The 54,800-nt window shown below is 63.7% G+C and carries 56 protein-coding genes and 1 tRNA gene (2 of these 57 only partly in view); 27 read left to right on the top strand and 30 right to left on the bottom strand.

Annotated elements, in window-relative coordinates:
• Positions 1-1,346, bottom strand: the 5' portion of a protein-coding gene (locus FAZ11_RS07105; RefSeq protein ID WP_058767271.1) for an N-acetylglutaminylglutamine amidotransferase. It extends 427 nt beyond the left edge of the window; 1,346 of the gene's 1,773 nt are visible here — the first part of the coding sequence; it begins with the start codon at positions 1,344-1,346; its stop codon lies off the left edge, out of view.
• Positions 1,347-1,746: 400 nt separating this feature from the next.
• Here FAZ11_RS07105 and FAZ11_RS07110 point away from each other — a divergent pair, with 400 nt between their 5' ends.
• Positions 1,747-2,007 carry a type B 50S ribosomal protein L31 gene (locus FAZ11_RS07110; RefSeq protein ID WP_058760987.1) on the top strand — a complete coding sequence of 87 codons (261 nt, stop codon included), beginning with the start codon at positions 1,747-1,749 and terminating at the stop codon, positions 2,005-2,007.
• Between the two features lie 24 nt (positions 2,008-2,031).
• Here the strand turns inward: FAZ11_RS07110 and metR are convergent, their stop codons facing one another.
• The 5 genes from metR to FAZ11_RS07135 form a co-directional block, all read right to left on the bottom strand.
• Entirely contained in the window at positions 2,032-2,949 is a 918-nt protein-coding gene (gene metR / locus FAZ11_RS07115) for a transcriptional regulator MetR (RefSeq protein ID WP_058773514.1), read from the bottom strand.
• A 168-nt stretch (positions 2,950-3,117) separates the two neighbouring features.
• Positions 3,118-4,644 (bottom strand): glycerol-3-phosphate dehydrogenase, encoded by a 1,527-nt coding sequence (glpD, locus tag FAZ11_RS07120; protein WP_137279500.1) that lies wholly within the window; start codon positions 4,642-4,644, stop codon positions 3,118-3,120.
• A gap of 154 nt (positions 4,645-4,798) precedes the next feature.
• On the bottom strand, positions 4,799-5,563 hold the full coding sequence (locus tag FAZ11_RS07125) for a DeoR/GlpR family DNA-binding transcription regulator (RefSeq protein ID WP_058773512.1): 765 nt from the start codon (positions 5,561-5,563) through the stop codon (positions 4,799-4,801).
• A 171-nt stretch (positions 5,564-5,734) separates the two neighbouring features.
• Positions 5,735-7,243 carry a glycerol kinase GlpK gene (gene glpK / locus FAZ11_RS07130; protein ID WP_058773511.1) on the bottom strand — a complete coding sequence of 503 codons (1,509 nt, stop codon included), beginning with the start codon at positions 7,241-7,243 and terminating at the stop codon, positions 5,735-5,737.
• Between the two features lie 30 nt (positions 7,244-7,273).
• Positions 7,274-8,146, bottom strand: a complete 873-nt coding sequence (locus tag FAZ11_RS07135) for an MIP/aquaporin family protein (protein WP_058773510.1) — start codon at positions 8,144-8,146, stop codon at positions 7,274-7,276.
• A gap of 268 nt (positions 8,147-8,414) precedes the next feature.
• On the opposite strand from FAZ11_RS07135, the gene FAZ11_RS07140 reads away from it, so the two are divergent.
• Positions 8,415-9,197, top strand: coding sequence for a PhzF family phenazine biosynthesis protein (locus tag FAZ11_RS07140; protein ID WP_058773509.1), 783 nt, complete (start codon positions 8,415-8,417; stop codon positions 9,195-9,197).
• Positions 9,198-9,239: 42 nt separating this feature from the next.
• On the opposite strand, the gene argF is transcribed toward FAZ11_RS07140, so the two are convergent.
• Both argF and FAZ11_RS07150 read right to left on the bottom strand, forming a co-directional pair.
• Positions 9,240-10,157, bottom strand: coding sequence for an ornithine carbamoyltransferase (gene argF / locus FAZ11_RS07145; protein ID WP_058773508.1), 918 nt, complete (start codon positions 10,155-10,157; stop codon positions 9,240-9,242).
• 213 nt (positions 10,158-10,370) lie between these two features.
• Positions 10,371-10,775 (bottom strand): DUF3597 domain-containing protein, encoded by a 405-nt coding sequence (locus tag FAZ11_RS07150; RefSeq protein WP_058760979.1) that lies wholly within the window; start codon positions 10,773-10,775, stop codon positions 10,371-10,373.
• Positions 10,776-11,012: 237 nt separating this feature from the next.
• On the opposite strand from FAZ11_RS07150, the gene grxD reads away from it, so the two are divergent.
• A complete protein-coding gene (grxD, locus tag FAZ11_RS07155; RefSeq protein WP_007162748.1) occupies positions 11,013-11,339 on the top strand; it encodes a Grx4 family monothiol glutaredoxin in 327 nt (108 codons plus the stop codon).
• A 57-nt stretch (positions 11,340-11,396) separates the two neighbouring features.
• Here the strand turns inward: grxD and bfr are convergent, their stop codons facing one another.
• The 4 genes from bfr to pyrC all read right to left on the bottom strand — a co-directional run bounded on the left by bfr (position 11,397) and on the right by pyrC (position 14,264).
• Positions 11,397-11,876, bottom strand: coding sequence for a bacterioferritin (gene bfr, locus FAZ11_RS07160; protein WP_058760978.1), 480 nt, complete (start codon positions 11,874-11,876; stop codon positions 11,397-11,399).
• A 191-nt stretch (positions 11,877-12,067) separates the two neighbouring features.
• Positions 12,068-12,283, bottom strand: coding sequence for a bacterioferritin-associated ferredoxin (locus FAZ11_RS07165; protein ID WP_058760977.1), 216 nt, complete (start codon positions 12,281-12,283; stop codon positions 12,068-12,070).
• 263 nt (positions 12,284-12,546) lie between these two features.
• Positions 12,547-13,218 (bottom strand): ribonuclease T, encoded by a 672-nt coding sequence (gene rnt, locus FAZ11_RS07170; RefSeq protein ID WP_193557172.1) that lies wholly within the window; start codon positions 13,216-13,218, stop codon positions 12,547-12,549.
• A 2-nt stretch (positions 13,219-13,220) separates the two neighbouring features.
• Positions 13,221-14,264, bottom strand: a complete 1,044-nt coding sequence (gene pyrC, locus FAZ11_RS07175) for a dihydroorotase (RefSeq protein WP_058760975.1) — start codon at positions 14,262-14,264, stop codon at positions 13,221-13,223.
• A 128-nt stretch (positions 14,265-14,392) separates the two neighbouring features.
• Between pyrC and FAZ11_RS07180 the strand changes: the two genes are divergently transcribed.
• On the top strand, positions 14,393-15,343 hold the full coding sequence (locus FAZ11_RS07180; protein WP_058773506.1) for a flagellar protein MotY: 951 nt from the start codon (positions 14,393-14,395) through the stop codon (positions 15,341-15,343).
• Between the two features lie 312 nt (positions 15,344-15,655).
• Positions 15,656-16,873 (top strand): argininosuccinate synthase, encoded by a 1,218-nt coding sequence (locus FAZ11_RS07185; protein ID WP_058773505.1) that lies wholly within the window; start codon positions 15,656-15,658, stop codon positions 16,871-16,873.
• A 50-nt stretch (positions 16,874-16,923) separates the two neighbouring features.
• Here FAZ11_RS07185 and FAZ11_RS07190 read toward each other — a convergent pair whose 3' ends face one another.
• From FAZ11_RS07190 to FAZ11_RS07210, 5 genes are all read right to left on the bottom strand, one after another.
• A complete protein-coding gene (locus FAZ11_RS07190) occupies positions 16,924-17,103 on the bottom strand; it encodes a PA3496 family putative envelope integrity protein (protein ID WP_058760972.1) in 180 nt (59 codons plus the stop codon).
• Between the two features lie 142 nt (positions 17,104-17,245).
• Positions 17,246-17,884, bottom strand: coding sequence for an endonuclease III (gene nth, locus FAZ11_RS07195; protein WP_058760971.1), 639 nt, complete (start codon positions 17,882-17,884; stop codon positions 17,246-17,248).
• A complete protein-coding gene (locus FAZ11_RS07200) occupies positions 17,881-18,846 on the bottom strand; it encodes an RnfABCDGE type electron transport complex subunit B (RefSeq protein WP_058773535.1) in 966 nt (321 codons plus the stop codon). Before FAZ11_RS07200 ends, nth begins: the two co-directional genes overlap by 4 nt.
• Positions 18,847-18,890: 44 nt before the next feature.
• A complete protein-coding gene (gene metG, locus FAZ11_RS07205) occupies positions 18,891-20,930 on the bottom strand; it encodes a methionine--tRNA ligase (protein ID WP_058773504.1) in 2,040 nt (679 codons plus the stop codon).
• A gap of 99 nt (positions 20,931-21,029) precedes the next feature.
• Complete coding sequence (locus tag FAZ11_RS07210; protein WP_058773503.1) at positions 21,030-22,181, bottom strand: M14 family metallopeptidase; 1,152 nt, start codon at positions 22,179-22,181, stop codon at positions 21,030-21,032.
• A 122-nt stretch (positions 22,182-22,303) separates the two neighbouring features.
• On the opposite strand from FAZ11_RS07210, the gene apbC reads away from it, so the two are divergent.
• From apbC to nadA, 6 genes are all read left to right on the top strand, one after another.
• Positions 22,304-23,398: an iron-sulfur cluster carrier protein ApbC gene (apbC, locus tag FAZ11_RS07215; RefSeq protein ID WP_137279499.1), complete on the top strand. Its 1,095-nt coding sequence runs from the start codon at positions 22,304-22,306 to the stop codon at positions 23,396-23,398.
• An 81-nt stretch (positions 23,399-23,479) separates the two neighbouring features.
• Positions 23,480-24,046 (top strand): dCTP deaminase, encoded by a 567-nt coding sequence (gene dcd / locus FAZ11_RS07220; RefSeq protein WP_007162761.1) that lies wholly within the window; start codon positions 23,480-23,482, stop codon positions 24,044-24,046.
• Between the two features lie 118 nt (positions 24,047-24,164).
• Positions 24,165-25,097: a chemotaxis protein CheV gene (locus FAZ11_RS07225; protein WP_058767283.1), complete on the top strand. Its 933-nt coding sequence runs from the start codon at positions 24,165-24,167 to the stop codon at positions 25,095-25,097.
• Positions 25,098-25,169: 72 nt separating this feature from the next.
• The gene (locus FAZ11_RS07230) at positions 25,170-25,973 is read left to right on the top strand and encodes an MOSC domain-containing protein (RefSeq protein ID WP_058773501.1); all 804 of its coding nucleotides are present in this window, start codon (positions 25,170-25,172) and stop codon (positions 25,971-25,973) included.
• A complete protein-coding gene (locus FAZ11_RS07235) occupies positions 25,970-26,860 on the top strand; it encodes a S66 peptidase family protein (RefSeq protein ID WP_058773500.1) in 891 nt (296 codons plus the stop codon). Before FAZ11_RS07230 ends, FAZ11_RS07235 begins: the two co-directional genes overlap by 4 nt.
• A 215-nt stretch (positions 26,861-27,075) precedes the next feature.
• Positions 27,076-28,134: a quinolinate synthase NadA gene (gene nadA / locus FAZ11_RS07240; RefSeq protein ID WP_058767313.1), complete on the top strand. Its 1,059-nt coding sequence runs from the start codon at positions 27,076-27,078 to the stop codon at positions 28,132-28,134.
• 16 nt (positions 28,135-28,150) lie between these two features.
• Here the strand turns inward: nadA and FAZ11_RS07245 are convergent, their stop codons facing one another.
• Positions 28,151-29,590, bottom strand: a complete 1,440-nt coding sequence (locus FAZ11_RS07245; protein ID WP_058773499.1) for a M48 family metalloprotease — start codon at positions 29,588-29,590, stop codon at positions 28,151-28,153.
• 96 nt (positions 29,591-29,686) lie between these two features.
• On the opposite strand from FAZ11_RS07245, the gene FAZ11_RS07250 reads away from it, so the two are divergent.
• Complete coding sequence (locus FAZ11_RS07250; protein WP_058760962.1) at positions 29,687-29,941, top strand: sulfurtransferase TusA family protein; 255 nt, start codon at positions 29,687-29,689, stop codon at positions 29,939-29,941.
• Here the strand turns inward: FAZ11_RS07250 and FAZ11_RS07255 are convergent, their stop codons facing one another.
• Positions 29,942-30,415 carry a peroxiredoxin gene (locus FAZ11_RS07255; RefSeq protein ID WP_058773498.1) on the bottom strand — a complete coding sequence of 158 codons (474 nt, stop codon included), beginning with the start codon at positions 30,413-30,415 and terminating at the stop codon, positions 29,942-29,944.
• Positions 30,416-30,441: 26 nt separating this feature from the next.
• Positions 30,442-31,002 carry a glycine cleavage system transcriptional repressor gene (locus FAZ11_RS07260; RefSeq protein ID WP_058760960.1) on the bottom strand — a complete coding sequence of 187 codons (561 nt, stop codon included), beginning with the start codon at positions 31,000-31,002 and terminating at the stop codon, positions 30,442-30,444.
• A gap of 150 nt (positions 31,003-31,152) precedes the next feature.
• On the opposite strand from FAZ11_RS07260, the gene dapA reads away from it, so the two are divergent.
• The 5 genes from dapA to FAZ11_RS07285 all read left to right on the top strand — a co-directional run bounded on the left by dapA (position 31,153) and on the right by FAZ11_RS07285 (position 34,966).
• Positions 31,153-32,031 (top strand): 4-hydroxy-tetrahydrodipicolinate synthase, encoded by an 879-nt coding sequence (dapA, locus tag FAZ11_RS07265; protein ID WP_058760959.1) that lies wholly within the window; start codon positions 31,153-31,155, stop codon positions 32,029-32,031.
• 14 nt (positions 32,032-32,045) lie between these two features.
• The gene (gene bamC, locus FAZ11_RS07270; RefSeq protein ID WP_058760958.1) at positions 32,046-33,230 is read left to right on the top strand and encodes an outer membrane protein assembly factor BamC; all 1,185 of its coding nucleotides are present in this window, start codon (positions 32,046-32,048) and stop codon (positions 33,228-33,230) included.
• Positions 33,169-33,927: an MBL fold metallo-hydrolase gene (locus FAZ11_RS07275; RefSeq protein ID WP_058773497.1), complete on the top strand. Its 759-nt coding sequence runs from the start codon at positions 33,169-33,171 to the stop codon at positions 33,925-33,927. The genes bamC and FAZ11_RS07275 overlap by 62 nt, the downstream gene beginning before the upstream one ends.
• A gap of 158 nt (positions 33,928-34,085) precedes the next feature.
• The gene (gene purC / locus FAZ11_RS07280) at positions 34,086-34,796 is read left to right on the top strand and encodes a phosphoribosylaminoimidazolesuccinocarboxamide synthase (RefSeq protein WP_058760956.1); all 711 of its coding nucleotides are present in this window, start codon (positions 34,086-34,088) and stop codon (positions 34,794-34,796) included.
• A gap of 80 nt (positions 34,797-34,876) precedes the next feature.
• Positions 34,877-34,966 (top strand) — tRNA-Ser (locus FAZ11_RS07285).
• Between the two features lie 194 nt (positions 34,967-35,160).
• Here the strand turns inward: FAZ11_RS07285 and FAZ11_RS07290 are convergent.
• Entirely contained in the window at positions 35,161-35,421 is a 261-nt protein-coding gene (locus FAZ11_RS07290) for a hypothetical protein (protein WP_137279498.1), read from the bottom strand.
• Between the two features lie 628 nt (positions 35,422-36,049).
• Between FAZ11_RS07290 and FAZ11_RS07295 the strand changes: the two genes are divergently transcribed.
• Positions 36,050-36,511 (top strand): hypothetical protein, encoded by a 462-nt coding sequence (locus tag FAZ11_RS07295; RefSeq protein ID WP_137279497.1) that lies wholly within the window; start codon positions 36,050-36,052, stop codon positions 36,509-36,511.
• A 23-nt stretch (positions 36,512-36,534) separates the two neighbouring features.
• Here FAZ11_RS07295 and FAZ11_RS07300 read toward each other — a convergent pair whose 3' ends face one another.
• A complete protein-coding gene (locus FAZ11_RS07300; protein ID WP_074529892.1) occupies positions 36,535-36,741 on the bottom strand; it encodes a carbon storage regulator in 207 nt (68 codons plus the stop codon).
• Between the two features lie 80 nt (positions 36,742-36,821).
• Entirely contained in the window at positions 36,822-37,094 is a 273-nt protein-coding gene (locus FAZ11_RS07305) for a hypothetical protein (RefSeq protein WP_058783027.1), read from the bottom strand.
• 260 nt (positions 37,095-37,354) lie between these two features.
• On the opposite strand from FAZ11_RS07305, the gene FAZ11_RS07310 reads away from it, so the two are divergent.
• Positions 37,355-38,950, top strand: a complete 1,596-nt coding sequence (locus FAZ11_RS07310) for a catalase (RefSeq protein WP_058767314.1) — start codon at positions 37,355-37,357, stop codon at positions 38,948-38,950.
• 45 nt (positions 38,951-38,995) lie between these two features.
• Here FAZ11_RS07310 and rfbD read toward each other — a convergent pair whose 3' ends face one another.
• A complete protein-coding gene (gene rfbD / locus FAZ11_RS07315) occupies positions 38,996-39,880 on the bottom strand; it encodes a dTDP-4-dehydrorhamnose reductase (protein ID WP_058778374.1) in 885 nt (294 codons plus the stop codon).
• 249 nt (positions 39,881-40,129) lie between these two features.
• Positions 40,130-40,987, bottom strand: coding sequence for a sigma-54-dependent transcriptional regulator (locus tag FAZ11_RS07320; RefSeq protein ID WP_240043625.1), 858 nt, complete (start codon positions 40,985-40,987; stop codon positions 40,130-40,132).
• A gap of 300 nt (positions 40,988-41,287) precedes the next feature.
• Between FAZ11_RS07320 and FAZ11_RS07325 the strand changes: the two genes are divergently transcribed.
• Positions 41,288-41,680 (top strand): hypothetical protein, encoded by a 393-nt coding sequence (locus FAZ11_RS07325; protein ID WP_058767294.1) that lies wholly within the window; start codon positions 41,288-41,290, stop codon positions 41,678-41,680.
• Between the two features lie 7 nt (positions 41,681-41,687).
• Here the strand turns inward: FAZ11_RS07325 and xth are convergent, their stop codons facing one another.
• On the bottom strand, positions 41,688-42,476 hold the full coding sequence (xth, locus tag FAZ11_RS07330) for an exodeoxyribonuclease III (protein WP_137279496.1): 789 nt from the start codon (positions 42,474-42,476) through the stop codon (positions 41,688-41,690).
• Positions 42,477-42,926: 450 nt separating this feature from the next.
• Between xth and FAZ11_RS07335 the strand changes: the two genes are divergently transcribed.
• On the top strand, positions 42,927-45,611 hold the full coding sequence (locus tag FAZ11_RS07335) for a glycoside hydrolase family 5 protein (RefSeq protein ID WP_137279495.1): 2,685 nt from the start codon (positions 42,927-42,929) through the stop codon (positions 45,609-45,611).
• 224 nt (positions 45,612-45,835) lie between these two features.
• Positions 45,836-46,021, top strand: a complete 186-nt coding sequence (locus FAZ11_RS07340) for a hypothetical protein (protein WP_058760946.1) — start codon at positions 45,836-45,838, stop codon at positions 46,019-46,021.
• Between the two features lie 19 nt (positions 46,022-46,040).
• Here FAZ11_RS07340 and FAZ11_RS07345 read toward each other — a convergent pair whose 3' ends face one another.
• Both FAZ11_RS07345 and FAZ11_RS07350 read right to left on the bottom strand, forming a co-directional pair.
• Entirely contained in the window at positions 46,041-46,382 is a 342-nt protein-coding gene (locus FAZ11_RS07345; protein WP_058767297.1) for an FKBP-type peptidyl-prolyl cis-trans isomerase, read from the bottom strand.
• Between the two features lie 68 nt (positions 46,383-46,450).
• The gene (locus FAZ11_RS07350; RefSeq protein WP_058778378.1) at positions 46,451-47,509 is read right to left on the bottom strand and encodes a LacI family DNA-binding transcriptional regulator; all 1,059 of its coding nucleotides are present in this window, start codon (positions 47,507-47,509) and stop codon (positions 46,451-46,453) included.
• 304 nt (positions 47,510-47,813) lie between these two features.
• Between FAZ11_RS07350 and FAZ11_RS07355 the strand changes: the two genes are divergently transcribed.
• The 5 genes from FAZ11_RS07355 to FAZ11_RS07375 all read left to right on the top strand — a co-directional run bounded on the left by FAZ11_RS07355 (position 47,814) and on the right by FAZ11_RS07375 (position 53,484).
• A complete protein-coding gene (locus tag FAZ11_RS07355; RefSeq protein ID WP_058773489.1) occupies positions 47,814-48,905 on the top strand; it encodes an ABC transporter substrate-binding protein in 1,092 nt (363 codons plus the stop codon).
• A gap of 120 nt (positions 48,906-49,025) precedes the next feature.
• Complete coding sequence (locus FAZ11_RS07360; RefSeq protein WP_058760942.1) at positions 49,026-49,847, top strand: ATP-binding cassette domain-containing protein; 822 nt, start codon at positions 49,026-49,028, stop codon at positions 49,845-49,847.
• On the top strand, positions 49,844-51,091 hold the full coding sequence (locus tag FAZ11_RS07365; protein ID WP_058767300.1) for a sugar ABC transporter permease: 1,248 nt from the start codon (positions 49,844-49,846) through the stop codon (positions 51,089-51,091). Before FAZ11_RS07360 ends, FAZ11_RS07365 begins: the two co-directional genes overlap by 4 nt.
• Before the next feature lie 37 nt (positions 51,092-51,128).
• Positions 51,129-51,857, top strand: a complete 729-nt coding sequence (locus tag FAZ11_RS07370) for an SDR family oxidoreductase (RefSeq protein WP_137279494.1) — start codon at positions 51,129-51,131, stop codon at positions 51,855-51,857.
• Positions 51,858-51,861: 4 nt separating this feature from the next.
• Complete coding sequence (locus tag FAZ11_RS07375) at positions 51,862-53,484, top strand: FGGY-family carbohydrate kinase (RefSeq protein WP_058767302.1); 1,623 nt, start codon at positions 51,862-51,864, stop codon at positions 53,482-53,484.
• A gap of 59 nt (positions 53,485-53,543) precedes the next feature.
• Here the strand turns inward: FAZ11_RS07375 and FAZ11_RS07380 are convergent, their stop codons facing one another.
• Both FAZ11_RS07380 and FAZ11_RS07385 read right to left on the bottom strand, forming a co-directional pair.
• Positions 53,544-54,404, bottom strand: a complete 861-nt coding sequence (locus FAZ11_RS07380) for a pirin family protein (RefSeq protein WP_137279493.1) — start codon at positions 54,402-54,404, stop codon at positions 53,544-53,546.
• Between the two features lie 67 nt (positions 54,405-54,471).
• Positions 54,472-54,800: the final stretch of a sigma-54 interaction domain-containing protein gene (locus FAZ11_RS07385; protein WP_137279492.1), read on the bottom strand. It continues 757 nt past the right edge of the window; 329 of the gene's 1,086 nt are visible here — the last part of the coding sequence; the start codon falls outside the window, past its right edge; its stop codon occupies positions 54,472-54,474.

Here is a 54,800-nt window from a genome sequence, read left to right on the forward strand (position 1 = left end):
GTGCTATCCAGGCGCAGGGCCTTGTCGACCCCGGCGCTGGCACCCGGTTGGGCGAAGTGCTGGCGGACGAAGGCCTCGGCAGCATCTTCCTCCAGGCGCACGCCGGCCTGCACGGTGGCGGCATACTGGGCGTAATCCCGGTCGAAAAAGGCGGCGCGGTAGGCCGCGAAGGGATCGGCCGCGCCATGCACCTGGGGATACCAGTGGTAGCCGGCGAACAGCTCGTCGGCACCCTGGCCGCTCTGCACCACCTTGCAGTGCTGGGAGACCTCGCGCGACAGCAAATAGAAGGCGATGCAGTCATGGCTCACCATGGGCTCGCTCATGGCGGAAAAGGCCCGCGGCAACTGCTGGATGATCTCGTCTTCGGCGATGCGCAACTGCTGGTGGCGGGTGCCGTAGTGGTTGGCGATCAGGTCGGAATACTGGAATTCGTCGCCGCGCTCGCCGCCGGCATCCTCGAAGCCGATGGAGAAGGTCAGCAGGTCCTTGACCCCCGAGTCGTGCAGCAGCCCGACCAGCAGGCTGGAATCCACGCCGCCCGACAGCAGCACGCCCACCTCACGCGCGGCGCGCTGGCGGATCGCCACTGCATCTTTCAGGCCGTGCAGGACGCGCTCAGCCCAGTCGTCCAGGGTGAAGCGGCGTTCGTCTTCGTGGGGGCCATAGTCCAGGGTCCACCAGGTCTCCTGGTGCTGCTTGCCGGAGGCGTCCACGCTCATCCAGGTCGCTGGGGGCAGTTTCTGTACGCCCTGCAGGATGGTCCGGGGCGCCGGGACCACGGCGTGGAAGTTCAGGTAATGGTTGAGGGCGACTGGGTCGATGCGGGTATCGATGTCCCCGGCTTCCAGCAGGGCGGGCAGGCTGGAGGCGAATCTCAGGCGCTTGTCGGTGAAGGACAAGTAGAGCGGCTTGATGCCCAGGCGATCGCGGGCGATGAACAGGCGGCCGCTGTCACGCTCCCAGATGGCGAAGGCGAACATGCCATTGAGCTTGGGCAGCATGTCCTTGCCCCAGGCATGGTAGGCCTTGAGCAGGATCTCGGTGTCGCCGCCCGAATGGAAGCGGTAGCCCTTGGCCTCCAGCTCGGTGCGCAGTTCCGGATAGTTGTAGATGGCGCCGTTGAACACCATGGAGAGACCCAGCTCCGGCTCGATCATGGGTTGGCCCGAAGCCTCCGCCAGATCCATGATCTTCAGCCGCCGATGGCCCAGGGCGACCGGCCCCTGGCTGTGGAAGCCCCAGGCATCGGGGCCACGCTGTTCCAGGCGGTGGGTGATGCGCTCCACCGCACTAATGGATGCGGGTTGTCTATCGAAACGAAGCTCGCCGGCGATGCCGCACATGGTTGGGTGCCTCTTGAATCCTTGGGATGCGGCGCGGGGAGTTCAGTCCTGAACCCGGCGTGCGCATCCAATGCGTGTGGACTTCCCGGAGTCCTTGAGAAGCCAATGCAGGGCGCTTTGCGTACGGGTAGGGCGCGGAGGAGGGCAGCTCGTCTGCCGGAGCTCATCGGCCTGGCCGCACGCATCGATCGGCTACGGGTCTCATGAAACATGGAGATGCCGCCAATCAGGGCCTCAGGTTACGAGCCCCAAGCGCGGCGGATGGTTCCATGGCGAGGCCCAGAGCTGTCGCTGACGTCACAGCCAGGGCTGCAAGAGCCTTGCTTATATGTTATAATGTATCTTTATCGAGCGCGCCGATGGACATTTCGTCATAGGTGCCCAGAGCAGGAGACGCAACATGAAACCCGGTATCCACCCGAACTACCGACCGGTGCTGTTCCATGACACCACCTCGGACACCTACTTTCTGATCCGCTCCACTGCCGAGAGCGACCGTACCCAGGAATACGAAGGGCAGGTTTACCCCTACATCAGCCTCGACGTGTCCAGCGCCTCGCACCCCATCTACACCGGCGAGCAGCGCCAAATGAAGGTGGAAGGTCGCGTGTCAAGCTTCAACAAGAAGTTCGCCGGCTTCCCGGGCGGCAACAGCAAGTAAGCCCCCCGAGAGCAGCGCGCCGGCTCAGCGCGCGCTGCTGACCCCTTCGAGGGTGGCGAACGAGGTGTCCTTGGCGGTCAGCAGGAAGTCCTGCATGAAGGGCGCCTCGAGCATGTCTTCGCGGATGGCCGCATAAAGCGTGGCATAGAGCCCTTTTTCACCCAGCCTGCGCGCGGTGACATAGCCGCGCGAGCTGTATTCGTGGATCGCCCAGTTGGGCAGGCAACAAACGCCGCGGCCCGACGCCACCAGCTGCAGCATCATCACCGTCATCTCCGCCGTGCGTATCGACAGTGGCTCGACATCGGCCGGGTCGAGGAAGCGGGTGAAGATATCCAGGCGATCACGCTCCACCGGATAGGTGATCTGGGTTTCCGCGGCCAGGTCCTGGGGCACGATGAAAGGACGTTGTGCCAACGGATGCTGGTTGGCCACGGCCAACAGGGCTTCATAGGTGAACAAAGGCACATAGGTGACCCCCGAGAGCTCCACCGGATCGGCCGTCACCACCAGGTCCAGATCACCACGGGCCAGCGCCGGCAGCGGCGCGAAGGAGAAGCCGGACGCCAGGTCCAACTCCACCTCCGGCCAGGAATCGCGAAATTGATCGATGGTGGGCATCAGCCACTGGAAACAGCTGTGGCATTCGATGGCCATGTGCAGCCGGCCGGCTGTTCCGCCCACCAGCCGCGCCAGATCCCGCTCGGCACTGCGCAGATGCGGCAGCACCGCATCCGCGGTTTGCAACAGGCGCAGGCCGGCGCTGGTGAAGCGAATGGGTTTGGTCTTGCGGATGAACAGCGGAGTACCCAGGCGTTCTTCCAGCTCCTTGAACTGATGGGAGAGGGCGGACTGGGTCAGATGCAGGCGTTCCGCGGCTTCCACCAAGCTGGAGGATTCGCGGAGGGCATGCAGGGTCTTGAGATGGCGGAGTTCGAACATGGAGCGGACACTGGCAAGAAAAGTCCATCATGAACGTATTTCATAGAGCTGCCTACGCCCAGGCCTATCTGAAGGGGCTGGCTACGGTAAACCCCAACCACACGTCGAGCGCCTTTCTCTAGCAAGAAGGTAGCCCTGGGCACGTTAGGTACCCAGGGCTTGGTAGGCTCAGGCTGCGTTGCTGCCTTTCGCAGCCTGGGTTTCGGCTTGGGCCAGAACGTTTTCCAGGGCGATCCGCTCGGCCTCGCTGAACACCAGGCCCAGCTTGGTCCGCCGCCAGATAATGTCATCGACGCTGGTCGCCCATTCCTGGCGCTGCAGATAGTCCACTTCACGCTCATGCAGGTCCGCACCTATCAGCGCTCCCAGCTCTTCTACGGAGCGGGCTTCGCCCAGCAGCTTCCACACGCGGCTGCCATAGGTGGTGGCCCAGCGCTGGGCCAAAGCCGGGGTCAGGCCGCTGACCTTCTCCAGCAGTTCCCGGGTCAGCGCCTGTGGGGTACTCATGTCTTCGCCGCCGGGTAGCGGTGCGGCAGCGGTCCAGCTACCCCCGAGTGTGGGGAAGTAGGGCTGCAGCTGCGCCATCGCCGACTCGGCCAGCTTGCGATAGGTGGTCAGCTTGCCGCCGAACACCGACAGCAGCGGCGCTCCCTGTTCCTCGGCCAGCGACAGGGTGTAGTCGCGAGTGATGGCCGAAGGATTGTCCGATTCGTCGTCGCACAGCGGACGCACACCGGAAAAACTGTGCAGCACATCGTCTCGGCTGAGCTGCTTGCGGAAATGGACGTTGGCCACGCCAAGGACGTAGTCCATTTCCTGCTCGGTGATGCTCACCTTGGCCGGATCGCCCTGATATTCGCGATCCGTGGTGCCAATAATGGTGTAGCGCCCCAGATAGGGGATGGCGAAGACGATGCGGCGGTCTTCGTTCTGCATGATGTAGGCCTGCTCGCCTTCGTACAGCTTGGGCACGATGACATGGCTGCCCTGGATCAGGCGAATGCCATAGGGCGATTTCTGCTGCAGATCCTGGCGGATGAAGCTGGCCACCCAGGGGCCGGCGGCATTGACCAGCGCCTTGGCGCGAATCTGCCGACGACCCTGCGGGCCTTCGAGTTCGACTTCCCACTGACCTTCTACCCGGCGGGCGCTCAGGCAGCGGGTACGGGTGACGATCTCGGCACCTTTTTCCCGGGCCTGCATGGCATTGAGTACCACCAGGCGGGCATCGTCCACCCAGCAATCCGAATACTCGAACCCTTTCTTGATCTCGGCCTTCAGCGGGCCATGGGCATCGAACTTCAGGCTGCGCGAGCCCGGCAGCTTTTCACGCTTGCCCAGGTGGTCATAAAGGAAGAGACCGGCACGGATCATCCAGGCAGGACGCAGATGCGGACGGTGCGGCAGCACGAAACGCATCGGCTTGACGATATGAGGTGCCTTGGCCAGGAGCACTTCGCGCTCGGCGAGGGCTTCGCGCACCAGGCGAAACTCATGATGCTCCAGATAGCGCAGGCCACCGTGGATCAGCTTGCTGCTGGCGGACGAGGTATGGCTGGCCAGATCGTCGCGTTCGCAAAGGAACACCGACAGCCCCCGGCCCGCGGCGTCGGCTGCGATGCCTACGCCGTTGATGCCACCGCCGATGACGGCGAGATCGTAGGTAAAAGAGGTTGCGGTAGGTGCCTGGGCCATGGTGCCTCCTTTGAAACGAACATAATTATTCGGTTTCGAACATGATAGCCCAGTAAAAATCCAGCTTCCAGCAGGGCTCCCCTTTTGAGACCGCCAAAACGAACAAAAACGAATATTTACGAAGGTTGCCCGACGAGTGGTCGGTACCCAGGAGTCAGCGTGGCCGGGCAATCTCCACCTTGACCTGCCATTCCTTGAGGCAGCGGGCAAAGGCGGGCGAGGGGTCGCGCTCGGTGAACAGCTGATCGATCTGTTCGAGGCTGCCCAGGCGAATCATGGCGTTGCGACCGAACTTGCTCGAATCGGCGGCGAGGAACACCTGGCGGGCGTTATGGATGATGGCCTGGGAGACGCAGACTTCCTGATAGTCGAAGTCCAGCAGGGTGCCGTCCTCGTCGATGCCGCTGATGCCGACCAGGGCATAGTCGACCTTGAACTGCTTGATGAAGTCAGCGGTGGCCTGGCCAACCACGCCGCCGTCGCTGCGCACCTTGCCGCTGGCGATCAGGACATCGAAATCGTCCTTGGCACTGAGGATGTTCGCCACGTGCAGGTTGTTGGTGATCACCTTGAGACTGCGGTGCCCGAGCAGTGCATGGGCGATGGCCTCGGTGGTGGTGCCTATGTTGATGAACAAGGAGGCGTGATCCGGTACCGCGGCGGCGACGGCTTCGGCGATCAGGCGCTTTTCCTCGCGCATCTGGCCGGCTCTCATGCTGTATTCGGTGTTCTCCACGCTGGAGTCGTGGGCGGCACCGCCATGGTAGCGGCGCAGCAGTCCGGCTTCGGCGAGCTGATTGATGTCGCGGCGGATCGTCTGGGGGGTAACGGAGAAGTGTTGGGCCAGTTCTTCGATACTGACGTAGCCACGCTCACGGACCAATTCGAGAATCTGCTGTTGGCGAGGCGCCAGGCTCATTGCGGCTTCCTTGGATGTTCGACTAAACCCGCAGAGGATGCCGTAGGTGATCGAGACTGAAAAGCGCTTGTCGCGCAAAGCAAGACCGGCGTCGGGGAGACGCCGGTCTTGGCTAGGGCTTGGCTGAGCAACCACCCAGCCAGAGCGGGGGCGTTTCAGGCCGGGCCTGGGTCAATCGAGCGCCCAGCCGCGGGTCCGCTCCACTGCCTTCTTCCAACCTTTGTACAGCGCATCACGCTTGGCGTTGTCGCAAGCCGGTTCGAAGACGCGCTCGATGGTGCTCTTGCTGCGCAACTCGTCCAGGCTGCTCCAGAAGCCGGTGGCGAGGCCTGCCAGGTAGGCCGCACCCAGGGCGGTGGTCTCCTTCATTTCCGGCCGCTCGACGCGGGTGCCGAGCACGTCCGACTGGAATTGCATGAGGAAGTTGTTGGCGGTGGCGCCGCCGTCCACGCGCAGGGACTTCAAGGCTTCGCCGGCGTCCTGCTGCATGGCTTCCAGCACATCGCGGGTCTGGAAGGCGATGGATTCCAGGGTGGCGCGGATGATGTGGTCGACCTTGACGCCACGGGTCAGCCCGAACAGGGCGCCACGGGCATAGGGGTCCCAGTAGGGCGCGCCCAGGCCGGTGAAGGCCGGCACCAGGTAGACGCCATTGCTGTCGGCAACCTTGGTGGCGAAATACTCGGAGTCCAGGGAGTCATTGATCACCTTGAGCTCGTCGCGCAGCCACTGCACGGTGGAGCCGCCATTGAAGATGGCGCCTTCCAGGGCGTAGTTGACCTCGCCGCGAGGACCGCAGGCGATGGTGGTCAGCAGACCATGCTGCGATTGCACGGCCTTCTCGCCGGTATTCATCAACAGGAAGCAGCCGGTGCCGTAGGTGTTCTTGGCCAGGCCCGGTTCCACGCACATCTGGCCGAACAGCGCCGCCTGCTGGTCGCCGGCGATACCGGCGATGGGGATGCCGGTGGTCTGGCCGCTGCCCAGGTGCGCCTGGCCATAGACCTCGGAAGAAGACTTCACTTCCGGCAGCATCTCGCGGGGAATGTCCAGTACCTCGAGCAGGGTGGCATCCCACTCGCGCTTGTGGATATCGAACAGCAGGGTGCGCGAGGCGTTGGTGTAGTCGGTCACATGGGCCTGGCCCTGGGTCATCTTCCAGATCAGCCAGGTGTCCACGGTGCCGAACAGCAACTCACCGCGACGGGCACGTTCCCGGCTGCCTTCGACGTGGTCGAGAATCCACTTGATCTTGGTGCCCGAGAAGTAGGGATCGATCACCAGGCCGGTGGTCTTGCGGATGTGGTCTTCCATGCCGTCGCGCTTGAGCTGGTCGCAGATCGCGGTGCTCTGGCGGCTTTGCCAGACGATGGCGTTGTAGATCGGGCGGCCGGTGGTCTTGTCCCAGACGATGGCGGTTTCCCGCTGGTTGGTGATGCCGATGGCGGCCACCTGTTCGTTGGTGATGCTGGCCTGGGCCAGCGCCTCGACGAAAACGGCGCTCTGGGTGGCCCAGATTTCCATCGGATCATGTTCCACCCAGCCCGCTTGGGGGTAGATCTGCGCGAATTCACGCTGGGCGATGGTCACCACGTTGGCATTGCGGTCGAGCACGATGGCGCGGGAACTGGTGGTGCCCTGGTCGAGTGCGACGATGTACTGCTTGTTCTGGTCGGTCATGGTCGTATTCCTTATTGTGATTCGCGGCGATCAGGACGCTTTGGAAACGGGAGTCACTTCGCTACGGGCGCTTTCCTCGGTTTTGGCCGGCACGTCGCAGGCCCCCGAACCCAGGCCGGGCAGGTGGCGGCAGATCAATGCTTTATAACCGGCGGCGCCCAGGCAGGCCCCGACGATGGGTGCGAAGATCGGTACCAGGAAGTAGGGGATCTCCCGACCGCCGGTGAAGGCGATCTGGCCCCAGCCGGCGAAGAAGGTCATCAGCTTTGGCCCGAAATCCCGGGCAGGGTTCATGGCGAAGCCGGTCAGCGGGCCCATGGAGCCGCCGATCACGGCGATCAGCAGGCCGATCAGCAGGGGAGCCAAGGGGCCACGGGGCAGGCCGTTGCCGTCGTCGGTGAGCGCCATGATCATGGCTAGCAGGATGGCGGTGATGACGGCTTCGACCAGGAAGGCCTGACCGATGGACAGTGCGGGATTGGCGTAGGTGGAGAAGACGCCGGCCAGCTCCAGGCTCGCCTGACTGCCGCGGACGATATGGTGAGTCTGTTCGTAATCGAAAAAGAGACTGCTGTAGAGGCCGTAGACCAGTGCTGCGCCGCAGAAGGCGCCAGCCACCTGGGCCAGGATGTAGGCGGGTACCTTGCGTCTTTCGAAGCCGCCGAACAGCCAGAGGGCGATGGTAACGGCCGGGCTCAGATGGGCGCCCGAGACCCCGGCCGACAGGTACACGGCCATGCTCACACCGACGCCCCAGATGATGCTGATTTCCCACAAGCCAAGCGTGGCGCCGCCGACCTTCGCCGCCGCGACGCAACCGGTACCGAAGAAGATGAGCAGGGCGGTGCCGAGGAACTCGGCGATACATTGACCGCGTAACGTTGGAGCGAGAGGAGTACTCATGGGGAGCCTCGAGGTTGTTGTATTTATAGGTGGCCGTTGAGCCATTTGTTCGCAACCGAAAATCTAATTTCAAATATGAAAACTGTCAAAGGCTCTGAGCGCAAAAACAGTGATGACGTTCGACGATTCATTGCCAAGGCGACACTGCCTGCTACCTTGGTCAGGAAGATCCGCGAGACGATGCATACGTTGCCCGGTCTGATGTTGGACACGGCGTTGCCAAGGCGGTCGACGTTCGTTGGTTTCTCTCCCAGCTCAGGTAGCGCGCATGCCCTTTGAATTCCACCAGGTCGACTCCTTCACCGATCAACCTTTCCGCGGTAACCCAGCGGCTGTCTATTGCCTGGAAAGCTGGCCTGCCGACGAGCTGCTGCAGCGCATCGCCACCGAACACAATCTCTCGGAAACCGCCTTCGTGGTACGCGAGGCCGATACTTGGCGCATTCGCTGGTTCACACCTCGGGTGGAGGTCCCCCTCTGCGGTCATGCGACCCTGGCGGCGGCCCATGTGCTGTTCGAGATCCAAGGTGAACCCGGTGATCGCCTGGAATTCATCAGTCAGGCGGGCAGCTTGCGGGTGTTTCGCGAGCCGGAAGGGCTGCTGGCGCTGGATTTCCCGGCGCTGGTGCCGACGGAGCTGGGGGTGACGCCGGAACTGGAACGGGCGCTGCGGCTGTCGCCAGTGGACGCCCTGGCGGCGGACAAGCTGCTGGTGCTGCTGGAGTCGGAGCAGGCAGTGCGCGACTGCAAGCCGGACCTGGCCGCCATTGCGCGTTTGCCCTGGCAAGGCGTCATCGTGACCGCACGGGGCCGGGAGGTCGATTTCGTCTCACGCTTCTTCGCGCCCGGCGTAGGCATCGATGAAGACCCCGTCACTGGCTCGGCGCACTGCAGCCTGATTCCCTACTGGTCGCGCCGCCTGGCCAAGCGGATGCTCACCGCCCAGCAGCTGTCCGCCCGTGGTGGCCAGCTCTGGTGTCGTCTGGACGGGGATCGCGTGAGTATCGCGGGGAGGGCGGTGACGGTCTTCAGCGGACGTCTGCTGCTTTGACCGCTTGGCCGGGCGTCTTGAGCGCCCGGCCAGGGCCGCTCATCAGGCGTGTAGCGGTGGCTTGATGAGGAATTCGAGCAGTGCCTTCTGCGCGTGCAGCCGGTTCTCGGCTTCGTCCCAGACCACGGCGCGGGGATCGTCCAGCAGCGTGTGGCTGATCTCCTCGCCGCGATGGGCCGGCAGGCAGTGCATGAACAGGACGTCCGGAGCTGCGCCGTCGAGCAATTCGGCAGTGACCTGATAGGGCTTGAAGGCCGCCAGGCGCAGGCGGGTTTCCTCTTCCTGGCCCATGGAGGTCCAGACGTCGGTACTGACCAGGTGCGCCTGGGCCACCGCCTCGCGCGGATCCCTAACCAACTGAACGCGATCACCCGCCCGCTCCAGGAAGCGCTGATTGGGCTCGTAGCCTTCGGGGCAGGCGATGCGCAGGTTGAAGTCCAGCTGTTCGGCCGCTTCGATATAGCTGTTGCACATGTTGTTGCCATCGCCGATCCAGGCCACGGTCTTGCCCTGGATGTCGCCGCGATGCTCGAAGAAGGTCTGCATGTCAGCCAGCAGCTGGCAGGGATGCAGATCGTCGGACAACCCATTGATCACCGGCACCTTGGAGTTGGCGGCGAAGGTGGTGAGCATTTCGTGGGCGAAGGTGCGGATCATCACCCCGTCCAGCATGCTCGCCATGACCCGGGCGCTGTCCGGCACCGGCTCACCACGGCCCAACTGGGTATCGCGGGACGAGAGAAAGATGGCCTGGCCGCCGAGTTGGATCATGCCGGCCTCGAAAGAGAGGCGGGTGCGGGTGGAGGCTTTTTCGAAGATCATCCCCAGCACGCGATTGCGCAGGGGTTCGTGCAGCAGGCCCTGATTACGCAAGGCCTTGAGTTCGATGCCGCGTTTGATGAGTTGCCGAAGTTCCGCAGGGGAACAATCCATGAAAGAAAGAAAGTGCCGAGCCGTCATTTCGCTACCCTAGCGTCCCATCCCGGTAACGGCCGCCCATCAGGGGCGCGGCGAACCTGAGACCATGCCGTTTCGAACGGCGGAAAGACCAAAGGCGAAATGGTATAAGTTCATGTCGCATTTTACCACCATCGCAGGCGTGGCCTTTACCGCGAGGCCTCACCTGCGATGAGCGTACGGTGCTCTAGCACCCCAGCGGGCGCTAAATGGAGATCACAGCAGTTCGGCCGGTACATTGCCGCCATTGTCGGCAAGCTTTTGCAGGACGGCCTTGTGCAGCCACATGTTCATCTGGGCGGAGTCGTTCAGCTTGTCCTCGGGGCAGTGCAGCTCCTTGGCCAGTTCCTGGCGAGCGGCCAGGCTGCTGTCCAGGTCGAGCAACTTGAGCAAGTCGACGATGGAGGTCTTCCAATTGAGCTGTTCACCCTTCTGGGCGGCTAGGGCATCCAGTTTGGCGGTAACGTCCACTTGGCTAATGGGCGCCACGCCGGCGGCCGGAGCGCTACTGCCAGCCGGTGCGGTGTTATCGGTAGCGCTGGTGCTAGGCGCGGCGGCGGTATTGTCCGCCTGGGCCTCACCGATGCCGAGCTTGGATAGAATCTTGCTGAACAGGCTCATGGAGTTCTCCTGGGTCTGGGGAAAAGAGGCACCAAGCGGCGCCTGCCCTTAACCTGACCACAGGTATGACGCCAAAGTTTGCTGATCGATGATCACTCCCTTGCCGCGAACGGCCTGACGGGCGTGTGGTCGATTGGCAGACTCATGGCGCGTCGGCTCTGGCCCGCCAGCATGGAAATTCCGGCGTGTGACTGGCCTTTCCGTTACAATCGTCCCACCGTATTAGCGAGGTGCATCGTGGACATCATCGATACCATCAAAGACCAGATTGCCAACAATCCCGTGCTGCTCTACATGAAGGGCTCGCCGAACGCACCCCAGTGCGGTTTTTCGTCCCGTGCCGCTCAGGTGCTGATGGCCTGTGGCGAGAAATTCGCCTACGTCGATATCCTGCAGAATCCGGAAATCCGCGCCAATCTGCCCAAGTACGCCAACTGGCCGACCTTCCCCCAGCTGTGGGTCGGTGGCGAACTGGTTGGCGGCAGCGACATCCTGGCCGAGCTGTACGAGAAGGGCGAGCTGCAGACCCTGATCAAGCAAGCCGTGGAAACCAAGGACGCCTGAGTCCTTGGCCCATGAAAAAGCCCGCACTAGGCGGGCTTTTTCATGGGCGCGATTCGATCAATCGTCGTCGTCGTGCATCTGCGACTGAATGTAGTTCTCGATGCCGACGCTGGCGATCAGGGTCAGCTGAGTTTCCAGCCAGTCGATGTGCTCTTCTTCGGACTCGAGAATGTCCTTGAGCATATCGCGGCTGACGTAGTCGCGGACCGTCTCGCAGTAGGTGATGGCTTCGCGCAGGTCGGCCACGGCGCTGATCTCCAGGCGCAGGTCGCACTGGATCATTTCCTGGGTGTTCTCACCAATCATCAGCTTGCCCAGATCCTGCAGGTTGGGCAGACCTTCCAGGAACAGGATGCGCTCGATCAGGCGATCGGCGTGCTTCATCTCGTCGATGGATTCCTTGTACTCGTGGTGGCCCAGCTTGCGGATGCCCCAGTCGTTGTACATGCGCGAGTGCAGGAAGTACTGGTTGATGGCCACCAGTTCGTTGCCGAGGATCTTGTTCAAATGCTGGATGACGGTGATATCGCCTTTCATGGCCTGACCTGCGAATGGGGTGGGATTGCCGGCAGTCTGAGCGCCGAAAAGCCCTTTGTCAAAAGCTTAAGTCGTTGAAAAATCGACGAAAATCGAACGGTAATCGAAAGCTTTTCCATCCTTCGCGTAAGCTTTTGATTAGCCAATAAAAAAGCCGGACCCAGGGTCCGGCTCTTCGAAAAAGATTTTGCTTAGACGCGCGGTACGTCCAGGGCATAGGCGAGTTGCTGGGCACCGTGCAATTCACCAAGCGTCTCCTTGACCACCTGCTTGGCGAGGCAGGCACACTTGCCGCACTGGGTGGCGCAACCGGTGCTTTCCCGAACTTCCCGATAACTGCAGCAGCCGTCATAGATTGCTTCGCGGATCTGCTTGTCGGTCACGCCACGGCAAAGACACACGTACATGGATCGCCTGCTGTATGAGTGGAGGTGCCGCCAAAGCTAATGACAATGAGAATGATTGTCAAAGTTGTAGGCGGCAAAATCTCATTAAAGGTGACCTGGGCGACGAACGGTCGATCAGCTGGAGCGGCTAACAACGGGTAGCGAGAGGCGCCAGGTGACTCACTCACCACGCTGGAAGCGAGCCAGGCGCATGCGGGCATAGGAAGCGTCCGAGCACTGCACGTCCTCACCTGGTGGACGCGCAGCGGTCTTGTCGATCACTCTCAGTCGAGATCGACCCAGCCACCCATTTCCCGCCAGCGATTGACGATGCCGCAGAACAGCTCGGCGGTCTTCTCGGTGTCGTAGCGGGCCGAGTGGGCTTCACGATTGTCGAACTCGATCCCGGCGGCCTGACAGGCCTTGGCCAGTACCGTCTGGCCATAGGCCAGGCCGGCGAGGGTGGCGGTATCGAAGCTGGAGAAGGGGTGGAAGGGATTGCGCTTCAGGCCACAGCGCAGCACCGCGGCATTGAGGAAGCCCAGGTCGAAGCTGCTGTTATGGCCGACCAGGATGGCTCTCTTGCAGCCGCTGGATTTGAGCGACTTGCGCACGCCCTTGAAGATCTCGCTGAGGGCGTGTTCTTCGCTGACCGCCATGCGCAACGGATGGTCGAGCTTGATGCCGGTGAATTCCAGGGCCGCCGGCTCGATGTTGGCTCCGGCAAAGGGCTCGACGCGGAAGAAGTAGGTGTGATCCGGGTAGAGCACCCCTTCATCGTCCATGGCCACGGTGGTGGCGGCGATTTCCAGCAGGGCGTCGGTGGCGGCGTTGAAGCCACCGGTCTCCACGTCCACCACCACCGGTAGGTAGCCACGAAAACGTCGCGCCATGGGGATGCGCGAGTCGGACATCGGCTGGCTGGCGTCCAGCTCGTCGCTGAAGGTCTCGTCCATGCTCATGCGCCTACCTCCAGGCGCCAGCGCAGGGTTTCGCCAGCGCGCAGCGGCACTACGTCATGGTCGCCGAAGGGCAGGGAGGCAGGCGCCTGCCAGTCTTCGCGTACCAGGGTGACGGTCTCGGTGTTGCGCGGTAGGCCGTAGAAATCCGGACCGAAGTGGCTGGCGAAGCCTTCCAGGCGATCCAGGGCGTTGCGGCTCTCGAAGGCCTCGGCGTAGAGCTCCAGCGCGCCGTAGGCGGTGTAGCAGCCGGCGCAGCCGCAGGCCGCTTCCTTGGCGTGGCGGGCGTGGGGCGCCGAGTCGGTACCGAGGAAGAACTTGGGATTGCCACTGGTGGCGGCGTCCAGCAGAGCGCTCTGGTGGGTGTTGCGCTTGAGGATCGGCAGGCAATAGAAGTGCGGCCGGATACCGCCCACCAGCATGTGGTTGCGGTTGTAGAGCAGGTGATGGGCGGTGATGGTGGCGCCGACATTGGCCGGGGCTTCGCGGACGAATGCAGCGGCGTCACCGGTGGTGATGTGTTCGAACACCACCTTCAGCGTCGGGAAGCGCTGGACGATACGCACCAGGTGCTCGTCGATGAATTTCTTCTCGCGGTCGAAGACGTCCACCTCGGCATGGGTGACCTCGCCGTGCACCAGAAGCGGCAGGCCGACCTCGGCCATGGCTTCGAGGGTGGGGAAGAGGTTGTCCAGCGAGGTGACGCCGGAGTCGGAGTTGGTGGTGGCGCCGGCCGGATAGAGCTTGGCGGCATGCACGAAGCCGCTGGCCTTGGCGGTGCGAACATCTTCCGGGCTGGTACGGTCGGTGAGGTAGAGCACCATCAGGGGTTCGAAGTGGCTGCCGGCTGGACGGGCGGCAAGGATGCGCTCGCGATAGGCGGCGGCCTGCTCGGCGTTGCGCACCGGCGGCACCAGGTTGGGCATGACGATGGCGCGACCGAATTCGCGGGCGGCGTCGGCGACGGTCTGTTGCAGGGCGGCGCCGTCGCGCAGGTGAATGTGCCAGTCATCGGGACGGGCAAGGGTGATCCGGTCGGTCATACAGGATTCCAGGCAGCGGGAAAGTGCGGAAATGCTACCGGAAAAGCCTGGTCACCGGCACCCGCGCTCAAGTTTTCCGCCCGGTTGACCGATAGCTCTGGAGTCAGTCATATCCCTTGGAGCCCACCGTGCGCCCGCGTCACCTGCTGCTTTCCGTTCTGCTGCTCAATGCGCCGGTTTGGGGGATGACCTTCCAGGACCGGCTTGAGAGTGCCGAATGGAAAGTGGAGGGCGACATCTTCGCCTGTCGCCTGCTGCAGCCGGTCCCGCGTTTCGGCAGCGGTGGCTTCCTCAAGCGTGCCGGCGAGGCGACGGTCTTCGAGCTGCGCACCACCGGTCCCTGGCTGGCCATCGGCAGCGCCAGCCTGCAAGCGGCGGCGGCGCCCTGGCGCCCTGGTCTGGGCGACGTCAACCTCGGCACGGTGCAATTGGTCGCGGGTGACCAGCCGCTGTCCTCTTCGGCACAACAGGCCGTGCGCCTGCTCACCGGCCTGCGGGAAGGGCGGACGCCGTTGGTGACCGGGCGCGACGGTCTGGCCCAACGGGTCGAGGTGCGGCTATTACCGATGCGCTTCGACAAGGCCTACCAGGACTTCGAGGCCTGTACCCGCAAGCTGCTGGCAGTTAACTTCGACCAGATCCGCCACTCGCAGATCAACTTCCCGGATGGCGGCGATGCCCTGGATGACGTGGCCAAGGCCAAGCTCGACCTCATCGACGATTACCTCAAGGCTGATCCGCGCGTGAATCACGTGGTGGTCTCCGGCTATAGCGACAATCACGGCACCCGGCTGGACAATCGCCAGGAGTCGCGGCTGCGCGCCCTGGCGGTCATGGAATACCTCAAGGCCAAGGGCTTTCCGGCCGAGCAGATCGAGCTGCGCTTCTTCGGCGAGCAGTATCCGCTGGTTCCCAACACCAGCAAGGCCAACCGTGCGCGCAATCGTCGGGTGACCCTGGTGTTCTCCCAGGGACCGGCCACGCCGCCCCAGCCCACCACCGCGCCGACCGCCACCGCGGCCAATCCTGCCGAACCGCCCGCACCCACCCCGGCACCGCCGGCCAAGCCCAAGGGCTAGTGTGGTGCTTTGGAAGTTCGCACAAGAATTAGCGAGTGATTTTTGACGGTTCGGCGCTCCGACGGTTCGGCGCCCCGAATGGGCTAGGCGCCGGGACGAGTCATAGCAGGGCTATGGCGAGGAGTGGCAACACTGCCCAGGCGGTCCGCCGATGCGGACAAAAAGCGCCGCCAAAATTGTGCAGTCAACTTATTAAGCGCCACACTAGGTGTCGCCTCGACATCCGGCTGCGTCGCGCCTCTATAAAACCCCCGCCGTGATCGGTAGAATCGGCGCCTTTCCGATTCAACGCGACGCACGGGAGCAAATGGCATGGCGGATGTGAAGAAGGTAGTCCTGGCGTATTCCGGCGGCCTGGACACCTCGGTGATCCTCAAGTGGCTGCAGGACACCTATAACTGCGAAGTGGTGACCTTCACCGCTGACCTCGGCCAGGGCGAGGAAGTCGAGCCGGCGCGTGCCAAGGCCCAGGCCATGGGCGTCAAGGAAATCTACATCGACGACCTGCGCGAAGAGTTCGTTCGTGATTTCGTCTTCCCAATGTTCCGTGCCAACACCGTCTACGAAGGTGAGTACCTGCTGGGTACCTCCATCGCCCGTCCGCTGATCGCCAAGCGCCTGATCGAGATCGCCAACGAGACCGGCGCCGATGCCATCTCCCACGGCGCCACCGGCAAGGGCAACGATCAGGTGCGCTTCGAGCTGGGCGCCTATGCGCTCAAGCCGGGCGTCAAGGTGATCGCACCCTGGCGCGAGTGGGACCTGCTCTCCCGCGAGAAGCTGATGGATTATGCCGAGAAGCACCAGATCCCGATCGAGCGCCACGGCAAGAAGAAGTCGCCGTACTCCATGGACGCCAACCTGCTGCACATCTCCTACGAGGGCGGTGTGCTGGAAGACACCTGGACCGAGCACGAAGAAGACATGTGGCGTTGGACCAAGTCCCCGGAAGCCGCGCCGGATACCCCGACCTATCTCGAGCTGACCTACCGCGCCGGTGACATCGTCGCCATCGACGGCAAGGAGCTGAGCCCGGCCACCGTGCTGGCCGAACTGAACCGCATCGGCGGCGAGAACGGCATCGGTCGCCTGGACATCGTCGAGAACCGCTACGTGGGCATGAAGTCCCGTGGTTGCTACGAGACCCCCGGCGGCACCATCATGCTCAAGGCCCACCGCGCCATCGAGTCCATCACCCTCGACCGCGAAGTGGCACACCTCAAGGACGAGCTGATGCCCAAGTACGCCAGTCTGATCTACACCGGCTACTGGTGGAGCCCCGAGCGGCTGATGCTGCAGCAGATGATCGACGCCTCCCAGGCCAACGTGAATGGCATGGTGCGTCTGAAACTGTACAAGGGCAATGTCATCGTCGTTGGCCGCAAGTCCGACGAGTCGCTGTTCGATGCCAACATCGCCACCTTCGAGGAAGATGGCGGCGCCTACAACCAGGCGGATGCGGCTGGCTTCATCAAGCTCAATGCGCTGCGCATGCGCATTGCCGCAGGCAAGGGTCGTACCCTGTTGTAAGGGTCACCTGGAAACGCAAAACCCCAGCCTCGGCTGGGGTTTTTTATGGGCTACAGATCGAAATCGTATTCGGAGATCTGCTTTTTCAGGCGGCGCTCTTCGAGCATGTTGTCGATCAGTCGCCGCTTGGTCAGGTTGGTCTTGCTGACGACGGGTTCGACGGTATCGGGCGCCTCACCCTCGGTCTCGAAATCTTCGTCTACATCGATATCGCTTTTGTCTTCGGCCATTGGTAACTCCTGCAAGGCTGAACAGGGTCACACGCCCGTCATCGACAGAACTGCGGGACCTTTTCGCGCACCTTATAACGACAAAGCAGGGGCCGGTAAAAAAGATTTTTTCAATCGCCAGAGGGCCTTCATCAGCCCTTTTTCAATCGTCGGAGGTTTTCGCCTTGTACTCACAAAGGTCTTCGATGCGACAGCTGCCGCAACGCGGCTTACGCGCTTGGCAGACGTAGCGGCCATGGAGGATGAGCCAGTGGTGGGCGTCCAGCAGATAATCCTTCGGCACCACCTTGAGCAGCTTCAGCTCCACTTCCACCACGTTCTTGCCAGGTGCCAGGTTGGTCCTGTTGCTGACCCGGAAGATGTGGGTATCCACGGCCATGGCGAGCTGCCGGAAGGCGGTGTTGAGAACCACGTTGGCGGTCTTGCGGCCGACGCCGGGTAGGGCCTCCAGTTCTTCGCGTGTCTGGGGTACCTCGCCGCCGTGGCGCTCCAGCAGCAGCCGGCAGGTCTCGATGACGTTCTTGGCCTTGCTGTTGTAGAGCCCTATGGTCTTGATGTACTCCGACAGCCCCTCCACACCCAGGTCGAAGATGGCCTGGGGCGTATTGGCCACCGGATAGAGGCGAGCGGTGGCCTTGTTGACGCTGACGTCGGTGGCCTGGGCGGAGAGGATCACGGCGATCAGCAATTCGAACGGCGAGGCGTAGGACAACTCCGTCTTGGGATCGGGGTTGTCCTCGTGCAGGCGACGGAAGATCTCCAGGCGTTTGGCGGCGTTCATGGCGTGGTCTGTTCTTCCAGAGCGGCAAGGTGTCGGGCGGCCTGCTGAGCAGCGCTGCGCAGGGCGTCCAGCTGCTGGGCCTGCTCTGGCGCGGGGGTGGCACCAAAGGCCCGTTCGGCCTTGGTCAGCTGGGCACGGGCCAGGGTGGCGGCGATGCGCGCCTGCTTGAGCGCGGCGGGATTCGGCGCCACGGTCGCGGCGGTCCCTTCTGCCTCTGGCTGCTGTGCAGCCTCCAAGGCTCGTTGGGCCTGCAAGGCGGCTTCGCGCAGCTGTCGTACCTGAGCCTCCAGAGCGGGCGTACCGTATTGAGCGAGTTGCCGCTCGGCCTTCTGCAGAGCGACCCGGGCCATGGCGGCGGCGATCTTCAGCGGCTTGAGCGCAGGCTCCGTCGTGGCAGAGGCCACTGGGGGCGCCACGGCTGCGGCGGGTGCCTGGCGACGTTGCCGCTCGGCCTCCAGCCGCTCGCGATCCCGCTGCAGGCGCGCCTGGCGGGCGTCGAAACGGCGACGATAGTAACGGGCACGCTGGCGCGCCGCTTCGCGGTCGACCGGTTCCGCCACGGCCACCAGATCGATGCAGTCCACCGGACAGGGCGCGAGGCAGAGTTCGCAGCCACTGCATTCGCTCTCGATGACCGTGTGCATCAGCTTGGCCGCGCCGAGGATGGCGTCGGTGGGGCAGACCTGGATGCACTTGGTGCAGCCGATGCACTCGGCCTCGCGGATCACCGCGCGTTGGCTGGGTGTCACCGGATAGGGCGAATCCAGCGGCAGCGCCGGGCGCTGGAGCAGAGCCGACAGCTCGAGAATAGTGGCCGTGCCGCCGGGCGGACACTTGTTGTGCGCTTCGCCCGCGGCGATGCCCGCCGCATAGGGCTGGCAACCGGGATGGCCGCACTTGCCGCATTGGGTCTGGGGCAGCAAGGCGTCGATGGCGGTGATGAGGTTGGCTTGGGCGTTCATGGTCATGACAGGGAGAAGAACGGCGCCCTGGGGCGCCGTAGCTATCACATCACCCGCTGGCCGGGCTTGGCGCCGCTGTCGGGGCTGAGCAGATAGATCTCGCTGCCGCCGGGGCCGGCAGCCAGCACCATGCCTTCGGAGATGCCGAACTTCATCTTGCGCGGCGCCAGGTTGGCGACGTAGAGGGTCAGGCGGCCTTCGAGCTGGCTCGGCTCGGGGTAGGCGCTCTTGATGCCGGAGAAGACGTTGCGCTTGGCATCGCCGATGTCCAGGGTCAGGCGCAGCAGCTTGTCGGCGCCCTCGACGAATTCGGCCTTCTCGATCAGGGCGATGCGCAGGTCGACCTTGGAAAAGGTATCGAAGTCGATGGTCTCGGCCAGCGGGGCCTTGGTCAGTTCGCCATTGCCGGCGGGTTGGGGCGCGGCCTGGGCGGCCAGGTCTTCCTTGGAAGCGTCGATCATGGTCTGCACCTTGGCGGGTTCGATGCGGGTGAGCAGGGGCTGGAAGGCGTTGAGCTGATGATTGGCCAGGCGGGTGTCGAGGTCGGCCCAGGTCAGGGGCGCGACATTGAGGAAGCTCTCGGCGGCGGCGACCAGGTTGGGTAGCACGGGCTTGAGCAGGATCGCCAGCTGGCGGAACAGCTCGACGCCCTGGGCGCAGATGGCCTGGACCTCGTCGGCCTTGCCGTCCTGCTTGGCCAGGCTCCAGGGCGCCTTGTCGGCGATCCAGGCGTTGGCGCGGTCGGCCAGCGCCATGGTCTCGCGCATGGCGCGGCCGAAGTCACGGGTCTCGTAGGCCTCGGCGATGCTCGGCGCGGCGGCACGGAAGGCGGCTTCCAGCTCGGGGGCGGCCTGGGCGTCCACCAGCAGGCCGGCATTGCCCTTGTGGATGAAGCCGGCGCAGCGACTGGCGATGTTGACCACCTTGCCCACCAGGTCGGAATTGACCTTCTGCACGAAGTCCTCGAGGTTCAGGTCGATGTCTTCGACATGGCGCGAGAGCTTGGCGGCGAAGTAATAGCGCAGGTACTCGGGATTCAGGTGATCCAGGTAGGTGCGCGCCTTGATGAAGGTGCCACGGGACTTGGACATCTTCTGGCCGTCGACGGTGAGGAAGCCGTGGACGTTGAGCGCGGTCGGCTTGCGGTAGCCGGCGCCTTCGAGCATGGCCGGCCAGAACAACGCGTGGAAATTGACGATGTCCTTGCCGATGAAGTGGTACAGCTCGGCGGTGCTGTCCTTGTTCCAGAAGGCGTCGAAGTCGAGGTCGTCGCGGCGGTCGCAGAGGTTCTTGAAGCTGGCCATGTAGCCGATGGGGGCGTCCAGCCAGACGTAGAAGTACTTGCCCGGGGCGTCGGGGATCTCGAAGCCGAAGTAGGGCGCATCGCGGGAGATGTCCCACTGCTGGAGACCGGCATCCAGCCATTCGGCGATCTTGTTGGCCACCGATTCCTGCAGGGCGCCGCTGCGGGTCCAGCCCTTGAGCATGTCGCTGAAGTCGGGAAGCTTGAAGAAGAAGTGCTCGGATTCGCGCAGCACCGGGGTCGCGCCGGAGATGGCCGACTTGGGGTCCTTCAACTCGGTGGGCGCATAGGTGGCGCCGCACTTCTCGCAGTTGTCGCCGTACTGGTCGGCAGCGCCACATTTAGGGCAGGTGCCCTTGATGAAGCGGTCGGCCAGGAACATCTGCTTGTCCGGGTCGAAGTACTGGGTGACCGGACGGGTGGCGATGTGGCCGTTCTCGCGCAGCTTCAGGTAGATGGCGCGCGACAGCTCACGATTCTCTTCCGCATGGGTGGAGTGGAAGTTGTCGAAGGCCACGCCGAAATCGGCGAAGTCGGCGCTGTGCTCGCGCTTGACGTTGTCGATCAGCTGTTCGGGCGTGATGCCCTCGCGCTCGGCGCGCAACATGATGGCCGAGCCATGGGCGTCGTCGGCGCAGACGTAGAGACATTGGTTGCCGCGCAGCCGCTGGAAGCGGGCCCAGATGTCGGTCTGGATGTACTCGACCATGTGGCCGAGGTGAATGGAGCCGTTGGCGTAGGGCAGGGCGCTGGTGACGAGAATCTTGCGGGGCTCGGTCATGGTCTTGGCTGGATCGCGACGCTGATAAGGTGACCGACCATCATAGCGAAATGGCCGGTCGGTTTCATCCGCGGGGGATGGGCAGGGGCAGGTCTGGACTCAGATATCCGCCAACTGCCAGTACAGGGCGCTGACCATGGCCGCACCCAGGGCGGCGCTGCGGGCACCGTTCCAACCGACGTCCGGACGCGGGTCGTTGGCGTTGTCCTTGAACGGCAATTCCAGGGTCAGGGCCAGGCAGCCGTAGGTGTGGCCGACGTACTTGGTGGCGAGCTTGAGCGTCTCGCTGCCGAAGTGACCACGCGGGTAGCCGTAGCGGGTCTGGAAGTCCGGGCTGGCGCGCAGGAAGCGTTGCAGGAAGGCCTGCTGCTCCGCCTCTTCGCGTTCACCGAAGTTGGGCAGGCCGTTGCAGCCATCGACGAAGACATAGGGCAGGGCTTCGTCGCCATGGATGTCGAGGAACAGATCGCAGCCGGTCGCGGCGATGGCGCGGCGGACCGCCAGGACTTCGGGACTGCGCTGCTCGTCCGGCTCCAGCCATTCGCGGTTGAGGTTGGCGCCGGCGGCGTTGGTTCTCAGGTTGCCCAGCGCCGAGCCGTCGGGATTCATGTTCGGCACCACGTGCAGCACCGCGTGCTCCAAGAGCTTGGCACCGACCGGATCGCCTAGGTGATCGCCCAGGCCGAGCAGGCGTCTCAGCAGGCCTTCGACGAACCACTCGGCCATGGGTTCGCCGGGATGCTGGCGGGCGATGATCCAGATATTTTTCTTCTCGGCGCCCGGCGTGCCGATGTGCAGCAGGTCCAGCGAGCGCCCCAGCAGCGAACGGCCGACGGTTTCCAGACGGACGGCGGGATGGCGCTGCGCTTCGCCCATAAAGGCCAGGTGACGGCTCTCCGGATAGGGCTCGAAATAGACGAAGAACAGACTGTCGTGGTCGGGGGTGACATCCCAGCTCAGGGTCTTGCCATCGTAGCGGGTGGGAATGCGAAACCAGTCCTGGCCGTCGTAGCTGGCTACCACCCCGTAGTCGCGCCAACCTTCGGGGTAGGCACAGTCACCGGCGTTCTCGAAGGTCAGCCGACAGGACAGGCCGCGGGCACCTTCCAGGCGGAAATGGAACCACTGGGTGAAGGGCGAGGCGCTGTCGGGGCGGATGCGCAAGCGGATGTCGGCGGGGTTGGCCAGGGACAGCACCTCCACGGCGCCGCTGTCGAAGGTGGAACTGATGTGCAGGGAAGGGGCGTTCACGCAAGGCTCCACGCAAGGGAAATAAGCCGGAAGTGTAGCGCCGCGCGGATAGGCTTTACCAAGGACAGTGGGTAGCATAGGCCGCAGCTCATTCTTCTCATCCGCCGTTTCCGGGAGTCTGCATGACCGCTCCGACCCGCGAGGCCATCGAGGCCGCGCTGCGCCAGTACCACGATCCCTATCTCGAACAAGACCTGCTCAGTGCCGGCGCCCTGCGCGACCTCGCGCTGGATGGTGGCCGTGTGCGGGCCCGCTTCGAGCTGGGCTATGCCGCCGGGCTGTTCAAGGGTGGTCTGGCCCAGGTGCTCAAGACCGCCCTGGAGAACGTACCCGGGGTCGAAACCGCCGAGATCCAGATCGACTGCCATATAGCGCCCCATGCGGTCCAGCCGCAGCTGGAGGCCATGGGCAACGTCAAGAACATCATCGCCGTGGCCTCGGGCAAGGGCGGGGTGGGCAAGTCCACCACCGCCGCCAACCTGGCCCTGGCACTGGCCCGCGAAGGCGCTCGGGTCGGGGTGCTGGACGCCGACATCTATGGCCCCAGCCAGGGCATCATGTTCGGTTTCGCCGAAGGCACTCGTCCCGAGGTGCGCGACGAGAAGTGGTTCATCCCGCTGCAGGCCCATGGCGTCGAGGTCATCTCCATGGCCTTCCTGACCAACGACAAGACCCCGGTGGCCTGGCGCGGGCCGATGGTCTCCGGTGCGCTGATCCAGCTGATCACGCAAACTGCCTGGAATGACCTCGACTACCTGGTGATCGACATGCCGCCCGGTACCGGCGATATCCAGCTGACCCTGGCGCAGAAGGTACCGGTGGCCGGCGCGGTGATCGTTACAACGCCCCAGGACCTTGCTCTGCTGGACGCCAGGAAGGGCGTGGAAATGTTCCAGAAGGTCAACATCCCGGTGCTCGGGGTGGTGGAGAACATGGCCGTGCACATCTGCTCCAATTGCGGCCATGCCGAGCACCTGTTCGGCGAGGGCGGTGGCAGCAAGCTGGCCGAGCAGTACGGCGTGGATCTGCTGGCCTCGCTACCGCTGGCCATGGCCATCCGTGAGCAGGCCGACGCCGGTCGCCCCACGGCCATCGCCGATCCCGACAGCCAGATCGCGCTGATCTACCAGGAACTGGCGCGCAAGGTCGGAGCACGCATCGCTCAGGGCGGCCAGGCCGGTGGCGGGATGCCCACCATTACCGTCAGCGACGACTGATTTCGTCCGTTCGCCTTTGAGACCGCGCGGCTATCCACTAGAATGCGCGGTCAATTTTTTCGCCCCGGAGCTAGACCTGCCATGAGCATCAAATCGGACAAGTGGATTCGCCGCATGGCCCAGGAGCACGGCATGATCGAGCCCTTCGTCGAGCGCCAGATGCGCGGCGCGGACGACAGTCGGGTGATCTCCTACGGGGTGTCCAGCTACGGCTACGACGTGCGCTGCGCCAACGAATTCAAGGTGTTCACCAACATCCATTCCGCGGTGGTGGACCCGAAGAACTTCGACGACAAAAGCTTCGTCGACGTGGTCAGCGACGTCTGCATCATTCCGCCGAACTCCTTCGCCCTGGCGCGCACCGTGGAATACTTCCGCATCCCGCGCGATGTGCTGACCATCTGCCTGGGCAAGAGCACCTATGCCCGCTGCGGCATCATCGTCAACGTCACCCCGCTGGAACCTGAGTGGGAAGGGCACGTGACCCTGGAGTTCTCCAACACCACCACCTTGCCGGCGAAGATCTACGCCAACGAGGGCGTGGCCCAGATGCTGTTCCTGCAATCCGACGAGGCTTGCGAAGTCTCCTACAAGGATCGTGGCGGCAAGTACCAAGGCCAGCGTGGCGTGACCCTGCCGCGCGCCTGATCCGCATGTGGGCCGACAAAGCCGCCTTATTGGGCGGCTTTGTCTTTTCCCGGCCCTCAAGACCTGGCGACTGCGGCCGATAGCCTTTCACCTGAACTATCTTTGGAGCGGATTTTCCATGGCCAGCATTCTCGATACCGTCGATCAACGTACCCAGTTGGTTGGCGAGAACCGCCTGGAAATTCTCATGTTCCAGCTGTCCAGCCGGCAGATGTTCGCCATCAACGTGTTCAAGGTGCAGGAGGTGCTCAAGCTGCCGCGCCTGACGCTGATGCCCAAGCGCCATCCGGTGGTCTGCGGGGTGGTTCACCTGCGCGGCCAGACCCTGCCGGTGATCGATCTGGCCGCCGCCATCGGCATGCGCGCCATCACTCCCGATGAGAACAGCACCATCATCGTCACCGAGTACAACCGCTCGGTGCAGGCCTTCCTGGTGGGCAGCGTCGACCGCATCATCAACCTGAACTGGGACAGCATCCAGCCGCCGCCTGGCGGCGCCGGGCGCCAGCACTACCTGACCGCCATCACCCGCATCGAAGACAAGCTGGTGGAGGTGATCGACGTGGAGAAGGTGCTGGCCGAGATCGCGCCCTACAACGTCAAGGTATCCCAGGAGCGCCTGGCCGATCCGCTGCTGGCCAAGGCCCGCGGTCGCGAGGTGCTGCTGGTGGACGACTCCAGTACCGCCATCGGCCAGCTGCGCGACACCCTGGTGCAGTTGGATCTGAAGTTCCATATCGCTACCGACGGCCTGCAGGCGTTGCGCAAGCTCAAGGCTTGGGCTGACGAGGGGCTGGTACTGACCGAAAAGTTGCTGATGGTGGTCACCGATGCCGAGATGCCGGAAATGGATGGCTACCGGCTGACCACCGAGATCCGCCAGGATCCGCGCCTCGCCGATCTCTATGTCGTGTTGCACACGTCCTTGTCCGGCAGCTTCAACGAAGCCATGGTGAAGAAGGTCGGCTGCAACGCTTTCCTGTCCAAATTCCAACCGGATCTATTGGTCGAGGAAGTGCGGCGGCGCCTGGCGCTGGCCGAAGAGAGCTGATTCCCGCGGTTTCGCCGGTCCGGCACCTCCCTTACACTGGCGGCCCTCGTCAGCTGCCAGGAAGCCGCGTTCATGCCGCACCTCAGTGCCCTCTACCGTTATCCCGTCAAATCGACGGCCGTGGAAACCCTGTCGCGCGCCGAGGTGGACGCCCTGGGCCTGGTCGGTGACCGGCGCTGGATGGTGGTGGACGCCGATACCGGTCGCTTCCTGACCCTGCGCCAACTGGCGCAGATGAATCGCCTCGAAGCGCGCTGGCTGGCCGCCGATCGCCTACGCCTGAGCGCGCCCGACCGCGAACCGCTCGAGGTCGCGGTACCCGATGCCCAGGCCGAGCGGCTGGGCGTCACCATCTGGCGCGATACCCTGCAGGCGCCGGTGGCCGCCGCGGCCGATGCCTGGCTGAGCGACTTCCTCGGCCGTCGCTGCCGTCTGGTGCACATCGCCGAAAGCCACGCTCGCCAGATCAACACCGACTTCGCCGAACCCGGCCAGAAGGTGCATTTCGCTGATGGCTTTCCGCTGCTGCTGACCAGCGAAGCCTCCTTGGCCGATCTGGTGGCTCGGGTAGGCAAGCCGTTGGAAATGCTGCGCTTTCGGCCCAATCTGGTGGTGGAGGGTACCTCCGCCTATGCCGAGGACGGCTGGAAGCGCCTGCGCATCGGCACCCTGGACTTCGCCGTGGCCTGCCCCTGTTCGCGCTGCATCGTCACCACCCAGGACCCGCTGACCGGCGAGAAGGACCCTGATCGGCAACCGCTCACCGCCCTGCGCGAATACCGCTTCGAGGACAATCGCATGCTGTTCGGCATGAATGTCATTCCCTTGGGTCAAGGTGTCATCGAGGTCGGCATGCCGGTGGAGTTGCTGGAATGAGCCCGTTGCGCCGAGTGGCGCTGGTCAGTCCGGCGGGTGCGGTCAAGGAAGAGTTGGTCATGGCGGCGATGGCGCAGCTACGGGCTGTTGGTATCGAACCGCTGCTCGGCGAGCAGGCGCTCAGCCGGCATCGCTATCTGGCCGGTACGGCGCAAGAGCGGGCGGCGGATCTGCACTGGGCTTTCAGTCAGGCTGACGTCGATGCGGTCTGGTGCTTGCGGGGCGGCTATGGGTCCGCCCAGTTGCTGCCCTGGCTGGACTGGTCGCGCCTCTCCAGCAGCAAGGGGCGGCCCTTGATCGGCTATTCCGACCTGACGGTGTTGCTGGAGGCCTTCCATCGCCGTGGGCTGACCGCCATCCATGGGCCCGGCGCCCTGGACTGGGGGCGTCGTGACGAAGATCCCGACGCTCAGGCGGCGCGGACTCGCTCGCTGGAATCGGCGCTTGAGCTGTGCGCCGGTGCACGACCGGCCTGGAGTCTGGAGCGGCTGGCCGGTCCTGCCCAGGTCCCGGCAGGTGAGTTGATTGGCGGCAACCTCACCACCTTGGCCAGCGTGGTCGGTACCTCTGCCGCCCTGCGGCCCCACGATGGCGCCATCCTCATGCTGGAAGACGTCGGCGAACCCTACTACCGGCTGGAGCGCAGCCTCTGCCAGTTGCTGGGGGGGCTTACCGAGCACCGCATCGGGGCGGTCTGCCTGGGCACCTTTACCGATTGTCCGCGGCGCAATGTCGAACAGTCGCTGGAAGAGATCTTCGCCGAGTGGCTGGAGCCGCGCGGCATCGCCCTCTATCGCGGTCTGCCCAGCGGCCATGGTCCGGCGAATCACGCCTGGCCCTATGGCGCTCGGGTGCGGTTGGAAGCAGGCCGCCTCCAGGTGCTCTAGCGAACTCGAACCTGCTCGCCCTCGAGCCTGGCATCGCCTGGGGCTTTGGGATCGCCGCCTCTTGGTAGCCGACGTTGCCGTCGTCGAGCCAGTTGGCTATGCGACCCGCAGGTCCGCGCCTGACCAGGGTTGGCTGACAGGGCGTGCGGATGTCTGGTCGCCAGGATGCTGCTATGATTCGCGACCTTGCCGACCCTCGTTTTCAGGTACCCGCCATGGCGCAGATTTCCGAACGTCTCCTGGTCCAGGCCCATCTGGCCGCCAAGCAGCCCAAGGCGCTCGGGCCGGACGAGATCGCGGCCTACAAGACCGCCATCGCCCGCGAGCTCAAGGCGCAGAATGCGGTGCTGCTGGCCCACTACTACACCGATCCGTTGATCCAGGCCCTGGCCGAGGAAACCGGCGGTTGCGTCGCTGATTCCCTGGAAATGGCTCGCTTCGGCAATCGCCACCCGGCCTCGACCGTAGTGGTCGCCGGGGTCAAGTTCATGGGCGAGACGGCCAAGATCCTCAACCCGGAAAAGCGGGTGCTGATGCCGACCCTGGAGGCTACCTGCTCGCTGGACCTGGGTTGCCCGGTGGATGAGTTCTCCGCCTTCTGCGACCAGCATCCCGAACGCACCGTGGTGGTCTATGCCAACACCTCCGCCGCCGTGAAGGCCCGGGCGGACTGGGTGGTCACTTCCGGTTGCGCCCTGGATATCGTCGAGCACCTGATGGACAACGACGAGACCATCCTCTGGGCGCCCGATCGGCACCTGGGTCGTTACATCCAGCGCGAGACCGGGGCGGACATGCTCCTGTGGGAAGGCTCCTGCATCGTCCACGAGGAATTCAAGGCCAGCCAGTTGGAAGACCTCAAGCGGCTCTACCCGGAGGCCGCCATCCTTGTCCATCCGGAGTCGCCCGAGGCGGTGATCGAGCTGGCCGACCATGTCGGCTCCACCAGCCAGATGATCAAGGCCGCCCAGACCCTGCCCAACCAGCAGTTCATCGTCGCCACCGACCGCGGCATCTTCTACAAGATGCAGCAGGCCTGCCCGGACAAGGTCTTCATCGAGGCACCCACCGCTGGCAACGGCGCCGCTTGCCGCAGTTGCGCCCACTGCCCCTGGATGGCGATGAATACCCTGGAGCGCACCCTCAACTGCCTGCTCGATGGCTCCGGCGAGGTGCTGGTCGATCCAGCGCTCATTCCCAGGGCGGTCAAACCACTCAAGCGGATGCTGGACTTCACCCAGGCGCTGCAGTTGCGGGTCAAAGGCAACGCCTAAGGGCGCTGCCTAGCGGTCAGCGCAGGATCTCTTCGCTCAGCTTGCGCTGGGCGATCATCTCTTGCTGACGGGCGTCTATTCGTGCGGCGAGCTGATAGTTGTTGGCTGCCCGCTGCTTGGCGAAGCCCAGTTGCTGGATGGCCTGGTTGTAGTCGCCGGTCAGGGCGAAGTACTCGGCGCGTGCCTGGTGCACGCCCACCAGATCACCCGCCTGGCCACGAATATCCGCTGCCAGGTTCCACAGATCCGGATCGATCGGCCGCTGCTTGAGCAGCTTGTCCAGTAGTTGGCTGGCCGCCTTGGCCTGTTTGGTCCTGTTGAGTAGATCTACTTGGGCCAGGGCGACGGCCAGGTCGTCCGGGTAGAGTTCCATCAGCCGCTGGGCGCGTTTCTGGGCGTCGGGCAGGCGATTGGCGGTGATGTCCAGGTCGACCTGGGCAAGGTTATAGCTGACGTCGTCCGGTGCCTTGCGCAGCAAGGGGGCCAGGATTTCGCGCGCCTCGTTGAGCTGGCCCTGGCGGGTCAGGCCCATGGCCAGGCCGTAGCGGACGGCGTCGTTGTCCGGATTTTCCTGCAACTGGGCTCGATAGCGCTTCACCAGCAGGCCGGCGGTTTCCTCGAAATACATCTGAGCCCGCACCTTCATCAGCTGGAAGCGCTTGCTGTCCTCGACGCCGCCCTTGGGAAAGCGCTCGGCGCGCGCCTGGGTATCGGCGATCCGGCTGTCGGTGACCGGGTGCGTCAGTAGGAATTCCGGCGGGGTACGGTCATAGCGATACTGGCGGGCGAGCCGACCGAACATCTCCGGCATGGCGCGTGGATCGTAGCCGGCGCGCTCCAGATTGACGATGCCGACGCGGTCGGCCTCCTGCTCGTTGAGCCGGGAAAAACGCAACTGGCTCTGGATCGCCGCCGCCTGGGTCGAGGCGATGGCGGCGATTCCCGCATCGCCACCGCCCGCCGCGGCTGCCACGATCCCGGCGAGCAAGGCCGCCATCAGCGGCAGCTGCATGCGCTGCTGGTTTTCCACCCCGCGGGCGAAGTGGCGCTGGATCAGGTGACCCAGCTCATGGGCCATGACCGCCGCGTACTCGGCTTCGGTCTCCGACTTGAGGAACAGTCCGCCATTCACCCCGATCACTCCACCGGGAGCGGCGAAGGCGTTGATCTCGGGGTCCTTGATCAGGATGAAGACCAGGCGGTGGTCCTGCAGGTCGCTGGTCTCAGCCAGCTTGTAGACGGTTTGCTCGACGAACTGCTTGAGCTGCGGATCGTTGATGGTCGGTACCTGGCCGCGCAGCATGCTCAGCCAGGCGCGGCCCATCTGAAACTCCTGCTCGGGCGAGACGATCGAAGAGCTGGCATCGCCCAGCGAAGGCAGATCGTTCGCACCATGCGCCAGAAGCGGCGCGGTGAACAGCGCCAGGGACAGCAGGGCGGGGCGCAGAGCTTTCATGGCATGACTCGTGAACGCAAAGTCGTTACTTTAGCGGCCCGTCGTCCGAGTGCCTAGCAAGCGCAGGCACTGTCGTATCCCGTACCGGAGAATCCCATGGCTGATATGAGCCAACCCTATACCGGCGCTGTGACCGCCCATCTCGACGCCAGCGGGCTAAGTTGCCCCATGCCGTTGCTCAAGGCCAAGCTCGAGCTCAACCGACTGGCCACGGGCGAGGTGCTTGCCGTGGTGGCTACCGACGCCGGCTCGCAGCGTGACTTCCGCACCTTCGCCAAGCTCTCGGGACACGCCCTGGTCGGCGAAGAGGTGGCGGGAGAAACCTTCCGCTACTGGCTGCGCAAGGCCTGATCAGGCCTCGTTGAGCGCCTGGGCGGCGGCGAGCACCTCGTCGACGTGCCCGGGCACCTTCACATTGCGCCAGATCTTGCGCACTACGCCGTCGCGATCGATGAGGAAGGTGCTGCGATCGACGCCGATGTACTCCTTGCCATAGAGCTTCTTCGGTTGCAGCACCTCGAACAGATGGCACAGGGTTTCATCCTTGTCGCTGATCAGCTCGAAGGGAAAGCCCTGCTTGGCGCGGAAGTTCTCGTGGGTGCGCAGGCTGTCGCGCGAGATGCCCAGGACCTGGGTGTTGGCGGCGACGAACTGCTCGTGCAGATCGCGGAAGCCCTGACCCTGGGTGGTACAGCCCGGAGTGTTGTCCTTGGGATAGAAGTACAGCACCGTCTGGCGACCGCGCAGGCTGTCGGGCGAGACCTCGAGGCCGCTGGTGGCCTGGGCCTGAAAGGCGGGAAGCGATTGGTCGAGGGTCACGCTCATGGACAGGTCCTCTGGCTGCTAGGCGATTAGTTGCTCTGCGGCCGCCAGGGCTCGATCAGGGCATCGAGATTCAAGGCATCGGCGAAATCCAGGAACTGATCGCGTAGCCAACTGATCTGGGTGCCGGCCGGCAGGGTGACGGTGATGGTGGCGTTGAGCATGGTACCGCCGGTCTGCGGCGCCTGGTAGGAATCGCACACCAGGTTTTCCACCTCGATCTTGTGGTCGGCGAAGAACTGGCAAAGCTCGTTGAGGATGTCGGGGCGATAGGCGGCACTGACATAAACGACGTACGGCAGGGCCTGGGGACGATTCTCCAGCGCGGCGCTACGGGTGACCCCCACGGTGAAACCATGGCGTTTGCCGAGGCCGGCGAGGCCGCCTTCGAGGCGCGCCAGGCCATCCCAGTTGCCGGAGACCTGCAGGATCAACGCGCTGTATTCTCCGTGCCGGCTCAGGCGGCTGCTGACCACGGCGCAGCGATTGTCCATGCAGCTGCGAAAGAGCACGTTGGTCAGCTCCATGGGATTGGGGCCCATGGCACTGATGACGAGAAATTGTTCGCGAATCGGGGGGGTAACGGACATTGGGGTTCCTGGCAGGGGAGATACGACTAGCAAAGGCGAAAGGGTAGCGAAAAGCGCTCGCGGGGGGAATGCCCGTCGGGGTCCGTTGCTTGTGCTGGCGCAGAGGCGTCAGTACCATTACCGCTCTCTTTTTCCGGCAGGAGCGGTTGCATGATTGCGGGGAGTATGGTGGCGCTGGTCACCCCCATGGACGCCCAGGGGCGTATCGACTGGGATAGCCTGACCAAGCTGGTGGACTTCCATCTCGCCGAAGGCACCGACGCCATCGTCGCGGTGGGCACCTCGGGTGAATCCGCCACGGTCGATGTGGACGAGCACGTCGCCGTGATCCGTCATGTGGTCGAGCAGGTCAAGGGCCGCATTCCGGTCATCGCCGGCACGGGTGGCAATTCCACTCGCGAAGCGATCGATCTGACCCGCGCGGCCAAGGACGCCGGGGCCGATGCCTGCCTGTTGGTCGTGCCTTATTACAACAAGCCGACCCAGGAAGGGCTGTATCAGCACTTCCGCATGATCGCCGAAACCGTCGCCATTCCGCAGATCCTCTACAACGTGCCAGGCCGTACCGCTTGCGACATGCTGGCCGAGACCGTCGAGCGCCTGGCCAACGTACCGAACATCATCGGCATCAAGGAAGCGACCGGTGATCTGGCTCGGGCAAGAGACATCCTCTCCCGGGTCAGCAAGGATTTCCTGGTCTATTCCGGTGACGACGCCACCGCGGCCGAGCTCATGCTGCTGGGCGGCAAGGGCAACATCTCGGTGACCGCCAACGTCGCCCCCAAGGCGATGAGCGAGCTGTGCGCCGCCGCCATGCGTGGCGATGCCGATACGGCACGCGCGCTGAACGAAAAGCTGATGCCGCTGCACAAGAATCTGTTCATCGAATCGAACCCGATCCCGGTGAAGTGGGCCCTGCACGAAATGGGCATGATTGACGCCGGTATCCGCCTGCCTCTGACCTGGCTCAGCTCACGCTGCCATGAAGTGGTACGTCAGGCCCTGCGTCAGGCAGGAGTGCTGGCGTGATTAGGAAGCAGGCGATGAAACGTATCCTGGGTATGACGACGCTGGGCCTGGCCGTGGCGACTGCGAGTGGTTGCAGTTGGCTGTGGGGTGAGCACGGTTACTTCCGCGATCGCAGCAACGACTACCTCGAAGCCCGCGAGACGCCTCCCATGCAGATCCCGCCGGATCTGCACACCAAGCCGCTCGATCCGCTGCTGCCGATCCCGAACAATGTGCCGGACACCCAGAACCGCGCCTATGGCTACCAGGTGCCGCCCCCTCCGGCGCTGAGCGTCCAGGGCAGTGGCAACGAGCAGTACAGCGTGCAGCGCAGTGGCAATGCTCGCTGGCTGGCGGCGCAGAAGGTCCCGGCCTCGGTCTGGCCGACGGCGCGCCAGTATTTGACCGAAAACGGCTTCCGCATCGCCGAAGAGCGCCCGCAGACCGGTGAGATCATCACCGCCTGGCAGTCGCCCACGGAGTTGTCCACGCCGCTGGCGCGCAGCCTGAGCACCAATGGTCGCCTGAAGCCGGGCAACGAGGTGCGGGCCCGGATGCGTATCGAGCCGGGCGTAGCCTCCGGTAGCAGCGAGATCTTCGTTCAGACCCAGACTCGCAGCCAGGGCAGCACCAGCGATCCGGCCTGGTCCAGCAGCCAGGACAGCTCGGCGCTCGACGATGCCCTGCTGAACCAGGTACTGGCCGGTCTGGATCGCAGCGCCGAAGGCGGTAGCTCGGTTTCTCTGCTCGCTACGGGCGCTTACGATACCCCCGAGCGCGTGACCTACGAACTCGACGGCAGTGGCGTGCCCATGCTGGTGCTGGACAGCGACCTGAATCGCGCCTGGTCCAGCGTTGGCCGCGCCATCGAAGGGGCCGACATCCGCGTCGACGACATGGATCGCAGTCTGGGCGTTTACTACGTGAACCTGGCCGAGGGCGCGCAGAAGCCCGAAGAGCGCAAGCCGGGCTTCTTCGGTCGGCTGTTCGGCAAGGGTGAGACCAAGGAAGAGGAAGACGCCCGCGCACGGCGCTTCCAGGTCCGTCTCACTCAGGTCGGCAATGCCGTTCAGGTCACCCTGGACAAGACCATCAATACCGCAGCCCCCAACGATATCGCCGAGGGCGTGCTGAAAAAGCTTCAGACGAGCATGCAGTATGCGCTTCGCAATCCTGGGCAGCGGCAGTCGGGGCAACTCGACCCTGGTGCACAGCCATAACAGCTACATCCTGATCGACTGCGGCTTCTCCCTGCGAGAAGCCGAGCGTCGGTTGGCCCGGCTGGGTGTGGTACCTGCCCAGCTGGACGCCGTCCTGGTCACCCACGAACATTCCGATCACGTCCAAGGCGTAGAGCTGCTGGCGCGCAAGCACGGCGTGCCGGTCTACTACAGCGCCGGTACCGGTCGTGGCCTGCGCAAACCGGTGGCGGCCCAGGGGCTGCTGGTGGATGGTGAGCGGCTGGTGTTGGATGCACTGGAGGTCACCGTCGTGCAGGTGTCTCACGATGCCCTGGAGCCGACGCAGTTCGTCTTCGACGATGGCCGCAAGCGCCTGGGCGTGCTCACCGATCTCGGCGAGGCTACGCCAGGCGTCTTGACCCACTATCGCGGACTGGATGCCTTGGTGATCGAAGCCAACCACGACAGCGCGATGCTCGCTTCGGGGCCCTATCCATACCATCTCAAGGCGCGCGTCGGCGGTGTTCGTGGGCATCTGAACAACCGTCAGTCGGCTGACTTGGTGGCGGAGCTGGCCTGCCCTGGCCTGCAACACCTGGTGCTCGCCCATTTGAGCGAGAAGAACAACAACCCCTGGCTGGCGCGGGCCTGCTTCACCAACGTCCTCGGCTGCGAGGCGGATTGGCTGCAGATCGCCGATCAACAGCAGGGGCTGGAGTGGCGAGCGATCGCCTGAAACAGCCTCCACCGAGTTTCTTTGAGGGCCACGCCTCGCCGCGCGGCCAAAAGATCCAAGATCCTATGTAAACTGCGCTTCCCGGCTGTACTCATCCCGAACCGCTCGCCTCATCTGGTTCGTCCACAGCCTGCAAGCCATTCGAACCGGAGTCCAAGATGGAAAAACGCGCAGAACTCTACCGTGGCAAGGCCAAGTCGGTATTCACCACCGACGATCCCGATCGCCTGGTCCTGTTGTTCCGCAACGACACCTCTGCCTTCGATGGCGAGCGCATCGAGCAACTCGACCGCAAAGGCATGGTGAACAACAAGTTCAACGCCTTCATCATGCAGAAGCTGGAAGACGCCGGCATTCCGACCCAGTTCGAGCAACTGCTGGGCGACAACGAATGCCTGGTCAAGAAGCTCGACATGATTCCGGTGGAATGCGTGGTTCGCAACTTCGCCGCCGGTAGCCTGGTGCGCCGTCTGGGCGTGGAGGAGGGCCTGGAGCTGACCCCGCCGACCTTCGAACTCTTCCTGAAGAACGATGCTCTGCACGACCCCATGGTCAACGAAAGCCACGCCCAGGCCTTCGGCTGGGCCACCCTCGACCAACTGGCCGAGATGAAGGCGCTGACCTTCCGCATCAACGACATCCTCAAGCAGCTGTTCGACGACGCCGGCCTGCTGCTGGTGGACTTCAAGCTGGAATTCGGCCTGTTCCACGGCAAGGTGGTGCTGGGCGACGAATTCAGCCCGGACGGCAGCCGCCTGTGGGACAAGGCAACCCGCAAGAAGATGGACAAGGATCGCTTCCGCCAGGGTCTGGGTGGCGTGATCGAGGCCTATGAAGAGGTCGCCCAGCGCCTGGGCGTTCCGCTCTAAACGCAAGCCGCTGATACCAGAGCTTTTTTTGCAATTGCTTGTTCGCTTTTGCACTCATGGCTGGTATCATGCGCCGCGTTGGAGAGATGCCGGAGTGGTCGAACGGGACGGATTCGAAATCCGTTGAGTCAGCAATGGCTCCTAGGGTTCAAATCCCTATCTCTCCGCCATATCGCAAGTCGCTGAAGCCCCTGGAAATGTTGAAATTTCCAGGGGCTTCGTCGTTTCTGGAGGATATGCAGGGACCACTTTGGAGCCTGATCAGCCCGCATCGTCCACCACGCCACCGTCTAACGCTTTGGGTTTTCAGCGCGCTGGCTTTAACCTGGCTGGCCTCGTTTGGCGAAGTCTTGCTGCAGTAGGGTCATTCTCCAGGTGCTGCCGAGTCAGTGGGGGCGAGCGCCTCGGAGGATGCGGAGAATTCCCTGATGCGCTGATAGCGGGTCAGCCAGAGGCCCAGTTCCAAGGTAAGCGTCTTGCGCTCCAGCGCGGTAAGCACCGATAAATCTTCTCTAATCGCTCGCTCAGCGATTTCTATGGCTGCCAGTTGCCCAATCGTACGTGCAGGGCAGTTTTTAATGGCGTAGTGAAGGGCTTCTTTATAATCGCTATCCAAGCCGGGCATGACGCGTCCTAATTAGGCCTTCGATAAGCAGTGATGTATTGATGCTTATCCATAGTGGTTGTTTTATATCTCGACCCTCCTGTTGCCGTTCAACTGGCCGGAGTTCCTTCTCGGCCCCTTAGGCATCCATGGCTGCTCCTCAGCGGCCATGATCGGTACGCAAACTCCTGTCAGCGCGCGATTCCCGCGGTACGCTCCGCTCATCGGGCCGCTGAAGGCTGGAGTCGATGATGTTTGGAGCCTAGCCGGATTGGTATCCCTTCTGGTGGCTTTTCCAGACTTAGTGATAAGCGGTCCATTAACTTGTACTCGATTTATATCGAGCTCTAAATCGGCTGTTTCAAAGGCTTTCGCCTATTAAAAGAACCGGGTATAAAGATAAAATCTGTATCGAAGTTGGACGAAGCCGCGGGTACGGTCGTGCTCCATTGATCGGCTGTAGCTGCCGATCAATGCCGGCACAGCCGTCGAGCGGTAGTGGGGATCGCGGCAGATGGCTGGACGCGCTGTCTAATTGGAGCGATGCTGAAAACGTCCGCTGCGGAGGGGACGATCCCCTGGTGAGGCCCAGCAGTGCCTAGCCAGGGCGAGTGGCTTCGGCGAATAAAAATAAGAGAGGAGTCGAGCGATGTTCTATAAGGTCAGCGTGTATTCACGGCCGGAAGATCGTGGGCTATTGGTCTGGCGGTGGAAGAAACAATTTCTCGGCGAGTGGGTCGAGTCGCGTCAGGAGTTCGAGGACTGCGATCATTGCGTGCATCATGCGCTGCTGGATGCCAAGGGACAGCGTATCCACCTCGAGACCGATCGCTGCACCCTGTATCGCTATCGTTTTCAGAGCATGCTTCACCAGTATGGGAGCTGCTACTGCCTGAGCGGTGGCCGAACGTCCGAAGCCATCCTGGATCTCATCGCGCAGATCGAGGAGCGCCACAACATCATAGTGCTACGGGACGGCCAGCCCTTCTTCGCCCATTACCGCGCCGACCTTCAGCCGGAGGGGACGCTCGATCCCGAGTTATGGCAGGGCGTGGAATGGCGGAACCTGGAAGGGCGCTTCGAATACGCGCGCAATCCCAGACCGCTCTGACCATCGAGCCAAGTTGGGGGAGCCTAGAAGGGTAGGAGTTCCTGGCGCATGATGCTGATGTCGGCGGGCGCCTGGATACCCACCTGTACCCGCTCCCCCTGCACCTTGATGATGCGGATGTTGATGCCGCCATTGAACAGCTGATCCAGCACCTTTTCCTCATCAGCACCCGGTTTCAGGGATAGGTTGATGATTTCGTCGGTGCGGCGCGTCAAGACCAGATAAGACATGAGCATCCCTGCCATGATTTCGAGGCTCAGATGATAGCCAGTTCTGCTGAGTATGAGAACAAGTCCGCAGATTATTCGCTCTAGGACGGGAATCTGCGCCTATTTAGCCGCCATTGCCGCGGTTTCAGTTGCCAACGCCGGATGACGAACCCTAGCAGGCCGGCAGAAATCGTCAGCAGATTTACTCGGTCGGTGGGACCACTGCCGTGATAGCCAGCGGCAAAGGCAACCAGGGTCGCGAGTGCCCACATCGAGATCGCCGACGCGACGGCGACGGCCATTTCATTCAAGTCCGAAGCCGGTGCTCGCCTCGCGGCGGGGAGCGGTTCGTTTTCGTAGTCTTCTTCCAGCATGGGCAGCTCCGGCGTGCTTCTTGTTTGAGATTATCGCCAAGCGTCTTATCGACTGCTTATGAGCAGTCTGGATGGGAGCGATAGCGCGATCAGCAATTTTTTCCGCTGAGCGGACCAGAGGTACTCGCTAGAGCCATGGATGGTCATCGGAAGCGGTCGAGGTGCCGTTTCGCTGCATGACAGCTCGTCTGACGGCAGACAACTGCTGAAGAAAAGGACCGGTCACTGCTGTGTTCGATGTGAGCAGCCTGGAGACCATCATGAGCGACGACAAGATCACTCTTACCACCCGCCAAGGCCACCCTGTACGGGACAATCAGAGCCTGAGAAGTGTGGGGGAGCGCGGCCCGGCGACGCTGGAAAACTATCAGTTCATCGAGAAGATCACCCACTTCGACCGGGAGCGGGTACCCGAACGGGTCGTGCATGCCCGGGGCACCGCCGCCCATGGTTGGTTCGAGGCCTATGGCACCATCGGCGATGAGCCGGCGAGTCGTTACACCTGCGCCAAGGTGCTGACCAAGACCGGGGTAAGGACGCCGGTTTTCCTGCGCTTTTCCACGGTGATCGGCGCCAAGGAATCCCCCGAGACCGCGCGGGATCCCCGCGGCTTCGCGATCAAGTTCTATACCGAGGACGGCAACTGGGATCTGGTGGGGAACAACCTGAAGGTGTTCTTCATCCGCGACGCCATCAAGTTTCCCGATATGATCCATGCCTTCAAGCCCGATCCCATCACCAACCGCCAGGAGCCATGGCGCTTCTACGACTTCGTCCAGCACCATCCGGAAGCCCTGCACATGGTGACCTGGGTGAAGAGCCCCTGGGGTATTCCCGCGGACTACCGGCACATGCAGGGATCGAGCGTGAACACCTACAAGCTGGTCAATGACCAAGGCGTTGCGGTGCTGTGCAAGTTCTCTTTCGAACCCAAGCAGGGCATCAAGAACCTTACCAGCGAACAGGCGGCCGACATCCAGAAATACGATGTGGGCCATGCCACCCGGGATCTCTACGACGCCATCGACCGCGGCGACTATCCCGAATGGGAGATGTGCGTGCAGATCATGACGGACGAGGCCCACGACGAGTTGCCCTTCGACCCCCTGGATGACACCAAGCGCTGGCCCGAGGATCAGTTTCCCTTGCTGCCAGTGGGCCGGCTGGTGCTGGATCGCAATCCCGCGAATGTCTTCGCCGAAACCGAGCAGGCAGCCTTCGGGACGGGGGTCCTGGTGGAAGGGATCGACTTTTCCGACGACAAGATGCTGCAGGGGCGGACACTGTCCTATTCCGATACCCAGCGCTATCGGGTCGGTGCCAATTACCTGCAGTTGCCGATCAATGCGCCCAAGTGTCCCTATGCGACCAACCAGCGCGATGGCCAGATGGCCCTGCAAGTGGATCGCAGCGGCAGCAATCCCCATGTCAATTACGAGCCGAGTTCCGAGGGCGGCCTGAGCGAGGCACCGCGGCCGCAACACGAGTATCGCCAGTGGATCGAGGGGCACCTGGGCCGCTATCAGTCGCGCAAGACCGCAGCGGACTATCAGCAGACCGGCGCGCGTTACCGTTCCTTCGAGGAGTGGGAGCGAGACGACCTCATCGCCAATCTGGTCGCCGACATGAAGGCGTGTCCCGAGAACATCCAACTGCGGATGGTCTGGCATTTCTGGCACTGCGATCCGGACTATGGAACCCGCGTGGCCCAAGGCGCCGGCATCGACCTGGAGAGGGCCAAGGCCTTGCCGAATCTGCCAGGGCATCCGGCGCCCAACGAGGATGTGCCGGGCGCGACCTACCAGGGCGGTGAGCGAGAGGCACCGAAGCCTGGTACGCCTGGGCAGCCTGCCTGACTTGGCCATGAGCCGACGGATAGGTGCCGTCGGCGTCGCCGGTGCTCAGCGAGTCGATTCGTCCCGTTCGAAGAGCGTCCAGCAGCGGTCGAAATCCTCGCGCCAGTCGGGCAGGGTGAACGGCAGCACCGCCTGGGCCTTGCTGCAATCCAGTCGGGAATAGAGTGGACGAGTGGCCGGGGTGGGATAGTTGCGCGTGTTGGTCGGATAGAGACGGGCACGTAATTCGCCACGGTTGGCCAAGCACTCGGCGATGGCTTCGGCGAAGCCGTACCAGGAGGTCTGGCCGGCATTGGTCAGGTGGTACAGACCGCCCAGTTCGGGTTGTTCACCGAGGCGTTTGACCAGGTGACGGGTCGCCCGGGCGATCGTCGGTGCCCAGGTTGGAGCACCTTGCTGGTCGTCCACCACATGCAGTTCGTCACGCTCCGCGAGCAGGCGGCGCATGGTATTGAAGAAGCACTGGCCATCGTGGGAGTAGACCCAGGAGGTGCGCAGGACCAGGGCGCGACCTCCGCTGGCCAGTACCGCCTGCTCGCCGGCCAGCTTGGAACGTCCATAGACGCTCAACGGCGCTGGGGCGCAGGCTTCGGTGTAGGGCTGGCGACCGGTGCCGTCGAAGACGTAATCGGTGGAGTAGTGGACGAAGGGGATGTCGCGGTCACGTGCCCATTCGGCCAGGATCCGCGGCGCCTCGGTGTTGATCGCGGTGGCGATCTCGGCGTCGTCCTCTGCCTGATCGACCGCGGTATAGGCCGCCGCATTGATGATGAGATCGGCAGTGAGAGTTTCGAGCGCCACGCGCAGCTGTGAGGTCTTGGCGAGATCCAGCTCCGCCTGGCCGATGACGGTGAGCCGATGGGTACTGGCGAACTCGCGCTGCAAGGCACGCGAAACCTGGCCGGAGCGACCGATGATCACAATATTCATGAAACCATACCTGAGCGCCTTCCTGCGAAGGCGTACGTCCTGAAAATCGATTCCTGAAAAGCCCAAGGCTTTTCCCGCACTAAAGCCAACCGGTCGCACGGGGCGACAAGCTTGGATTTCCGGTCATCTTTCGCGAGAAAGATGGCAGCCGCTGGCTATGGCGGAGTGAGCATCGACTGGTTGGACGAGAGGGTCATGGTGCGACTCGAAAAGGATACGCGGCTAGGACTGCCATCCATCGGTGTGAGTTCAGCTTGGACGGGACAGCGATGCCAGCAGCTTGCCAAGCTCTAGACCTGCCGTCGAGGCGGTTAGCACAGCGGTATGGAGAACCTGTTCAAGTTCGCGGATGTTGCCGGGCCAGGCATAGGCGAGCAGGGCGGCTTCGTCCTGGGGCGTCAAGACAGGCGGCGAGCGACCGAGACGCTCGGCGTGTTGCTTGAGGAAATACCGAGCGAGCGGCAGTAGATCGGCCGGACGCTCCCGCAAGGCGGGCACTGGTAGCTGCCCGGGATTTAGCAGCCGCCAGAGTCCCGCGTCGAAATTGCCTGCCGCCACCGTACGCTCGAGGTCCACACTGGAACCGGCGACCAAGCGCACGTCCACGGCGGTACGCTGGTTGCTCCCTTCGCGCAGGATGCTGCCCTCTTGGAGAACCTGGGCCAGTTCCTGCTGTAAGGCGTGCGGCAGATCGGCAATTTCATCCAGATAAAGGGTGCCATGCTGGGCCGTACCGAACCAACCCATGCGACTACCCGAGGTGCCCGCGTAGGCGCGGGGCAGATAGCCGAATAATTCGGCGCCGGCGTGGCGACGGCTCAGCGAGGTGCAACTGAGACTGCTGAACAGGCCGGAACGGCCGCTGCGCTCGTGGAGACGCCGCGCCAACAGCTCCCGGCCGGTGCCCCATTCGCCGGAAAGCAGGACCGGATGCGGATGAGGGGCGAAGCCATCGAGCTGGTCGAGCAACTGGCGCGAACGAGGATCGGCGAAGGCCAGCGCCTTGGCGCGAATGGTGAGGGTATTCTGCTGATCCGCGGGTACGATCAGCAGATCATGGGAGAGGGTAGGCATGTCGACGTCACAGGCGGGCAAGGTACTCAGCATGAAGGCCCAGATTTATATCTAAAAATAAGAATTAACTATGTTTTTAGATTTGTTGGTTATTTTATGGGAATAAGATGCTGCGGTTTGGCCCTCGATCCGCCGGCATGCCTAAGGTTTTCTACGAGGCCTCATCGAGCGCAGGCCTTTTCACTCAGAACCTTGAAACCCGCTGGATGGCACCAGCTTGATTACAGGAGGCCTGTTTTGGTTTTTTCCTCTGTTGGCAGAAGTCGTAGGCGGCGCCTTGGGAAGCGCGCTGGTAGATGGGATCTAGCGCGCCTAGCGCCGAGGTGATGTCTGATGGCCGTTCTGCGTACGCCCTGTCCTCCTGCTGTCTGTACCTGCGAGCGTGAGCGCGTACTGGCCGATCCGCACCTCGATGCGCGGGCGCTGCTGCTCAACCGCACGGAGGAGCAGCGGCTGCTGGCACGCTTGGAGGGCGTCGCCAGTCTTGCCGACTTGCAGCGCTTGCAGCAGCGGTTACTGGAGCAACTGGGTATCCGTCTGGAGATCGCCCCGGGGCTGGGTGAGGTGCGTAGCGCGCGAGGCCTGGTGATCGAGCTGCAACCCCGTCCCGGGCTGTGTCGCAAGCTGCATCAGTCGATACCCGCAGCCATTCGCCGTGGGCTCACGCAACGGCCGGAGATCCTTTACGAGCTGCTCAACGCCAACGACCTGCTACGTGACGCCTGAGCGGCTTCTAGGTCGGCGCCGCGATGCCAATCCAGGTAGGGGAGTGATCGCTGGTTTTCTCCAGGTCCCGTACCCAGCGGTGCACGCCGGCGTCCTTGAGGTGGGGTGCCAGCGCGGGGCTCAATAGCAGATGGTCGATGCGCAGCCCCGCATTGCGTTGCCAGCGCTGCCGAAAATAGTCCCAATAGGTGTAGATCGCCTCATCCGGGTGTCGCGCGCGCAGGGCATCCAGCCAACCCTGGTCGAGCAGGCGTTGGAAACAGGCGCGACTCTCGGGTTGCAGCAGGGCGTCCTTGCGCCAGGACTTGGGATCGTAGATGTCGCGGTCGGTGGGCACTACGTTGTAGTCACCCGCGAGCACCACGGGATGGCCACTGTCGAGCAACCCCTGGGCATGCTCGATGAAGTGTTCGAACCAGGCCAGCTTGTAATCGAATTTGGGTCCCGGCCAGGGGTTGCCGTTGGGTAGGTAGAGGCAGGCCACGATCACGCCTTTCACCGCCGCTTCGAGATAGCGACGCTGAGGGTCATTCTCCATCCCAGGTAGGCCGCGGCGGATCTCCAGCGGTTGATCGTCGCGCGCCAGGATGGCCACCCCGTTCCAGGAGGGTTGGCCATCCCAGAGCGCACCGTAGCCTGCCGCTTCCAGTTCCGCCTGAGGGAAATCGGTCGCCTTGGCCTTGAGTTCCTGCAGACAGACGATGTCCGGGCGTTCCCGCTCCAGCCATTGCAGCAGGATGGGCAGCCGGGCGCGGATGCCATTGACGTTGTAGGTCGCGAGAGTCAGGCCAGCCATTGTGGGCTCCTGCAGGATGTATCGAACCTGACCCGTCAGGCGGTCACTCGGTTCCTTGTCATAATTTATGTGATGCAGTTCACTTTAATTAATGACTAACTTTTTTTGGCACCTTCGGGAACTTTTGGTCGCCCGCCGAGATTTCTGCAAAGAAAAATTGACGATGAAGATGAAATCTCTGTTTCAGACTTTGATTTGAGGATGTCTCATCAAGCGAGACGACGAGCGGTAATTATAAAATACCTATAAAAATCAGTTGCTTGTATAAGTGTGCGGTAATGGCTAAATAGTGGCTACCACAATAAGGCGCAGAAGTTGGCATATCGCTTGTATAGATCGATAGGCCTGGAGGCATTGCTTCGCTGCACTCTGTCAGCGAAGTCCTTCTCTCACTTCATATCGGCGAGTGTTCAAGGAGAGCGTTCACGTGTCGATTTAGCGCAGTTGGTGATGATGAAACAAACCATCCTGAAGTTTTCCCGTGGGGTCGCGCAGACGTTACCCTTCATCGCCGCCTTGGCACTCGCTCCCAGTGCCGAGGCTGAACAGGTCAATCTGGTAGGTCTCAATCTGTCCGGTGCCGGCTTTGCCGGCCAGGTACTGCCAGGCGTGAACGGTACTCACTACATCTTCCCCGTGGAGGCTTACTTCAAACAGTGGAGTGCCAAGGGGATCAAGCTGATCCGCTTCCCGGTCATCTGGGAACGCCTGCAACCGACCTTGGGCGGCCCGCTGGATGCCACCTATGCGGCCCTGATCGACCAGACCTTCGCCAATGCGCAGAAATACGGCATGCGCATCATCCTCGACCTGCACAACTACACCTTCTATCGCGGGTCGGTCATTGGCAGTGCCGCGGTTCCCTATGACCGCTACCAGGAGATCATGACGCGCATCGCCCAGCGCTGGAGCAACCAGCCGTCGCTCTATGCCTACGACATCATGAACGAGCCGCACGACTCGATGGCGCAGTGGCCGATCGCCGCCCAATACGGCATCAATGGCGTGCGGGCGGTCGACAAGACCCGCATCATCATGATCGAGGGCAATGGCTGGTCGGAGGCGACCCGCTGGCCGCTGTGGAACGACGCCCTGCTGGCGCTTAAGGACCCGTCCGACAACCTGGTCTTCCAGGCGCATTCCTATTTCGACGAAAGCGCTGGCGGCAACTACACCGGCATCGACGTGGGCAAGCTGAGCCAGGACTATGGCGTCGAACGCGTACGGCCCTTCGTGGAATGGCTGAAGAAGCACAACAAGAAGGGGATGATCGGCGAGTTCGGTGTGCCGGACAACGATCCCCGCTGGCTGCCGCTGATGGACCGCATGCTGGCCTATCTCAAGCAGAACTGCATTCCCTCGACCTATTGGGCGGCGGGCCCGGGCTGGGGTAATTACTTCCTGTCGGTGGAGCCGATCAATGGCGTCGACCGACCGCAGTGGCCGACGCTGCGCAAATACATCGATGACAGCAGCTGTACCGCGATCGGGCCCATCGCCAGCGGGACGAGCAATTCGTCGGCCGGCAGTGGAACGGGGGCCTCGAGCGGTTCAAGCGGCAGTACCGGCGGTGCTGGCAGCAGCAGTGGTAGCAGCGGCTCGGCCACGGGTGGTACCGCGGGAACGGGTAGCTCCACGGGCACCGGTAGTGCCGGCGGCTCGACGACTACCACCGGGGTGACTACCTCGATCAACGATTTCACCAATGAGGACTGGTTGCATGGCGTCTATCGCAAGGCTGCGGGTTTCTCGATTCCGGCTTCCGCCGCGAACGTAGGGGCCTTCAAGGTCGGTGCGCTGCTCACGCCAGCCGATGGCAAGAGCTACAAGGTGACCTACGCCCAGGTAGTGGGCAGCAACCTGAGTGTCTTCATCGAAAGCCCGCAGTTGGATGGCAATGTCTTCGGGTATCCCAAGACCTTGCGCACCGGAACCACCACGTCCGGGTCGAGCACCGCTGCGCCGGCTGCATCGACCGGTTCGACGGCTAGCAGTGGCAGCTCCGGCTCGAATGCCAGTTCGGGCAGTGCGACGCCTGTCGTGACGGTACCGTCCGGGTCGGGTACGTCCAGCAGTGGAACCGGCGCCTCGACGTCGACGGGCAGCACCACGACGGGTAGCGCCACCACGCCCTCGGGGTCCACCACGGGTTCGACGGGAACCGCGGCGAACACGGCCAAGCTCAATCTGGTCGGGCTGAATTTCTCGGGCGCGGCCTTCGCTCCGCAAACTCTGCCGGGCGTGCTCAACGTCAACTACATCATGCCGGTCGAGGCGCATTTCCAGCAGTGGAGCGCCAAGGGTGTGCGCCTGATCCGCTTCCCGGTGATCTGGGAGCGCCTGCAGACCCGTTTCTTCGGCAGCCTGGAGGCGGAATACACCCGGCAGGTCACCCAGGTGCTGGAGCTGGCCAAGAAGTACAACATGAAGGTGATTCTGGCGCTGGATAACGGTGGTCGCTACAAGGGCACCGTGATCGGTACCGGCAACGTCACCAACTTCAACTACTGGGACCTGACGTATCGTCTGGCCTACCAGTGGGGCAACCATGCGGCGCTCTATGGCTACGACATCATGGGCAAGCCCAACGGGGCGGACAGCAGCTGGCCGGTGACGGCGCAGTCCGGTATCGACGGCGTGCGCACCATGGACCGGACTCACCCGGTGATCGTCCAGGGGAATGCCTGGGGCAGCGCGGTGAACTGGCCGGGCGCCAGCAACGCCTTGCTGGGCCTCAAGGATCCGGCGAACAACCTGATCTATGCGGCCAACGTGTATCTGGACCAGGACGGCAGTGGCAACTACGCGGCGCAGGACATGAACAGCGTCGATCCGCAGGTCGGGGTCAATCGCGTCAAGCCCTTCGTCGAGTGGCTCAAGCGCAACGGCAAGCGTGGGATGATCGCCGAGTTCGGCGTGCCGGCCGGGGACAGCCGCTGGCTGACGGCCACCGACAATCTTCTGGCCTACCTGCAGCAGAACTGCATGCCGCTGACCTATTGGGCCGCGGGACCGGGCTGGGGAAGCTATGCCCTCGCCGTGGAGCCGGTGAACGGTGCCGAACGACCCCAGTGGCCGACCCTGAAGAAATACGTGGATGCCAGCAACAGCTGTACGGCCATAGGGCCACGCTGAAGGCCAGTCGGTTAGCCGGAGCGGCGGCGGATTCCCTGGGGCATTCGCCGCCGTTTTCGTTTTGGGTCATTACGAGAGTCAGACTTTATTCTGTCACATAGCGCTGAAAAGCTTAGCGAAACGGCTCTGGGACAGGTCTTAGGCGGACGACGAACGGCTATAGCTCGACTTATTGGCTCGCGGTTAGAGTCGAGTTGTCACCTCAAGCACAGGGAGTAGGTGCCATGACGCAAACCACCCAGCAACGGCTGCAAACCTTGGAAGAACAGATCCTGAATCATCGTCAGGATCTTGCTCGGAGTCGGCAAAGCTTCCAGGAGCAATTCGTCATCTATACCAAGAAGCATGCTCGTCTGAGCGTGCTCGAAGCCCAGCTCGAGCTGGTACGCAATAACGCCAAGTCGAGCTGACGTGCAGCGGCGCCATGGCTCAATCGTCCCGTGTCAGGACTTCCAGCAGCTCGATTTCGAAGGTCAGATTGGAGTGCGGCTTGATCAGCGCACCCATCTGGCGTTCGCCATAGGCCAGTGCTGCCGGGACTTCCAGCCGCCGTTTGCCGCCCACCCGCATCCCCATTAGCCCCAGATCCCAGCCCTTGATCACCCGTCCGGTGCCGATCACGCACTGGAACGGGCGGCCCTTGGCGCGGGAGGAGTCGAACAGGGTGCCGTCGTCCAGCCAGCCTTCGTAGTGGGTGGTGATCAGGGCCCCCTTGACCACGGCCTTGCCGTCGCCTTCTTGCAGGTCCTGGATCTTCAAGCCGTTTTCCATCAGTCGTCCTCGGAAAAAATGCCGATTCTAGTGAGCCTGGCCTGCGCCTGCAGGGAGAATCCCGCTGCTCAGCGGGGCTCGGGAGCATCCAGCAAACTGGGCAGCGCCGTACGCGGTGGCACCAGCAGGGGCGCGACCTTGTGTAGCCGGACCTCGGACTCGGGTCGGTCCATGAGTTCGAACGCCAGTTCCAGGATGCGATCGACGTTCTGCTGCATCATGTAGATCGGAAAGGGCAGGAAGGAGGCAAAAGGGTCGTAGTCGAAACAGCCGACCACCAAGTCGGTGACCGGCGCGCTGGACGGCTGGGGCAACACGCCGAGCAGACCTTCCAGGTTGATGGTGGAATTGATGAACAGGCCTTTCGGCAGACGGCCGTGCCGCTGGATGTAGGCCGTCAGAGCCTGCTGGGTCAGGGCCGGCGAATAGCCCGGCGCGCTGAAGACGTCGTCGCTCGCCGCGTTGCCGAAATGCGCTTTCTTGGCGGCGAGGAAACCACCGATCCGCTCACGGCTGGCATAGTCGGAGTAGCCGCCGAACAGGCAGAGATCCCCTGGGAGAAGATCGTGGAAGGGCAGCAGCACGTTCAGGATCGCCTGAGTCAGCTCGAAGGCGCCGGCGTAGTTGTCGCTGGTCACCGAGGTGGCCAGGGTGCCGGGCAGATCGAGATTGAGATGTCGCACCCCGGCGCGTTCGCACGCGCTGTGGATGCTGTCGGGATCGGTGGCGCCGGCGATGAACAATTCGTCGATCGAATAGGCCAACAGCGATTCCACGGTGCTGCGCTCCAGCTCCGGATCGCGGCAGCCGCTGACCACCAGCGGGCAAAGCCCGCGCGCGCGTACCCGCGCCTCGAAACCCTGGGCCAGGGCCGAGAAGAAGCGGTTGTCGTACAGCGGCAGCATCAGCCCCACCAAGCCGGAGCGCGACTGGCGCAGTCCACGTGCCTGCAGATTGGTGCTGTAGCCATGTTCTTCGGCCAGGGATTGGATGAGCTGGGCGGTGGCTTCCTTAATTCGCCGTTTGCGCCAGGAGCCGTTCAGCACGGCGCTGACCGTGGACGCGGAGCTGCCCGATAGCTGGGAGAGATCGTAGATCGTCGCTTTTTTCTTGCCAGCAGGGGCCATGCTAGAGCTTTCCATTGGTCGTCGAGCCACTTGACAGTAGTGGATTTCGCAGAGTAATTCTATTTGCACCATCGATTGTGCAAGCTGTGTAGCATCGTCGAGGGGATTGCAATCCGGTCTGCAAGGCTGTGCCGCTGGCCGTATCCATCAGTCGTCGGGTCTCGTGATCGGCGCCGGTTGGGTGCGCGCTGTCGGTGGGGAGTATAGCGATCCAGGTAATCCCCACCGCAGCTGTTCCGCCCATCGGCGGAGCGGCGGTCGGTGAAGTGTCCGGTTCGAAGCCCTATCCAAGGAAAACAAGAAAATGGCGCGAATCTCCAAGCTATCCCGGTTCACCCGCACCCTCCTGGCCGCGACCGTCGGCACCGGTCTGGCCGTCTCCGGTCTGCAGGCCGCGACGCTCACCGCGGCGCCGGTGGCCTTTCTGATGCCCGATCAGAGCTCCACCCGCTACGAAGAGCACGACCTGCCGGGCTTCCAACGGCAGATGAAGACGGTCTGCGCGGAATGCCGGGTGATCTATCAGAATGCCAACGGCGATGCATCACGGCAGCAGCAGCAATTCAACGCTGCCTTGGCCCAGGGCGCCAAGGTGATCGTCCTGGACCCGGTGGACTCCAAGGCTGCCGGTTCGCTGGTGCGCATGGCCCATGCCAAGGGTGTCAAGGTGATCGCCTATGACCGTCCGGTGACCTCGGTGCCGGTGGATTACTACGTCTCCTTCGACAACGAAGCCATCGGCAAGTCCATCGCCACCTCCCTGGTCGAGCATCTGCAAGCGGAGAAGATCGATCCCAAGAGCGGTGGCTTGCTGGTGATCGGCGGCTCGCCCACCGACGCGGCGGCGGGGCTGATCAAGAAGGGCATGCTGGCGGGGCTGGCCAACAGTGGCTATGCGATCCTGGCGGAGTACGACACGCCCGAGTGGGCGCCGTCCAAGGCCCAGCAGTGGACCAGCGGCCAGATCACCCGTTTCGGCAAGCGCATCCTCGGCGTGGTGGCGGCCAACGATGGCACCGCCGGCGGCGCGGTGGCGGCGTTCAAGGCGGCTGGCGTCAATCCGGTACCGCCGATCACCGGCAACGATGCCACGGTGGCGGGCCTGCAACTGATCATCGCTGGCGACCAGTACAACACCATCTCCAAGCCCAGCGAGATCGTCGCCAGCGCGGCGGCGGATGTGGCCGGCGACTTCCTTGCCGGCAAGACACCCAAGCCCGAGACCACGCTGTACGACGCGCCTTCGCGGTTGTTCGTGCCGAATCTGGTCACCGCCAAGAATCTCAAGGCGGAGATCATCGATCAGAAGGTCGCCGGCCAACCGATCCAGACCGCGGCCCAGCTCTGCACCGACCGTTATGCCGAGGGTTGCAAGCAGCTCGGTATCCAGCCCTGAGTCGAAGCGAACGGCCAGGGTAGGGCATGCGGTAGGTCGCGTCTGCCTGGGTCGTTCGCTTGCTGGACCTTTTGACGACCGGCGCCTTCGGGCGCCCACAACAACAATAGAGAGTCGAACATGGCTGAACAGTCCGGCCCGACGGCCCCGCGCGAACCCGTGCTGAGCTTGCGTGGCATCTGCAAGAGCTTCGGTGCGATCTCGGTGCTCGCCGATATCGATCTGGATCTCTACCCCGGCGAGGTGGTGGCCCTGGTGGGCGACAACGGCGCCGGCAAGTCCACCCTGGTCAAGATCATCTCCGGCGTGCACCAGCCGACCTCCGGCTCGCTCAAGGTGGCGGGGCAGGAGGTGAGCCTGGCGAGTCCCGCTGCGGCCCAGGCGCTGGGTATCGCCACGGTGTTCCAGGACCTGGCGCTGTGCGAGAACCTCGACGTGGTCGCCAACATGTTCCTCGGTCGGGAATTGCAGCCCTGGGCGCTGGACGAGACCACCATGGAGGTCCGCACCTGGACGCTGCTCAGCGAGCTGTCGGCGCGCATCCCCAGCGTGCGGCTGCCCATCGCCGCGCTGTCCGGCGGTCAGCGTCAAACCGTGGCTATCGCCCGGTCGCTGCTGCTCGAACCCAAGGTCATCCTGCTCGACGAACCCACCGCCGCCCTGGGCGTGGCCCAGACCGCCGAGGTGCTCAACCTCATCGAACGGGTGCGCGACCGCGGCCTGGCCGTGGTGGTGATCAGCCACAACATGGAAGACGTGCGGGCGGTGGCCGACCGGATTGCCGTGTTGCGCCTCGGCCGCAACAACGGCATCTTCGCCCCGGACGTGAGCGCCCAGGAGCTGATCGGCGCCATCACCGGTGCCGATGACAATTCGGTCTCGCGGCGCGCCCGTCGGCGCCAGGCCGCCTCCCTCGACGCCTCCCAGGAGCAGCCGCTATGAGCCAGCCCCACGAATCGGCCGCCTTGCTCGACCGCAGCGACAGCCGCGTCAACCAGACCGTGGGCCTGGCCGCCAGCCTCAAGGCCACCGCCGACCGCATCCGTTCCGGCGACCTGGGCCCGCTGCCGGTAGTGATCGGCCTGGTGGTGATCTGGACGGTGTTCGGCATTCTCAACCCGGTGTTCCTGTCCAGCGCCAATCTGGCCAACCTGCTGTTCGACGCTGCCACCGTGGGCATCATTTCCCTCGGCGTGGTCTGCGTCTTGATGGTCGGGGAGATCGATCTCTCGGTCGGCTCCATCAGCGGCTTCGCCTCGGCCCTGGTGGGAATCCTTTGGGTCAACCAGGGCTGGCCAGTGGCCGCGGCTATCCTGGCCGCCCTGGCGGCCGGTGCGCTGATCGGCAGCCTCTATTCGCTGCTGTTCACCCGCCTGGGCATGCCCAGCTTCGTCGCCTCCCTGGCCGGGTTGCTGGCGGTGCTGGGGTTGCAGCTCTATCTGCTAGGCAACGCCGGCTCCATCAACCTGCCGTACGACTCCTTCCTGGTGAGCTTCGGCCAGCTCGATACCCTGCCGCCGCTGTTGGCCTATCTGCTCGCCGGAGCCAGTGGCGTGGTGCGCCTGCTGCTGGGGTATCGCGCCCATCAGCGGCGGCGTCAGGCCCAGCTGTCGACGCCTGCGCTGGCCGGGGTGGCCCTGCAATCCTTGGCGCTCACGGCGCTGCTGGGCTTCGTCGCCTACTACCTCAACCAGGACCGCGGGGTGCCGTGGATCTTCGTCTTCTTCATGGGACTGGTGGTGGCGATGCATTACGCCTTCACCCGTACCCGGTGGGGGCGCAGCCTGGCCGCGGTGGGTGGCAACCGCGAAGCGGCCCGTCGCGCCGGCATCAACGTACGGCGTATCTACACCTCGGCCTTCGTACTGTGCGCCAGTTTCGCTGCCCTGGGCGGCATCCTCGCCGCGGCGCGGCTGGCCTCGGCCAGCCAGCAGGCGGGGACCGGCGACGTCAACCTCAATGCCATCGCCGCGGCGGTGATCGGTGGCACCAGCCTGTTCGGTGGGCGTGGCAGTGCCTATTCCGCACTGCTCGGGGTGATCGTCATCCAGTCCATCGCCAGCGGCCTGACCATGCTCGATCTGTCGTCCGCGCTGCGCTACATGATCACCGGTGCCGTGCTGGCCCTGGCGGTGATCATCGACGCCCTGGCGCGTCGCTCGCGCGCTTCCCATGGGCGGGCCTGAGGCCTGCAGTCTTTCTTTCGAATTCAGGGGTGAACACATGAACAAGAAACTGTCCCAGAAAGTCGCCGCCATCACCGGGGGCGCCTCCGGCATCGGTCTGGCCTGCGCCAAGGAAATGCTCGCCGCCGGTGCCCAGGTGGCGCTGGTCGACCGCTCCCGCGAGAACCTGGAAAAGGTCTGCGCCGAACTGGGCCCCGATGCCTTTCCGGTGGTGATCGACCTGCTCGATCCGGCCAGCGTCAAGACCATGCTGCCGCAGATCCTCGATCGCTTCGGTCGCCTGGACATCTTCCACGCCAACGCCGGCGCCTATATCGGCGGCGAGGTAGTGGAGGGCAATCCGGATCAGTGGGATTTCATGCTCAATCTCAACATCAACGCTGCCTTTCGCTCGGTGCATGCCGTGCTGCCGCACATGGTCGAGCGCGGCAGTGGCGACATCCTCCTGACCAGCTCCATCGCCGGGCTGATCCCGGTGGTCTGGGAGCCAATCTACACCGCCTCTAAGCACGCCATCCAGGCCTTCACCCACAGCCTGCGCCGACAGTTGATCAAGCACGATATCCGCGTCGGGGCGGTGGCGCCCGGGCCGGTGGTCACGGCGCTGATCAGCGACTGGCCGCAATCCAAGCTCGACGAAGCCATGGCATCCGGCGCGCTGATGGAAGCCAGCGAGGTCGCCGAGGCGGTGGTGTTCATGCTGACCCGGCCGCGCAACGTGGTGATCCGCGATCTGATCATCATGCCCACCAGCGTGGACCTGTAACGCCATGGGCCGGCATTTCATAGGAGTCGACGTGGGAACCGGCAGCGCCCGAGCGGGGGTGTTCGACGCCAAGGGGCGCCTGCTGGGTGCGGCCAAGGCGCCGGTGGAAACCTGGCACGCGCCAGGGCAGCGGGTCGAGCAGTCCGGCGAGCAGATCTGGCAGGCCATCGCCAGCAGCGTACGTGGCGCCCTGGCCGAGGCGGCGGTGGCGCCGGAGACCATCGGAGGCCTGGGCTTCGACGCCACCTGCTCGCTGGTGGCGGTGGCCGCCGACGGCAGCCCGGTCGGCATCGGTGACTCCGGCGACGACCAGCGCAACGTCATGGTCTGGATGGACCACCGGGCCACCGAGGAAGCCAACGAGATCACCGCCAGCGGCCATCCGGTGCTGCGCTACGTGGGCGGGCGCATTTCGCCGGAGATGGAAACGCCCAAGCTGCTCTGGCTCAAGCGCCATCTGCCCGCGGCCTTCGCCCGGGCCGGGCACTTCTTCGACCTCGCCGACTACCTGACCTGGCGCGCCACCGGCGATCTGGCCCGCTCGGCCTGTACCGTCACCTGCAAATGGACCTATCTGGCCCACGAGCAGCGCTGGGACGCCTCCTATTTCGAGACCATCGGCCTGGGCGAGTTGGCCGCCGAGGGTTTCGCCCGGATCGGCACGCGCATCGTCGAGCCGGGTACGCCACTGGGCCAGGGACTCGGCACCGCCGCCGCGGCCGACCTGGGCTTGCTGCCCGGTACGCCAGTGGGGGCGGCGCTGATCGATGCCCACGCCGGGGGCGTCGGCTCCCTCGGTGGCACGGACACCCAGGGGCGGACGGCGGTGACCCAGCGCCTAGCCTACATCTTCGGTACCTCGGCTTGTTCCATGGCGTCCAGCGCGCAGCCCGCCTATGTGGACGGCGTCTGGGGGCCCTATTACTCGGCCATGCTGCCCGGACTCTGGCTCACCGAGGGTGGCCAGTCGGCGGCGGGGTCGGCCATCGACCATCTGGTTGCCCTGCACCCCGCCGCGGCGGCGGTACGTGAGGTAGCCGAGCGACAGGGTCAGGCACTGCTCCCCTGGCTCGAAGCCCAGGTGGCGGCCCAGGGCAGCGCCGCGGTAGCCCTGGCCGAAGGACTGCATGTGGTGCCCGAATTTCTCGGTAACCGCTCACCCTTTGCCGATCCGGACGCCCGGGCGGTCATCGCCGGATTGACCCTCGACCGTGAGGTGGACGGATTGCCGGCCCTTTACGTCGCTGGCCTCTGCGGCATCGCCTATGGCCTGCGCCAGTTGCTCGAAGCCCTGGCGCGGGACGGTATCCGCATCGAGTTGATCGTCGCCAGCGGTGGCGCGGCCCAGAGCGATTTCGTCCGGCAACTGCTGGCCGATGCCACGGGCGTGCCGGTGGCGATCAGCGATACCGAAGAACCGGTACTGCGGGGCGCCGCTATGCTGGGCGCCGTGGCGGCGGCGGAGGGCGCTGGGCTGTTGGACGCCATGGCGCGCATGGCGCGGCTGGATCGTGCGTTCACTCCGGTGACGGGTAGGCTGGCCGAGGTGCATCGCCGCCGCTACGCCGCCTTCGAGATCCTGCAAGGCGCGGAGCGCCAGGTACGCGGCCTGTTCACCGCGTCCTAGGTTCTGTACGCAGCATCATCGAGCACAAGCATTGCTCGTACAGAACCTAGGCCGGCCGTTCAATCCGGCACGTCGCCGAAGAGCCCCGCCTGGTAGTCACGGATCGCCTGGCGGATTTCCTCGGCGCTGTTCATGACGAAGGGCCCATGGGCCACGATGGGTTCGGCGAAGGGGGCGGCATGGCCATAGAGCAGCACGGCGCCGTCGCGGCTGGCGATCTCGACCTGGTCGCCATCGTCGGCGAATTGGAACAGTTGCCAGGGTGCTTCGTCGCGCCCGGCGATCTGCAGGGTGCCGCGGACGCCATAGCAGAACACCGTCGTCCCGGCTGGGGCCGGTAGCCTGGCCGTGCCGCCAGGGGCGAGTTCGACGGTCATCAGGGTGATCGGGGTCGGCGTCTGGACGGCGCCCTGAACGCCTTGGTAAGTGCCGGAGGCCAACCGGATGCGCACCCGGCCCTCGTCCGCTTCGATCAGCGGCATGGCCTCGGCGGTGACGCCATGGTAGGCCGGCGGCGTGAATTTGAGCCGGGCGGGGAGGTTGACCCACAGCTGGAGGATCTCCAGGTCGCCACCGTCGCGCTTGAAGGCGGCCGGCGACAGCTCGGCATGCACCAGGCCACTGCCGGCGGTCATCCACTGGATACCGCCCGCTTCGATGACGCTCTCGTGGCCGCCGCTGTCGCGATGGGCGAGGGAGCCGGCGAGGATGAAGGTCACCGTCTCGAAACCGCGATGGGGATGGGGCCCGAAGGGCAGGCCGGCGTTGTGCGGTGGATAGACCTGCGGCCCGTGGTGGTTGAGAAAGAGGAAGGGGTCGAGATGGGGCAGGCCGGGACCGGGCAGGGGGCGGCGGGTGTGGAGTTCGCCGATATCGTCGCGCTGGGCGGGATGACGATGCAGCAGGGTACGGGCGCTCATGCGGGACCTCGGGAGGCGAAAACCCCAGTGTAGGGCGACCCTCGCGACGCGGGTACCCCTGGCATCGTCAGATGGAAAATCGCACCTCCCGTTCCGGCCGCTGGGCGATGGGGCGACGGTGATTGACCACTAGTTCGCCAATGCGGATCAGGTGGGCACGGGTGACGTTGCGGCTGAGCCCCAGCAGGCGTGCGGTATGGACCTGGTTGCGATGGCAGAAGCGGTAGGCGGCGCGCATCAGGGCATCCTCGACGCGCTCGTGCAGAGCCTCGGGCTGTTCCTCGAAGAGCTGGGCGAAGGCCTCGGTCAGCAAGGCATCGGTCGGTGCCGCCTCGGCGGAACGGGGCTTGGGTGTGACCAGGGTAGGGCGCTGGACGAAGACCAGATCTTCGGCGT

The organism is Pseudomonas rhizoryzae (genome assembly GCF_005250615.1).
GTDB classification, from domain to species: domain Bacteria; phylum Pseudomonadota; class Gammaproteobacteria; order Pseudomonadales; family Pseudomonadaceae; genus Chryseomonas; species Chryseomonas rhizoryzae.

What these genes read in the sequence shown, in the direction of transcription:
- FAZ11_RS07110 (WP_058760987.1), top strand. Translation starts at nt 1,747, where the DNA reads ATGAAACCCGGTATCCACCCGAACTACCGACCGGTGCTGTTCCATGAC.
- metR (WP_058773514.1), bottom strand. Translation starts at nt 2,949, where the DNA reads ATGTTCGAACTCCGCCATCTCAAGACCCTGCATGCCCTCCGCGAATCC.
- glpD (WP_137279500.1), bottom strand. Translation starts at nt 4,644, where the DNA reads ATGGCCCAGGCACCTACCGCAACCTCTTTTACCTACGATCTCGCCGTC.
- FAZ11_RS07125 (WP_058773512.1), bottom strand. Translation starts at nt 5,563, where the DNA reads ATGAGCCTGGCGCCTCGCCAACAGCAGATTCTCGAATTGGTCCGTGAG.
- glpK (WP_058773511.1), bottom strand. Translation starts at nt 7,243, where the DNA reads ATGACCGACCAGAACAAGCAGTACATCGTCGCACTCGACCAGGGCACC.
- FAZ11_RS07135 (WP_058773510.1), bottom strand. Translation starts at nt 8,146, where the DNA reads ATGAGTACTCCTCTCGCTCCAACGTTACGCGGTCAATGTATCGCCGAG.
- FAZ11_RS07140 (WP_058773509.1), top strand. Translation starts at nt 8,415, where the DNA reads ATGCCCTTTGAATTCCACCAGGTCGACTCCTTCACCGATCAACCTTTC.
- argF (WP_058773508.1), bottom strand. Translation starts at nt 10,157, where the DNA reads ATGACGGCTCGGCACTTTCTTTCTTTCATGGATTGTTCCCCTGCGGAA.
- FAZ11_RS07150 (WP_058760979.1), bottom strand. Translation starts at nt 10,775, where the DNA reads ATGAGCCTGTTCAGCAAGATTCTATCCAAGCTCGGCATCGGTGAGGCC.
- bfr (WP_058760978.1), bottom strand. Translation starts at nt 11,876, where the DNA reads ATGAAAGGCGATATCACCGTCATCCAGCATTTGAACAAGATCCTCGGC.
- FAZ11_RS07165 (WP_058760977.1), bottom strand. Translation starts at nt 12,283, where the DNA reads ATGTACGTGTGTCTTTGCCGTGGCGTGACCGACAAGCAGATCCGCGAA.
- rnt (WP_193557172.1), bottom strand. Translation starts at nt 13,218, where the DNA reads ATGGACGAGACCTTCAGCGACGAGCTGGACGCCAGCCAGCCGATGTCC.
- pyrC (WP_058760975.1), bottom strand. Translation starts at nt 14,264, where the DNA reads ATGACCGACCGGATCACCCTTGCCCGTCCCGATGACTGGCACATTCAC.
- FAZ11_RS07185 (WP_058773505.1), top strand. Translation starts at nt 15,656, where the DNA reads ATGGCGGATGTGAAGAAGGTAGTCCTGGCGTATTCCGGCGGCCTGGAC.
- FAZ11_RS07190 (WP_058760972.1), bottom strand. Translation starts at nt 17,103, where the DNA reads ATGGCCGAAGACAAAAGCGATATCGATGTAGACGAAGATTTCGAGACC.
- nth (WP_058760971.1), bottom strand. Translation starts at nt 17,884, where the DNA reads ATGAACGCCGCCAAACGCCTGGAGATCTTCCGTCGCCTGCACGAGGAC.
- FAZ11_RS07200 (WP_058773535.1), bottom strand. Translation starts at nt 18,846, where the DNA reads ATGAACGCCCAAGCCAACCTCATCACCGCCATCGACGCCTTGCTGCCC.
- metG (WP_058773504.1), bottom strand. Translation starts at nt 20,930, where the DNA reads ATGACCGAGCCCCGCAAGATTCTCGTCACCAGCGCCCTGCCCTACGCC.
- apbC (WP_137279499.1), top strand. Translation starts at nt 22,304, where the DNA reads ATGACCGCTCCGACCCGCGAGGCCATCGAGGCCGCGCTGCGCCAGTAC.
- dcd (WP_007162761.1), top strand. Translation starts at nt 23,480, where the DNA reads ATGAGCATCAAATCGGACAAGTGGATTCGCCGCATGGCCCAGGAGCAC.
- FAZ11_RS07225 (WP_058767283.1), top strand. Translation starts at nt 24,165, where the DNA reads ATGGCCAGCATTCTCGATACCGTCGATCAACGTACCCAGTTGGTTGGC.
- FAZ11_RS07230 (WP_058773501.1), top strand. Translation starts at nt 25,170, where the DNA reads ATGCCGCACCTCAGTGCCCTCTACCGTTATCCCGTCAAATCGACGGCC.
- FAZ11_RS07235 (WP_058773500.1), top strand. Translation starts at nt 25,970, where the DNA reads ATGAGCCCGTTGCGCCGAGTGGCGCTGGTCAGTCCGGCGGGTGCGGTC.
- nadA (WP_058767313.1), top strand. Translation starts at nt 27,076, where the DNA reads ATGGCGCAGATTTCCGAACGTCTCCTGGTCCAGGCCCATCTGGCCGCC.
- FAZ11_RS07245 (WP_058773499.1), bottom strand. Translation starts at nt 29,590, where the DNA reads ATGAAAGCTCTGCGCCCCGCCCTGCTGTCCCTGGCGCTGTTCACCGCG.
- FAZ11_RS07250 (WP_058760962.1), top strand. Translation starts at nt 29,687, where the DNA reads ATGGCTGATATGAGCCAACCCTATACCGGCGCTGTGACCGCCCATCTC.
- FAZ11_RS07255 (WP_058773498.1), bottom strand. Translation starts at nt 30,415, where the DNA reads ATGAGCGTGACCCTCGACCAATCGCTTCCCGCCTTTCAGGCCCAGGCC.
- FAZ11_RS07260 (WP_058760960.1), bottom strand. Translation starts at nt 31,002, where the DNA reads ATGTCCGTTACCCCCCCGATTCGCGAACAATTTCTCGTCATCAGTGCC.
- dapA (WP_058760959.1), top strand. Translation starts at nt 31,153, where the DNA reads ATGATTGCGGGGAGTATGGTGGCGCTGGTCACCCCCATGGACGCCCAG.
- bamC (WP_058760958.1), top strand. Translation starts at nt 32,046, where the DNA reads ATGAAACGTATCCTGGGTATGACGACGCTGGGCCTGGCCGTGGCGACT.
- FAZ11_RS07275 (WP_058773497.1), top strand. Translation starts at nt 33,169, where the DNA reads ATGCGCTTCGCAATCCTGGGCAGCGGCAGTCGGGGCAACTCGACCCTG.
- purC (WP_058760956.1), top strand. Translation starts at nt 34,086, where the DNA reads ATGGAAAAACGCGCAGAACTCTACCGTGGCAAGGCCAAGTCGGTATTC.
- FAZ11_RS07290 (WP_137279498.1), bottom strand. Translation starts at nt 35,421, where the DNA reads ATGCCCGGCTTGGATAGCGATTATAAAGAAGCCCTTCACTACGCCATT.
- FAZ11_RS07295 (WP_137279497.1), top strand. Translation starts at nt 36,050, where the DNA reads ATGTTCTATAAGGTCAGCGTGTATTCACGGCCGGAAGATCGTGGGCTA.
- FAZ11_RS07300 (WP_074529892.1), bottom strand. Translation starts at nt 36,741, where the DNA reads ATGTCTTATCTGGTCTTGACGCGCCGCACCGACGAAATCATCAACCTA.
- FAZ11_RS07305 (WP_058783027.1), bottom strand. Translation starts at nt 37,094, where the DNA reads ATGCTGGAAGAAGACTACGAAAACGAACCGCTCCCCGCCGCGAGGCGA.
- FAZ11_RS07310 (WP_058767314.1), top strand. Translation starts at nt 37,355, where the DNA reads ATGAGCGACGACAAGATCACTCTTACCACCCGCCAAGGCCACCCTGTA.
- rfbD (WP_058778374.1), bottom strand. Translation starts at nt 39,880, where the DNA reads ATGAATATTGTGATCATCGGTCGCTCCGGCCAGGTTTCGCGTGCCTTG.
- FAZ11_RS07320 (WP_240043625.1), bottom strand. Translation starts at nt 40,987, where the DNA reads ATGCTGAGTACCTTGCCCGCCTGTGACGTCGACATGCCTACCCTCTCC.
- FAZ11_RS07325 (WP_058767294.1), top strand. Translation starts at nt 41,288, where the DNA reads ATGGCCGTTCTGCGTACGCCCTGTCCTCCTGCTGTCTGTACCTGCGAG.
- xth (WP_137279496.1), bottom strand. Translation starts at nt 42,476, where the DNA reads ATGGCTGGCCTGACTCTCGCGACCTACAACGTCAATGGCATCCGCGCC.
- FAZ11_RS07335 (WP_137279495.1), top strand. Translation starts at nt 42,927, where the DNA reads ATGATGAAACAAACCATCCTGAAGTTTTCCCGTGGGGTCGCGCAGACG.
- FAZ11_RS07340 (WP_058760946.1), top strand. Translation starts at nt 45,836, where the DNA reads ATGACGCAAACCACCCAGCAACGGCTGCAAACCTTGGAAGAACAGATC.
- FAZ11_RS07345 (WP_058767297.1), bottom strand. Translation starts at nt 46,382, where the DNA reads ATGGAAAACGGCTTGAAGATCCAGGACCTGCAAGAAGGCGACGGCAAG.
- FAZ11_RS07350 (WP_058778378.1), bottom strand. Translation starts at nt 47,509, where the DNA reads ATGGCCCCTGCTGGCAAGAAAAAAGCGACGATCTACGATCTCTCCCAG.
- FAZ11_RS07355 (WP_058773489.1), top strand. Translation starts at nt 47,814, where the DNA reads ATGGCGCGAATCTCCAAGCTATCCCGGTTCACCCGCACCCTCCTGGCC.
- FAZ11_RS07360 (WP_058760942.1), top strand. Translation starts at nt 49,026, where the DNA reads ATGGCTGAACAGTCCGGCCCGACGGCCCCGCGCGAACCCGTGCTGAGC.
- FAZ11_RS07365 (WP_058767300.1), top strand. Translation starts at nt 49,844, where the DNA reads ATGAGCCAGCCCCACGAATCGGCCGCCTTGCTCGACCGCAGCGACAGC.
- FAZ11_RS07370 (WP_137279494.1), top strand. Translation starts at nt 51,129, where the DNA reads ATGAACAAGAAACTGTCCCAGAAAGTCGCCGCCATCACCGGGGGCGCC.
- FAZ11_RS07375 (WP_058767302.1), top strand. Translation starts at nt 51,862, where the DNA reads ATGGGCCGGCATTTCATAGGAGTCGACGTGGGAACCGGCAGCGCCCGA.
- FAZ11_RS07380 (WP_137279493.1), bottom strand. Translation starts at nt 54,404, where the DNA reads ATGAGCGCCCGTACCCTGCTGCATCGTCATCCCGCCCAGCGCGACGAT.